Annotated in this window: 52 protein-coding genes and 3 pseudogenes; 30 read left to right on the top strand and 25 right to left on the bottom strand. The window is 58.9% G+C overall.

Translation table 11 applies throughout. The features are described 5' to 3' along the window. Nucleotides 1-67 precede the first annotated feature (67 nt). From nifA to EOA49_RS06345, 4 genes and pseudogenes are all read left to right on the top strand, one after another. Nucleotides 68-1,111, top strand: a pseudogene (gene nifA, locus EOA49_RS06360) (nif-specific transcriptional activator NifA); the annotation flags it as partial. A 398-nt stretch (nt 1,112-1,509) separates the two neighbouring features. Next, complete coding sequence (locus tag EOA49_RS06355; protein ID WP_091599561.1) at nt 1,510-4,623, top strand: autotransporter serine protease; 3,114 nt, start codon at nt 1,510-1,512, stop codon at nt 4,621-4,623. 25 nt (nt 4,624-4,648) lie between these two features. After that, nucleotides 4,649-4,849, top strand: coding sequence for a hypothetical protein (locus EOA49_RS06350; RefSeq protein ID WP_126057638.1), 201 nt, complete (start codon nt 4,649-4,651; stop codon nt 4,847-4,849). Beyond that, the gene (locus EOA49_RS06345) at nt 4,846-5,061 is read left to right on the top strand and encodes a hypothetical protein (protein ID WP_126057639.1); all 216 of its coding nucleotides are present in this window, start codon (nt 4,846-4,848) and stop codon (nt 5,059-5,061) included. The genes EOA49_RS06350 and EOA49_RS06345 overlap by 4 nt, the downstream gene beginning before the upstream one ends. Before the next feature lie 210 nt (nt 5,062-5,271). Here the strand turns inward: EOA49_RS06345 and EOA49_RS06340 are convergent, their stop codons facing one another. The 3 genes from EOA49_RS06340 to EOA49_RS06330 form a co-directional block, all read right to left on the bottom strand. Then, nucleotides 5,272-5,985 (bottom strand): hypothetical protein, encoded by a 714-nt coding sequence (locus EOA49_RS06340; RefSeq protein ID WP_091599555.1) that lies wholly within the window; start codon nt 5,983-5,985, stop codon nt 5,272-5,274. A gap of 1 nt (nt 5,986) precedes the next feature. Next, entirely contained in the window at nt 5,987-6,496 is a 510-nt protein-coding gene (locus EOA49_RS06335; protein WP_126057640.1) for a DarT ssDNA thymidine ADP-ribosyltransferase family protein, read from the bottom strand. Nucleotides 6,497-6,651: 155 nt separating this feature from the next. Further along, nucleotides 6,652-7,755: an ISNCY family transposase gene (locus tag EOA49_RS06330; protein ID WP_126057641.1), complete on the bottom strand. Its 1,104-nt coding sequence runs from the start codon at nt 7,753-7,755 to the stop codon at nt 6,652-6,654. 268 nt (nt 7,756-8,023) lie between these two features. Between EOA49_RS06330 and EOA49_RS06325 the strand changes: the two genes are divergently transcribed. Next, a complete protein-coding gene (locus tag EOA49_RS06325; protein ID WP_236473430.1) occupies nt 8,024-8,524 on the top strand; it encodes an invasion associated locus B family protein in 501 nt (166 codons plus the stop codon). A gap of 72 nt (nt 8,525-8,596) precedes the next feature. Here the strand turns inward: EOA49_RS06325 and EOA49_RS06320 are convergent, their stop codons facing one another. Next, nucleotides 8,597-8,875, bottom strand: coding sequence for a peptidase dimerization domain-containing protein (locus EOA49_RS06320; RefSeq protein ID WP_091599544.1), 279 nt, complete (start codon nt 8,873-8,875; stop codon nt 8,597-8,599). A gap of 673 nt (nt 8,876-9,548) precedes the next feature. Here EOA49_RS06320 and EOA49_RS06310 point away from each other — a divergent pair. Both EOA49_RS06310 and EOA49_RS06305 read left to right on the top strand, forming a co-directional pair. Continuing rightward, a complete protein-coding gene (locus EOA49_RS06310; protein WP_126057642.1) occupies nt 9,549-9,776 on the top strand; it encodes a hypothetical protein in 228 nt (75 codons plus the stop codon). 366 nt (nt 9,777-10,142) lie between these two features. Beyond that, nucleotides 10,143-10,709: a sugar O-acetyltransferase gene (locus EOA49_RS06305; RefSeq protein WP_091599538.1), complete on the top strand. Its 567-nt coding sequence runs from the start codon at nt 10,143-10,145 to the stop codon at nt 10,707-10,709. A 307-nt stretch (nt 10,710-11,016) separates the two neighbouring features. Here the strand turns inward: EOA49_RS06305 and EOA49_RS06300 are convergent, their stop codons facing one another. The 14 genes from EOA49_RS06300 to EOA49_RS06235 form a co-directional block, all read right to left on the bottom strand. Continuing rightward, entirely contained in the window at nt 11,017-11,910 is an 894-nt protein-coding gene (locus EOA49_RS06300; protein WP_091599535.1) for an SIR2 family protein, read from the bottom strand. A gap of 34 nt (nt 11,911-11,944) precedes the next feature. Further along, complete coding sequence (gene nifT / locus EOA49_RS06295) at nt 11,945-12,157, bottom strand: putative nitrogen fixation protein NifT (RefSeq protein ID WP_024505230.1); 213 nt, start codon at nt 12,155-12,157, stop codon at nt 11,945-11,947. Continuing rightward, entirely contained in the window at nt 12,154-12,474 is a 321-nt protein-coding gene (locus tag EOA49_RS06290) for a nitrogen fixation protein NifZ (protein WP_029356589.1), read from the bottom strand. The genes nifT and EOA49_RS06290 overlap by 4 nt, the downstream gene beginning before the upstream one ends. An 85-nt stretch (nt 12,475-12,559) precedes the next feature. Next, nucleotides 12,560-12,754 carry a 4Fe-4S dicluster domain-containing protein gene (locus EOA49_RS06285; RefSeq protein ID WP_091599532.1) on the bottom strand — a complete coding sequence of 65 codons (195 nt, stop codon included), beginning with the start codon at nt 12,752-12,754 and terminating at the stop codon, nt 12,560-12,562. Between the two features lie 29 nt (nt 12,755-12,783). Continuing rightward, a complete protein-coding gene (gene nifB / locus EOA49_RS06280; RefSeq protein ID WP_091599529.1) occupies nt 12,784-14,265 on the bottom strand; it encodes a nitrogenase cofactor biosynthesis protein NifB in 1,482 nt (493 codons plus the stop codon). A gap of 273 nt (nt 14,266-14,538) precedes the next feature. Next, nucleotides 14,539-14,652, bottom strand: a complete 114-nt coding sequence (locus tag EOA49_RS34075; protein WP_329608782.1) for a helix-turn-helix domain-containing protein — start codon at nt 14,650-14,652, stop codon at nt 14,539-14,541. An 889-nt stretch (nt 14,653-15,541) separates the two neighbouring features. Continuing rightward, the gene (locus tag EOA49_RS06270) at nt 15,542-16,066 is read right to left on the bottom strand and encodes an alpha/beta fold hydrolase (protein WP_245460551.1); all 525 of its coding nucleotides are present in this window, start codon (nt 16,064-16,066) and stop codon (nt 15,542-15,544) included. Nucleotides 16,067-16,331: 265 nt separating this feature from the next. Beyond that, a complete protein-coding gene (locus EOA49_RS06265; protein WP_091599526.1) occupies nt 16,332-16,631 on the bottom strand; it encodes a ferredoxin family protein in 300 nt (99 codons plus the stop codon). 12 nt (nt 16,632-16,643) lie between these two features. Next, a complete protein-coding gene (locus EOA49_RS06260; protein WP_091599523.1) occupies nt 16,644-17,948 on the bottom strand; it encodes an FAD-binding protein in 1,305 nt (434 codons plus the stop codon). 10 nt (nt 17,949-17,958) lie between these two features. After that, nucleotides 17,959-19,068 carry an electron transfer flavoprotein subunit alpha/FixB family protein gene (locus EOA49_RS06255; RefSeq protein ID WP_091599520.1) on the bottom strand — a complete coding sequence of 370 codons (1,110 nt, stop codon included), beginning with the start codon at nt 19,066-19,068 and terminating at the stop codon, nt 17,959-17,961. 16 nt (nt 19,069-19,084) lie between these two features. Then, the gene (locus EOA49_RS06250) at nt 19,085-19,936 is read right to left on the bottom strand and encodes an electron transfer flavoprotein subunit beta/FixA family protein (protein ID WP_091599518.1); all 852 of its coding nucleotides are present in this window, start codon (nt 19,934-19,936) and stop codon (nt 19,085-19,087) included. Nucleotides 19,937-20,124: 188 nt separating this feature from the next. After that, a complete protein-coding gene (nifW, locus tag EOA49_RS06245; protein WP_091599514.1) occupies nt 20,125-20,502 on the bottom strand; it encodes a nitrogenase stabilizing/protective protein NifW in 378 nt (125 codons plus the stop codon). A gap of 187 nt (nt 20,503-20,689) precedes the next feature. Continuing rightward, nucleotides 20,690-21,904, bottom strand: a complete 1,215-nt coding sequence (nifS, locus tag EOA49_RS06240) for a cysteine desulfurase NifS (RefSeq protein WP_091599511.1) — start codon at nt 21,902-21,904, stop codon at nt 20,690-20,692. A gap of 347 nt (nt 21,905-22,251) precedes the next feature. Continuing rightward, the gene (locus tag EOA49_RS06235; protein WP_091599508.1) at nt 22,252-22,572 is read right to left on the bottom strand and encodes an iron-sulfur cluster assembly accessory protein; all 321 of its coding nucleotides are present in this window, start codon (nt 22,570-22,572) and stop codon (nt 22,252-22,254) included. 592 nt (nt 22,573-23,164) lie between these two features. On the opposite strand from EOA49_RS06235, the gene EOA49_RS06230 reads away from it, so the two are divergent. Continuing rightward, entirely contained in the window at nt 23,165-24,223 is a 1,059-nt protein-coding gene (locus EOA49_RS06230) for a ChuX/HutX family heme-like substrate-binding protein (RefSeq protein ID WP_091599505.1), read from the top strand. Nucleotides 24,224-24,472: 249 nt separating this feature from the next. Here EOA49_RS06230 and EOA49_RS06225 read toward each other — a convergent pair whose 3' ends face one another. Beyond that, entirely contained in the window at nt 24,473-25,705 is a 1,233-nt protein-coding gene (locus tag EOA49_RS06225; protein WP_091599502.1) for an MFS transporter, read from the bottom strand. 657 nt (nt 25,706-26,362) lie between these two features. On the opposite strand from EOA49_RS06225, the gene EOA49_RS06220 reads away from it, so the two are divergent. The 7 genes and pseudogenes from EOA49_RS06220 to EOA49_RS06195 all read left to right on the top strand — a co-directional run bounded on the left by EOA49_RS06220 (nt 26,363) and on the right by EOA49_RS06195 (nt 32,806). Then, nucleotides 26,363-26,677 carry a hypothetical protein gene (locus tag EOA49_RS06220; RefSeq protein WP_091599500.1) on the top strand — a complete coding sequence of 105 codons (315 nt, stop codon included), beginning with the start codon at nt 26,363-26,365 and terminating at the stop codon, nt 26,675-26,677. A 517-nt stretch (nt 26,678-27,194) separates the two neighbouring features. After that, nucleotides 27,195-28,373: a cytochrome P450 gene (locus tag EOA49_RS06215; protein WP_164746650.1), complete on the top strand. Its 1,179-nt coding sequence runs from the start codon at nt 27,195-27,197 to the stop codon at nt 28,371-28,373. Nucleotides 28,374-28,402: 29 nt separating this feature from the next. After that, nucleotides 28,403-28,525 (top strand): annotated as a pseudogene (locus EOA49_RS33355) (ferredoxin); the annotation flags it as partial. Between the two features lie 138 nt (nt 28,526-28,663). Next, nucleotides 28,664-29,251, top strand: a complete 588-nt coding sequence (locus tag EOA49_RS06210; RefSeq protein WP_236378846.1) for a nuclear transport factor 2 family protein — start codon at nt 28,664-28,666, stop codon at nt 29,249-29,251. Nucleotides 29,252-29,399: 148 nt separating this feature from the next. After that, a complete protein-coding gene (locus tag EOA49_RS06205; RefSeq protein WP_091599495.1) occupies nt 29,400-31,001 on the top strand; it encodes an SDR family oxidoreductase in 1,602 nt (533 codons plus the stop codon). 138 nt (nt 31,002-31,139) lie between these two features. Then, nucleotides 31,140-32,192, top strand: a complete 1,053-nt coding sequence (locus EOA49_RS06200) for an LLM class flavin-dependent oxidoreductase (RefSeq protein WP_091599492.1) — start codon at nt 31,140-31,142, stop codon at nt 32,190-32,192. Nucleotides 32,193-32,206: 14 nt separating this feature from the next. After that, complete coding sequence (locus EOA49_RS06195; RefSeq protein WP_126057643.1) at nt 32,207-32,806, top strand: nitrogen fixation protein NifQ; 600 nt, start codon at nt 32,207-32,209, stop codon at nt 32,804-32,806. Here EOA49_RS06195 and rpoN read toward each other — a convergent pair. After that, entirely contained in the window at nt 32,803-34,236 is a 1,434-nt protein-coding gene (rpoN, locus tag EOA49_RS06190; protein WP_127239618.1) for an RNA polymerase factor sigma-54, read from the bottom strand. The two genes, EOA49_RS06195 and rpoN, sit on opposite strands and share 4 nt — an antisense overlap. A gap of 69 nt (nt 34,237-34,305) precedes the next feature. Beyond that, a complete protein-coding gene (locus EOA49_RS06185) occupies nt 34,306-34,839 on the bottom strand; it encodes a peroxiredoxin (protein WP_029356553.1) in 534 nt (177 codons plus the stop codon). Nucleotides 34,840-36,156: 1,317 nt separating this feature from the next. Here EOA49_RS06185 and hisC point away from each other — a divergent pair. After that, nucleotides 36,157-37,353: a histidinol-phosphate transaminase gene (hisC, locus tag EOA49_RS06180; RefSeq protein ID WP_126038032.1), complete on the top strand. Its 1,197-nt coding sequence runs from the start codon at nt 36,157-36,159 to the stop codon at nt 37,351-37,353. A 27-nt stretch (nt 37,354-37,380) separates the two neighbouring features. Beyond that, nucleotides 37,381-38,415, top strand: a complete 1,035-nt coding sequence (locus EOA49_RS06175; RefSeq protein ID WP_029356540.1) for an LLM class flavin-dependent oxidoreductase — start codon at nt 37,381-37,383, stop codon at nt 38,413-38,415. A gap of 78 nt (nt 38,416-38,493) precedes the next feature. On the opposite strand, the pseudogene EOA49_RS06170 reads toward EOA49_RS06175, so the two are convergent. After that, nucleotides 38,494-38,797 (bottom strand): annotated as a pseudogene (locus tag EOA49_RS06170) (transposase); the annotation flags it as partial. A 570-nt stretch (nt 38,798-39,367) separates the two neighbouring features. Here EOA49_RS06170 and queC point away from each other — a divergent pair. From queC to queE, 3 genes are read left to right on the top strand one after another with little or no spacing between them, the layout of a single operon-like run. Further along, nucleotides 39,368-40,066, top strand: coding sequence for a 7-cyano-7-deazaguanine synthase QueC (gene queC, locus EOA49_RS06165; RefSeq protein WP_029356538.1), 699 nt, complete (start codon nt 39,368-39,370; stop codon nt 40,064-40,066). Next, on the top strand, nt 40,066-40,422 hold the full coding sequence (gene queD / locus EOA49_RS06160) for a 6-carboxytetrahydropterin synthase QueD (protein ID WP_029356535.1): 357 nt from the start codon (nt 40,066-40,068) through the stop codon (nt 40,420-40,422). Before queC ends, queD begins: the two co-directional genes overlap by 1 nt. 5 nt (nt 40,423-40,427) lie before the next feature. Then, nucleotides 40,428-41,153, top strand: a complete 726-nt coding sequence (gene queE / locus EOA49_RS06155) for a 7-carboxy-7-deazaguanine synthase QueE (RefSeq protein ID WP_029356533.1) — start codon at nt 40,428-40,430, stop codon at nt 41,151-41,153. Nucleotides 41,154-41,730: 577 nt separating this feature from the next. Here queE and EOA49_RS06150 read toward each other — a convergent pair. Both EOA49_RS06150 and EOA49_RS06145 read right to left on the bottom strand, forming a co-directional pair. Next, nucleotides 41,731-42,159 carry a hypothetical protein gene (locus EOA49_RS06150; protein ID WP_029356531.1) on the bottom strand — a complete coding sequence of 143 codons (429 nt, stop codon included), beginning with the start codon at nt 42,157-42,159 and terminating at the stop codon, nt 41,731-41,733. Beyond that, nucleotides 42,141-42,704 (bottom strand): type II toxin-antitoxin system prevent-host-death family antitoxin, encoded by a 564-nt coding sequence (locus tag EOA49_RS06145; protein WP_240992587.1) that lies wholly within the window; start codon nt 42,702-42,704, stop codon nt 42,141-42,143. The genes EOA49_RS06150 and EOA49_RS06145 overlap by 19 nt, the downstream gene beginning before the upstream one ends. A 574-nt stretch (nt 42,705-43,278) precedes the next feature. On the opposite strand from EOA49_RS06145, the gene nifH reads away from it, so the two are divergent. The 10 genes from nifH to EOA49_RS06095 all read left to right on the top strand — a co-directional run bounded on the left by nifH (nt 43,279) and on the right by EOA49_RS06095 (nt 55,237). Further along, nucleotides 43,279-44,172 carry a nitrogenase iron protein gene (gene nifH / locus EOA49_RS06140; protein ID WP_024505261.1) on the top strand — a complete coding sequence of 298 codons (894 nt, stop codon included), beginning with the start codon at nt 43,279-43,281 and terminating at the stop codon, nt 44,170-44,172. A gap of 86 nt (nt 44,173-44,258) precedes the next feature. Then, nucleotides 44,259-45,761, top strand: a complete 1,503-nt coding sequence (nifD, locus tag EOA49_RS06135) for a nitrogenase molybdenum-iron protein alpha chain (protein ID WP_024505262.1) — start codon at nt 44,259-44,261, stop codon at nt 45,759-45,761. Between the two features lie 129 nt (nt 45,762-45,890). Further along, nucleotides 45,891-47,432, top strand: coding sequence for a nitrogenase molybdenum-iron protein subunit beta (gene nifK / locus EOA49_RS06130; protein WP_029356526.1), 1,542 nt, complete (start codon nt 45,891-45,893; stop codon nt 47,430-47,432). Between the two features lie 61 nt (nt 47,433-47,493). Further along, the gene (gene nifE, locus EOA49_RS06125) at nt 47,494-48,969 is read left to right on the top strand and encodes a nitrogenase iron-molybdenum cofactor biosynthesis protein NifE (protein WP_029356524.1); all 1,476 of its coding nucleotides are present in this window, start codon (nt 47,494-47,496) and stop codon (nt 48,967-48,969) included. 8 nt (nt 48,970-48,977) lie between these two features. After that, on the top strand, nt 48,978-50,360 hold the full coding sequence (nifN, locus tag EOA49_RS06120) for a nitrogenase iron-molybdenum cofactor biosynthesis protein NifN (protein ID WP_127239619.1): 1,383 nt from the start codon (nt 48,978-48,980) through the stop codon (nt 50,358-50,360). Continuing rightward, nucleotides 50,326-50,823 (top strand): nitrogen fixation protein NifX, encoded by a 498-nt coding sequence (nifX, locus tag EOA49_RS06115; RefSeq protein ID WP_127239620.1) that lies wholly within the window; start codon nt 50,326-50,328, stop codon nt 50,821-50,823. The genes nifN and nifX overlap by 35 nt, the downstream gene beginning before the upstream one ends. 14 nt (nt 50,824-50,837) lie before the next feature. Then, nucleotides 50,838-51,317 carry a NifX-associated nitrogen fixation protein gene (locus EOA49_RS06110; protein WP_029356518.1) on the top strand — a complete coding sequence of 160 codons (480 nt, stop codon included), beginning with the start codon at nt 50,838-50,840 and terminating at the stop codon, nt 51,315-51,317. After that, the gene (locus EOA49_RS06105) at nt 51,314-52,129 is read left to right on the top strand and encodes a response regulator transcription factor (RefSeq protein ID WP_164746648.1); all 816 of its coding nucleotides are present in this window, start codon (nt 51,314-51,316) and stop codon (nt 52,127-52,129) included. Before EOA49_RS06110 ends, EOA49_RS06105 begins: the two co-directional genes overlap by 4 nt. Nucleotides 52,130-52,222: 93 nt before the next feature. Next, on the top strand, nt 52,223-53,095 hold the full coding sequence (locus tag EOA49_RS06100; RefSeq protein WP_127221972.1) for a universal stress protein: 873 nt from the start codon (nt 52,223-52,225) through the stop codon (nt 53,093-53,095). Between the two features lie 843 nt (nt 53,096-53,938). Further along, nucleotides 53,939-55,237 (top strand): SidA/IucD/PvdA family monooxygenase, encoded by a 1,299-nt coding sequence (locus EOA49_RS06095; RefSeq protein WP_127241405.1) that lies wholly within the window; start codon nt 53,939-53,941, stop codon nt 55,235-55,237. Between the two features lie 1,105 nt (nt 55,238-56,342). Here the strand turns inward: EOA49_RS06095 and pyrE are convergent. Further along, nucleotides 56,343-56,939: an orotate phosphoribosyltransferase gene (gene pyrE / locus EOA49_RS06080; RefSeq protein WP_126038051.1), complete on the bottom strand. Its 597-nt coding sequence runs from the start codon at nt 56,937-56,939 to the stop codon at nt 56,343-56,345. Nucleotides 56,940-57,671 lie beyond the last annotated feature (732 nt).

Raw genomic sequence — 57,671 nt, 5'->3', positions numbered from 1 at the left:
AACAACACAGCTCACCGTCAAGTGCAGTTCCACCGGCGGGTGGCGGAGTGGGATGGGCTGCCAAATGGAGCGTAAAAAGATCAGCAAGGAGATGCTTGGCGATAGTCTGGCGCTGCGCAAGCTGCGTGAGCACCTTGTCAAGGTGGCCAAGGCGAAGACTACGGTCATGTTGCGAGGTGAATCCGGAACCGGCAAGGAGCTGGTTGCCAAAGCCATTCACGAACTCTCGCCTCGCGCCAAGCAGCCCTTCATCAAGGTCAATTGCGCGGCGCTCACCGAGACGCTTCTGGAATCTGACTTGTTCGGTCATGAGAAGGGTTCCTTCACCGACGCGATCAATTTGCGCAAGGGGCGCTTTGAGGCTGCCGACAAAGGCACATTGTTTCTGGACGAGATTGGCGAAATATCGGGCTCGTTCCAGGCTAAGCTGCTGCGTGTCCTGCAGGAGCAGGAGTTTGAGCGTGTCGGCAGCAACCACACCATTAAAGTCGATGTTCGCGTGATTGCCGCAACCAACAGGGACTTGGAAAAGGCAGTTCAACGCAAGGAGTTCCGGCAAGACCTCTATTACCGCATCAGCGTCGTCACTTTACGCGTGCCGGCATTGCGCGAAAGGCGAGGTGATATTCCGCTCTTGGCCGCTCAGTTTCTCAAGAATTTCAATACTGAGAATGATCACACGCTGACCTTCGCTCCCGAAGCGATTGAGGTGCTAATGAATTGCGAATTTCCAGGCAACATCCGAGAGCTCGAAAACTGCGTTCAACGGACGGCAGTTCTGGCGACGGGTCCATCAATCCTCAGAACTGACTTTGCCTGTTGCGTGGGTGAGTGCTTGGCCGCGGCGCTGTGGAAGAACGGACCGCCGACGTCAGAGAACTCGACTACGATCGAGCCTTCCGCCGCCCGTGCCGCCCCGCCCGTCGGCGACGGGCAAGCGCCGATAGGCCCTGCCACGACTCGTGGTAGGGTGCCCGATGCCGATACGGTCATTGCCGCCATGGAAAAGTGTGGCTGGGTGCAGGCAAAGGCGGCGCGCCTGCTCGGTTTGACCCCGCGCCAGATCGGCTACGTGCTGAGAAAACACGGCATCGAGATCAAGCGTCTCTGAAACAACCCGCCGAGCAAGAGCTGGAGCAGGTCAAGCATTGGTGCTCTGGCGCCGAGCCCATCGGCCACCTTACGAACGTGGGTGTGAACAGCGCTGCCAAGATTCCGGCCGTGTGCTTTCTACCACCAGTCGTACTGGGGCTCTGCGGCTGACAAAACTAAGAAGGAGGAATCCTATGGCTAGTAATTTCGCTCTACACCGCAAGGGCAAATCCAATCCGACGTGCCTGAAATCCAGAAATAATCGATGTATCATTGGTGACACGCCAGCATGCGTAGAGGCGACGCGCAGATCTCCGCTGGCGGGACCTGGTCGATACATAAGCTGATCGCTTGCCGCTCGATATCGCGCCAATCTGATCTGAAAGAAATAAGTAGTTTTGGGAATAGGGATTAAGCATGCCAACGCGCTTCAGAACGATCAAATTGTTTTTAGCAACAACGGCGCTCTTCGCACCAAATCTGTCCTTGGCCCAGGAATCAGTCGCGTCGCCTGCGCCGGTGGCAGATGCCGAATATTCCAGAAATTGGGGCCTGAGTATGATCAACGCCCTGCCCGCCTACCTTAAAGGCTATACGGGCAAGGGCGTCGTCGTTGCGATTGTGGATACAGGACTGGATATCAACCATCCCGAATTCGTGGCGCGCATTTCGAAGGCGCTGCACAACTTCGGGACGGATAAACGCTTGGCTGACGTCAGCCATTCTGTCGACAAAGACGGTGTGCCTGACGGACACGGGACCCATGTGGCGGGGATAATCGGCGCCGCGCGCGACGGCACGGGCATGCAGGGCGTGGCCTATGAATCGACAGTATTGCCCCTTCGAGCAGTGGATATCGGCGACCCAGATGATCCCGAGATGGACCCGACCAATGAAGCGATCGAATACGCGATTGGTGCGGGAGCTGGCGTGCTCAATGGGAGCTACGGGCCAGGCCTGTTGCTGGGGCGGTATCTCAAGGACGAGAACGGCCAACTGAAACTCGATGGCAAGGGATATGCCATCGATAATAAAAACTATGAGATTCTCGACTATCAGGCCATCTATGATGATCCGAGCAATCTCGTCGATACCTACAATACGTTGAAGAAGGCGGCTAAGGCGGACATCGTGCTCGTCTTCGCCGCCGGTAATGATGCCAGTACCGACGACCAACCCGGCGCTGCTTCGGCGATTCCCAGCGGCATCGGCACGTTGCCGTTAATAACGCCAGAAAATACCAAAGATGGAAATCTTTATAAGTTCATCGACACAAACGATCAAACAAACAAAGGTTTCGATTTCAATAACCCAAATACATACAAGATAGTGAGCGGGTCTGATGTCTCGAAGCTCGACTTCTCGGATCTGGCAGGCTCGCTGATAACAGTCGTTGCTGTCGGCAAGGATGGCAAGATTGCCAGCTATAGCAATAGATGCGGAGCCACAGCAGAGTGGTGCCTCGCGGCTCCGGGTGGCGATATTAATGCCGATCCCGATAATCCGATTGATGAGAACGGCATTTATTCTACCTGGCCACAAGGGGATCGGGCGAACAAGAACAACCCGTATAAGTACGAGGAAGGTACTTCCATGGCAACGCCGCATGTTGCTGGCGCGGCGGCAGTGATCCGGTCGGCATTCCCTTACATGAACGCCCGCCAGACCATTGAAACCCTCCTGACAACGACGACCACCAAAGGGTTCGAGGATGAACAAGTCTTCGGCCAGGGTCTGCTCAATCTCGGCGTTGCGATCGAGGGTCCGGGCGAGTTCCGCTACGCCGGCGTCTTCGACGTCGACACCAAAGGCTACTCCTCGATCTGGTCGAATTCAATCTCGGGCGCCGGAGACCTGACGAAGCGCGGCGAAGGAGCGCTGATCCTGTCCGGCGAAAACAGCTACAGCGGGCCGACCAAGGTGCTTGGAGGCATACTCGCCGTCGATGGCCGCATTGTTTCGAAGGTAGGCGTCTCGGCTACTGGTACCCTTACGGGTATCGGTGCAGTCGGCTCTCTTACGGTTGGCGCAGGCGGCACCGTCGCTCCTGGCAGCGTGCTCGATCCAAGCAAGGGGGTTGCAGTGCTCACCGTCAACGGTGACTTCGTGCAGCAGGCCGGGTCGACCTATTTGGCGGGTATCGCACCGAGCAAGGCTTCAGATCTCATCGACGTTGCCGGCAGTGCCGCCATCAACAAGGGAGCGAGCGTCAACCTGGTGCGTGAAGGTGCCGGGCATTTCTCAGTCGATACCCGCTACACGCTTCTGACCGCCGCTGGCGGCGTGATCGGGACCTACGGCGGGCTGACAGGAGGCCTCTTTACAGACTCGCCCTTCGTCGATTTCGAACTCGCTTATGACCCGACCAACGTCTATCTCGACGTCGATCGCAATTCTGTCACCTTTGCCGATGTCGGCAATACCTTCAATCAGCGATCCGTGGGCGCGGCTGCGGAAGCCCTTGGTTCCGGCAACACGATCCACGACAACATCCTCTTCCTGACGGGACAGGGATCCCGCAACGCATTCGATCAGCTTTCGGGCGAGATCCATGCTTCCGTTCACAGCGCCTTTGTCGAAGACAGCCATTTCGTCCGTGACGCCGCCGGCGATCGCATTCGCGCAGCGTTCGCAGGCGTGGGCGCATCAACCGTGCCGGTCATGGCATATGGACCGGAAGGCCCGGAACTGGCTCCCGCGACCAGCGAAAACTTCGCCGTCTGGGGCAGCGGTTTCGGCGCCTGGGGACATTTGGACGGAGACGGCAACGCTGCTCGCCTCGACCGCTCGACGGGAGGCTTTATTGCAGGCGGCGATGCGGCCATCGGCGAAAGCTGGCGGCTCGGGCTTCTTGCCGGTTATAGCCATACGTCCATCCATGTGGATGATCGCGCCTCCTCCGGCTCAGGCAACAATTATCACCTCGGGATCTACGCTGGCACGCAGCGTGGCCCTCACAGCTTCCGTTCCGGCCTTGCCTATACGTGGAACCGCATCGAGACCGGCAGGTCGGTGGCGTTTCCGGGCTTCTCCGACAGCCTTTCGGCCGATTACCATGCCGGCACGTTCCAGGCTTTCGGCGAACTCGGCTCTCGACTGGATACAGCTTCCGTATCTTTCGAGCCCTATGCGAACCTAGCCTATGTGAACTTCAACGCGGATGGCTTCACAGAGCATGGCGGTGCCGCTGCGCTTTCCGGAAAAGACCGGTCGAGCGACACGACATTCACCACGATAGGGCTGCGCGCCTCGACCGCTTTCCCGCTTGGTTCCGTCAATACAACCGCCCGTGGCGGTATCGGCTGGCGTCATGCGTTCGGCGATGTGGTGCCTGAAACGGCGCTTGCCTTCACAGGCGGCTCATCCTTCGCCGTGGAGGGAACGCCAATCGCAAAGAACGCTGCCGTCTTCGAAGCTGGTATCGATGTCAACCTTACCGACAAGGCAACCATCGGGCTTACCTATAAAGGTCAGCTTGCCTCGGACGCGCAGGAGCATGGCTTCAACGCCAAACTCAGTGTTCGGTTTTAATCGCCGCAAGGGAGGGCGATATGTCATGCCCGATTCCAGCAGCGAACTGACAGCCATCTCTATTGAAAGATCTTATCGCCTTGCAATGGCCGACCATCCTTCGGCCATTGCTGCTTTTGCTTTCCGGAAGGAGTGTTTCGTGAACAAAGTAATTCTAATTGCGATTTGGCAGGGTGCCTTTCTTTCGCTGCCGGGTGCAGTACGTCCGACGGCGGCAACTGGGTGAAGGACGAGACGCCGCGCAGTGCTGCCCAGCAGGACTACACTGAATGCAAGTATCAGTCGGAAATGGCGACGGCGACGATCGGAACGAATAGCCGCCCGAAAACGATGACAGATGCAATCGGGGACGGTGTCGGGGATCGTATCGTCAAGGGTATGGAACAAGGCAATCTCGTCAAGGATTGCATGAGAGCCCGCGGCTACACTCAATCCTGACAGGCAACTCATGGGCTTCCGCCGCTATCGAAGGGATTGTAAAGGACGCGTCGATCTTCGAGAAACGAGGAAGCGGCGTACGATTTCTGTCTCTGAGGGGCTGGGGTCCGACCATGACACGCCGAAGACAGGTGTACTGATACCGGTTACCCGGCGTGCGGTCTCGGCAGTGACCTTGCTGCTCTAGCGAATAAATTGCGCTACTGCCTGCTAGCCGACCCTAAGTCTGGCCTGCTTCAAATGAGGTTGATGCTCGGTCGGCCGAAGCGAATGAGCAGCCATCGCGGCAATGAAAACCTCGGGCGTTTTTAGGTAGCGCTCCAGCTTGTTCTCCCTCATGAGCACTACGAACAGAGCGCACGTTTTCGCCTGACAATTGACCGACTTGGTAGGGTTGAACTCTATGTCAGTGAAACCGGCATACCGCATTTCGCCGTCCACTCGATTTTTGAGCCATACACGGTGAGGAAAGATGGCATTGAGATAAAGCCAATCGTAGAACACGGTCGTGGGTTCTAGCGGGAACTCGAAGCCGTCGAATTTGAAGCCCACCAGTGCGCCGGATTCGCGGAGTCGTGGCTCGCGCTTCGCATCGCGCGGTTCAACCTCGTACAGATCGGTGTACGGCCCGCCACGCTCGAATACCTTACTTCCCTGAAAGGCGTTCTCCAGCGGTATCTCGCCGATGCTGGTCCTCACGCGCAGGTGAAACGCGCTAAGATGCTGGCCGGCGACTTCATCAGACTTGCTAGACACTTCTAGCAGCGGCGCATATCCGGCTTTCTTGGCGGCCTCATGCAGCGACCGTATATTCTTCTTCTTCTGAACCTCAGCGAAGCCACCGGCCCACGGAATTTCGAAATCCAATCGCCTGACGTAACCTTCGTCCTCGGTTGCAGGGATAAAGACTGGTCTCTCAGCCATTCTAAATGTTCCTTATTAAGCCCAGCAGAATGACATGGGGAACCAACACCTCGTATTTCTCCGCCTGAGTGAGACGCGCCTTAATCGCCGAATCCTTCCAGTCCGTTCGGGTGTAAAGTATCTCAAAATCGATTAGCGGTTCAGCCTCTCCGATAGGAATCGATTCGACGCCAGCTTTGTTCGCGACATCGTTGGTAAAACGAACACCCGTGAACTGCATTACCGAGGGGTGTATTTGCAGAAAGATCGTGTCCGTAATCCTCCCATCCTGCCGGGCAACGTACTCCATCGGATGGGTGCTACGAAAGCAAAGGTGGACGTAGTTGCCCATTCCCTTCAACGCGTCGGCGTCACGACTCCATTCATTGCCGCCCGGTGCCGGAACCTTGACCTTCTTCTGGTCAAGCTGCGCGAGTGGATAGAGTCCTCCCATTTCTTTAATCACCGGCAGGTTCCTCCGGTCGGTGAAGTGATAGAGCAGCGGCACCTTATCAAGAGTATCAATTGCCATGTTCCCCTCCGTCGCAGGCCGGTAGCAGCCTTGCCCCACACGGGTGGAATCTTACGGCAGTCATCGTCCGAACGCCATGATCCGAGGCGAGGTGTTCAGATTGGCGACGTTTCTCAATTGTTCTATACGATTAAAATAGAATTCTACATCGCCAACTATGGTTCGAAATCGTCGTGCACGGCAGCTCCACAACGATCATCATCCCGGATCGGACTGTGCGGGAGCTGCAATCGCAGCCGCGCGAAGGCGACCGTGTTGTCACGAGCAACGACGCGCTCCTCCTCGATGCACAGGATCTGGGCCAATTGCTGCGGGTCGGCGGCGACAAAGGCACTGTCTTCAACCGCGGCAGGCCTGGCGAAGCGGGCATTGTGAGCCGGCAGATAGGTCTGTGCGACGAAGCGGTTGGCGGCCTCGATATCAGCCATGCCGGCCAGTGCCAGTTCCCTCGGCAGTCGGTCCTGCAAGGTTGAGAACATCCGCTCGGAGCGGCCCCTGGCTCCAGGCGAATAGGCTGGAATATGTTCGATGCCGAGCCGCTCGAGCGCCCGACCGACCTGGGTCATGCGAATCTTGTCGACAGCCCCGCCCGCCTTGAGCGTCACGAAATAGTGTCTGCCACGATCGCTGTAGAGGCTTGACGGCAATCCCTTGGCGACAAAGGTCTCCAGAAGTCCCTGGAAGCTCGACGCCGTGCCTTCCTCCTCGATCAGAAAGGCCGAATAGATCGTGCTCGTCGCATCGTCCATAGTCACGATCAGATCCAGCATCGGCCCACTCGCCAGCCACTGATGACGGCTGCCGTCCTGGTGTAGCATCATCCCTTCGCACGGCTTCCTTTCCCGCTTGCGCCGGTGAGCACCGCGCCGCTTGGCCCGTTCCACCAGGCCCGCCGCGTGAAGCTGCGTCTTGATGAAGGTGTAGCCCCAGCTGAAATCGTGATCGCGCAGCAGGTGCTCGTGGAAATGCTTCACGTTCCAGCCAAGGTAGCGATGGCGATAAAGCTCCAGCATCTCCTCGATCGCCTCCACTGGCACCCGGCGCGTCGAAAGCTTGCCCAAACGCCGGTCCAGCAACCCAGCCTCCCCGGCCTCTTCGTAACGGTCGCGATAACGCCGAAATTGCCGCTCCGACATGCCCAGCAACTCGCCTGCCTCCATCATCGAGAGATCGCCGCCAGTCCAACGGCTCAATACGTCCCGAAACTTCTGTATTCTCCGTCCTGGAGCCACGCTGCCCGCTTCATCCCCAGCTTCCATTCGCTGGCGATGAAACCGGACAACTCCTGTGCTACCTAATCCGGACAAATCATGTGCTTACGACACGCCGGAGCGGAACGCTTGCCTGCGGCATCGCGGTCGGGTAATTGTTGCAGATACGTCGGCCCGAAGATCGGCATCGATTTTCGGGCCGACGCGTCGTTTCAATCGGATAGAGCGCCATTCTCGCCTCGAAGGCACGCGCGGCGCTCCACGACAAGGGGGCAACGGAGCTTTGCTGATGTCGGATTCGTCCAGGATTTGTGCGGTGGCCGCGGCCACCCTCATGGCGCTTTCCGCGTCGTTGGCAGCTCAGGAAGCCGGGCTGCCGGGCGGTGCTTCCTCGCTGAAGGAGACCTATGAGGACTGGGATCTCTCCTGCCAGGCCACGCCGACGCTGGTATGCGCGGCTACCTATCAGCAGTCGCAGCAGAACGGACGGCGCCTGCTTGCGGTCGAATTGGGCAAGGGGCAGGAGGACGGCATTGCGGGCAATCTCGTCCTGCCCTTCGGCCTGCAACTCGCCGTCGGCGCGACGCTTCAGGTCGACGATGGGCAAGCGGGCAAGCCGCTGCCCTTCTCGACCTGCCTGCCCGCCGGCTGCTTCGTGCCCCTCAGCTTCGACGCGAAAGCAGCCGCGTCGCTGCGCACGGGCACAACGCTCAAGGTCACGGTTAAGAGTCTCGACCAGAAGGATGTGCCCTTGTCGGTTTCATTGAAGGGTTTGACGGCGGCGCTGGACAGGTTGAAGGTGCTGCTCGGGGCTTAGATTGGGGGCTGGCTGGCTGATGATCTCGGTTGTCACTTTCCTTTGTTCCACTACGGCTTTTCGACATTTTGGTCAGATAATCCCCACGCGCGAGAAGCGCGCGGTCTCGGCCTGAGTGATCTCGGGCGGGCGAGTGGCGCCCGACGCTTCCGACTCCGCGGCAGCGATCCGCTCGATCGCCTTCTTCACCTTTGCACGAACATTCTCGTCGAACGTCCGTACACTGACCTTGAGGAGGGTCTCATCCGGGATTACGTCGTACTTTGTCCCCGCATTGATCGCGCCCACCTTTACAATCATCGCGGCTGTCCTGAGGGAGAGAAGAGTAATGATGCGCAGAACGTTTCTCATGGCGGGCGTGTCCCTGTCTGCCGTAGCGGTCGGCAAGTCCTTAGCCGCGTCGGTATTCCTCGACTACACACAGGAGCAACTGGATACGGCGTATGACCAGTCATTCTGGGCGCCGCGGATGGCGGAACTGGAGGAAGGCGATGGCATCGCCAGCGCCGAGGTCCGGCGCGCGATGCCGCCGCGTCCGGCAAAATACGGTCCAGATGCCAGAGATCTCATCGATGTGTTCGCGCCTGGGATGCCAAGGCCGCCCCGGTCCTGGTCTTCATCCATGGCGGTGCCTGGACCCGAAACACTCGCGAGGATGCATCCTATCCGGCCCCGACCTTCGTTTCGCGCGGGGCGGCCTATGCCGCGCCTGACTTCGGCAGTGTGAAAACGCTGACGCTGCGACAGATGGTCGAGAATTGCAGGCGGGCGGTGGAGTGGACGATGAAGAATGCCGCCAGTTTCGGCGGCGACCCGAACCGGGTGTATGTGGCGGGTCATTCTTCCGGCGCGCATCTGGCGGCCTGCGTCCTCATCACCGACTGGACGGAGCGCAGCCTACCGGCGGATGCCCTCAAGGGCGGCTTGCTGATGAGCGGCATGTATGATCTCTATCCGGTGATGCTTTCCTCGCGCAGCAGCTACCTGCATCTGACGGAGGGGGGAAGAGGCGGAATTCAGCCCGATGCGCCATCTCGACCGGATCACCTGCCCGATTGCCGTCGTGTCAGCCGACCAGGACAGTCCGGAGTTCAAGCGCCAGTCCGATGTGTTCGGTGAAGCGCTGCGCGGCATGGGGAGATTGGCCAGTCGAACGATAGCCTTCAACGCCAACCACTTCCAGGAACCCGAGCATCTGAAAGACCCCGACACTGAAGTCAGCCAGGCGGCGTTCAAGCTGATGGGGATCTGACACGGATGTGTTGCAAACTCTTCAGCTAATGGGATTGTTAGTTTCGTACAAAACGATGCACTTTCTCAATCTTAGAGGGTGTTTGGGAATTAAGTATTTCGGCGTTCGAGCGCGTTGCGCCGCGCTCATGGCACCCGTTGAGATGGGCATGAAAGTGAGTTCGACCGCTGGACAGTTGCCGACTTCGTCAGGTATTGGCCCTGCGACCGGTTGATCTGCGATATTTCCAAAATTCGCAGAAGTTGGTCGAGACGAAACTGTCGCCCCGGCTTGACCACGCGCCCGGCAGACCGAGTTACAAAGTTGCCGAGGCAGTTTGATGTGCGTTCCTGCATCACTGCACGGGACACGACCTGACGGGAGACTATGATGCGTAGCCAGAAAGAAAAGATGCTCGCAGGCGAGTTTTACAATGCGGCGGATCCGGAGATCCAAGCTGACCTGTTGGCCACCGGGGCTTGGCTCAAGCGGTACAATGATACGCTGGGGCAGACCACGGAGCATTGGCATGAGCTTTTGTCCGAGCGGCTGGGAGAGGTTGGGCGCGGAACGGTCATCCGTCCGCCCTTTTTTTGCGACTACGGATTCAATATCCGCATTGGCGCCAATGCCTACATCAACTTCAACTGCGTTATTCTTGACGTGGTAGAGGTCAAAATCGGGCAAGGAACGGCAATTGGGCCTGCCGTGCAGATTTATACCGCCGATCATCCACATGATGCCGAGCAGCGACAGGCCGGCCTGCAGGTCGGGCGTCCTGTTCGCATTGGCAGCCGTGTCTGGATCGGCGGTGGAGCAATCATTCTGCCTGGCGTCACGATTGGCGATAATGCGGTCGTAGGCGCTGGCAGCGTGGTCACACGCGATGTTCCCGCCGGGGCAAAGGTAGTGGGAATTCCTGCTCGCGTCGCCAACCCACATAAACAGGCATAATCAACCTCCTTGACCCTGGAGGTGCATGCGAACTGTCGAAACTGTGCCAAATTTCTGCCGAAGCCATTGAGCGCTGCATATCTTGTCGCGGTTCGGCTCGGGCGCTTCAGTTCTTTTGCCACGGGTGTCACAAAATCATGTGCGTAATGCCGCCGCAACGTGCTCACGTCCCGCAGCAGCGGGCCCTTTCACATGGCCCAACGAATTCAGAGCCTCCGTTGTGCTGCCAGTAGCATTACTGCTCAGATGTATTCCCAACTGAGTTTTCGCCCTTGGAGGCAAGCGACTCACCAGCAATCGCCGGCCATTAATCCTGGCTAGCATCGACCCCGACGAGGCGAGCCGCGGCGTTGCCGATCGGCATGTCGATGACCGTGATTGCGCCTTCGGCAAGGAAACGACGTTCGTTTCTGGTCAGCGTAGCCGAATCGATCACCGCAAAATGTGGGCCAGTGGAGCGCTTCATCATCTGTCTGGCATATGTGCGCAGCATCTGATCGTTGAAGCGACAGCCAACGAAGAAAAAGCCCCGGTTGACGCGCCGTTGCTTCACCACGTCCGGGATCGGCGTCTGGATATCAATTTCGGTTAGGACTTCGACGTAATCGGAATCAGCCACGAGGAAGTTTGCGGCCGGCCTGACGCTGCCGTGCGGCGCATAGAGCACCGTCCTTGCCACTTGTTCGGCGTCGAGTTCTGTTCCTGACAAATCGTAAGTTCTCGTCCAGATGTTACCAATTCCGGTCGCTCGCGTGGTTCCTTGTATCTCGACAACGTCTGTTTGGCCGGCCTCTGCAAGGGCTGCCCGCATGGCGCCATCGTACCAGCTGTCGATGATGACAGACAGTTGAAGGGTTGCGAGCCAGGCGTGAAGAACGGTCGGCTCGGCGGGGGCTGCGAATATCTCCGCCATCCACGCTTGAAGAGTCCGACGATGTCGGCGCTGCTCGATAAACTGCGCGACCGACCACATATTGGTGCGAATCCTGGAAGGGGCAGGCGCCCGCTTGTTGAGCGCCGCGGCGACATCTTCAGGGGTGCAAGGTGCAGGTGATTCCGGCGTGTTAAGCTGCAGAAGACCAGGACCGAGATAGGGGATCACTCGATCGGCCTTGAGAGCGCCCTTCAGCAGGTCAATCAGCTTTTTGGCAAAACTGCCCCGGACGACGACGAGATGGTCCCAGCTCAGCATCGTGTTCATACGCGTTTCCTCTCCGCCACTGAACCCACCGGCATCAGGCCCCGTCGGAAATCTTCATCGCCTCGACGGTGATCGGCAAACGCGTATCGCGCGGAAGGTCGGGCAGCATGAGCCGCCAACCGTTCCTGAGCGTCACGGTCCCGCCCCATAAGTCTGCGTTCTCAATCTCGGTGATCGGCTCTTCGAGATCCTTCTTGGGGACATAAGCCGACAAGCCAGTAGCGGTCCTGCGAATCATTACTTTCATCCGGCTGTTCCTCCGTTGGAAATGCCTTCAGCTCCGCAGGGAACCTCGACTTTGTCGAGGCTAATGAGTTCGCGCGCTCGCATGCCGACGACCGTGCCACGATCGATCCATTCGACCGCATAGATGAAGAATTGCTGGAGAAAGGTTCCAATGTCGCGCACGTAGCCTTCGTCGCCCTTCCGCACGAGGTTTTCGCCGATCTCCTTGCCGGGATAGGTGCCGTCGTTTTTTATGTGGCGTGTTGCACGGACCCGCTCACCCTGCATGAACCGTGGCGGTCTGCCGATTTCGACCTCCTGTTCGCGTCTGGACCACATGCTGTCCATTCCTTTCTCGAGGCTTTTGGTGTGGTCGCGGGTTGCAGGCGTCCTCGCGCGGCGAACCCGACCGTTTCGGTAGGAATCAAGCGGGAACGCAGGTTTTCGGTACCGGACAGACCGACACGCATTGCTGCTTATCGAAGGCCTCCTTGCATTCGGTGCACTTGATTGGATCGATCACATAGGCGTCGCCCTTGAACTTGATCGCTTCCGAGGGACATTCGAACTCGCAGGCCCCGCATTGGGTACATTGGGATGCGATGATCTTGAAAGCCATTCTAACTCCTGGTTATCGGACGAGACCGCTCAGGCCGTCGCCGCTAGTGGTCTGATCCCAAACTCTGCCGCGTAAAGTGCGCTGACTGCGGTCTCGATGTAGTCATGGCCATAGGCGTCGGTTACGCGCAGTCCAGCTCGCGAGAGTTGTTCCTTCGGGCGATTTCCGATCTTGGCGCATAGCACTATGTGTATGCCTTCCAGCGCAGCGAAGACGCCCTCGAGGGTGGCGTCTTCGCCCCCGCCTCCGAGGCAATACCGCTCGACCTTCCGATGCCCGACCAAGCTGATCCCTCTAGGCGAGACTTCATAAACCTGGAATTCCTTCGCGTGGCCGAAGTGTTCGTTGACGCGTCCACCTCCCTTTGTGGCCACCGCAACCAGAAGCGACTTTTCGGAGTCTGTTGCCTTGACCATACCGATGGCCTCGCTCCTCGCCGCCTCATGATCACGGCGCTCGTGTGCGACCACCTGCCGATAGGCCTGACGCTTGCCAGCATCGTAGGTGACATCGTCGGGAATCCCATCCAGCGTGAATTCCTGGCCACGATCTTCACCGAGCAGGCCGACAGCATCTGCCCGGCACTGCCGGCAGTGGCGCATCAACTTGGCGCCACCTTCAAGTCGATCCTGAAGAGCCATCATCTCCATTGCCGTTGGGCCGCGCTGCCCGATGAGTCCGTAGTGGGTGCCGTGCGCCGGGTCCGAAATCAGAGGCATCACGTTGTGCAGGAACGCGCCCCGCTCCTTGACCATTTTGTTCACCTCAAACAGGTGCTGGTCGTTCACTCCAGGAATCATCACCGAGTTGATTTTGGTGAGGATGCCGCGCGCGCTCAGCATCTCCAGGCCCAGCATCTGCCGCGCGTGCAAGATTCGAGCGGCTTCGATGCCGAAGTAGCGGCGATTTTCATAAAAAATCCAAGGATAGATCTTTGCGCCGACTTCCGGGTCGACCATGTTGATGGTGATCGTCACGTGATCAACATTCATTTCGGCAAGCTCAGCTACATGGTCCGGCAGCACGAGCCCGTTGGTGGAGACGCACAGCTTTATGTCGGGGATTTCCCTGATGACGCGGTCGAACGTTGCCTTCGTTTTCTCCCAGTCGTAACAGGCATCCCCCGGCCCAGCGATGCCAAGAACCGAAAGCTGCGGAACTTCGTTGGCAACCGCGATGACCTTGCGTAGCGCTTGGTCGGGCGTCAGCTTCTCAGACACAACACCAGGCCGGCTCTCGTTGGCGCAATCGTATTTGCGATTGCAGTAGTTGCACTGGACATTGCAAGCCGGCGCGACCGCCACATGCATACGCGCGAAATAGTGATGCGCTTCCTCCGAAAAGCAGGGGTGATCCTTTATCTTGTCCCAAATAGCCGGATCCACATCGCCCGGGCTGGTCGGCGACGAACCGTAGGAGGACGGTGCGCAGCCACCGGATTTCGCGGCTGCCAGAAAACCCTCGGATGTCGTGCTGGTCGGCCCCTCAATCGAAACTGTCGGTGAGGACATCAAACGGCTCCGTTGCTGGTAACGTCGCGGTTCAAGGTGCAAGAGCCATACCAACTTAAAAAAGCGGCTTCAGTTCACTATTTGGGTCGATGTCGGATTGTGTGAGGCCGGCGCGACACAATTTTGTCCTGCTTGCGACAGTGCAAGTCCAAATCCGTTCAGAAGCACAAAGCACTCCTTGTCGCGCAGAGGGCGCGCAAGACCACTGGCCTGACGATTGGCTCATCAGGCTCTTAGAATTTCCTTCACCTCGAGACTATGCCGGCGTATCGCCTAGCCGACTTGTCGCGGCGTGAGGCGGAGAATTCGAGCCGCATTAGCCTGAACCCAGCCGGCCTTCTCCATTGTGTCGATCAGCCGGTCACGCTCCGTCCGTCGCGGTCCCAGCGCCGGTCCGGCCGTATCGTTAGAATCGCAACCGGCTATCTCGTGTTCAGGGGCGCCGATGCGCCTAACCGGCTTCGTGCTGGGCCGTGAGAGCTCGTCGATGCCATTGCCACGTTCCGAAAGATTGGTTCCTTCCAGAGGAGAACGCGCAAGTGTGGCTGTTCTTTACACGCAGTTCTCCAGCTCGCGGACGTTGCCGGGGAAATAGCATTGCGAGATCAGCTCAACTGCCGACGGCGTAAAGCCATGGTTCTCCATATTTCAAGGGTAAGCGCTGTGTCCTTCCAGGAGTGCCCGCGATCTGTGGGCCTGCCGATTCTGAGGTGGATCGGAGATCGGCTTGTGTCTGAACTTGAACTTTACGATTGACCCTGAGCGGCAGCCTCGGCGTTTCAAGGTGATCAACGGCGCTGTTAGTCGGCAGGCATTGGTCGATGGACGACAAGGGACGGAGTCATCGCCGAGACCCTGGGGCCGAACGTGGTGATCTCGGAGGTTGCCCGGCGCTACGGGCTGCGGCCGCGGCGGAACGCTCGCAAGCTTGCGACGTCGGCAGGACAGGCCACTCCCGCCTTTGTTCCGGTGGTGGTTTCGGTGGCGCCACCGGAACGACCCGTTGGGCCTACATCCGTGCACCAGAACTCAAGGCCGCGGCCTGAGAATCGGCCGCCCGCTCACCCTTTACTTGGTTCCTCAGCCGACAGCGCTAAGAAGGAGAGCAACTTCCGTCGGTGCGAGGATCATTGCGTCGTGGCCAGTGGCGAGTTCCTGCCACGCCCAGCCATCCTGCTTCGCGACCCATTCTCGCGCTCCCGCCGTCGGCGGGTGGAGCGGATTAGTGCAGACGACATAGGTTCGGGGCCTGCCGTTGCCGAGCGGGGGCTCGAGCTTAAGTCTGCTTTCGTAGGTGCTTGCCGCATGCGGTGTTATCCGGCGCCGCACCCAGTCCGTGAGCGAGTGTCCCTTGGGAATGCCGAATGCTGTTGGCGGCGGAGTCGGCATGAAGATACCCCGTCCTTCCTCCGCAACCAATTTTCGACGGGCGGCGACGATGTCGGGGGGCATGGTGCTGAATACACTTTGACCGCTCTCGACGATGGCGCCGTCGAGCGAGATAAACGAGATGGCTGATATGGTCGGGTATCCGGTCGGCGGCGCCGGTGATGCTGATGCCGCCTAGACTGTGACCGACAAGGATCACATCGCTCAGCTCTTCCGTTACAATGTGGTTGACGATGTCGGTCACGAATGTGTCGGGCGTGATGTCCTTGCACAGCAAATGTGCGCGTTCGCCGACACCTGTCTGGGTCGGCGTGGCCACGTGGCATCCCATCTTGCGAAGATTGGCGGCGACGTCCCGCCAACACCATCCGCCATGCCAGGCACCATGCACTAGCACATACGTCTTTGTCATGGATTGTGCCGTTCCATTTGCTCACCGGCCGTTGTGGCTGCCATCCGGCACGATGGCCGAACGTTGTCCCAAAGGGGCTCGACCACGTTACCGGTGGTAAGTCCGGCGCACAGGCCGCCGCCGTGGCCTGAGGACACCCCTACCAGTCGAGGAAATTTGAATTGCGAACGCCCAATATTCACTAGCTCTTTGCAAGTGGATGGAGAGGCTCATGGTGTGCCGCAGTTGCTCGCTGCCGGCATGCTCTTGGCACGGTCCCGGCTGATCATCCGAACTTGAACAGGACACCAAAGCCGCCGCGCGGATAGTTCCACTCGATGTCGCCGCCTTTCTCGCACAATATCCGGCAGGTGCCGCATTCCATGCAGCCGTCGGCGGTGATCTCGACTTGGCCCCTGTCATTCAACTCATAGCATTTCGCTGGACAGACGTAGGTCAACGCAAGCAAGTTCGCGCTTGGCTTCTCGTGCGGTCGCACTATGATATGGGGGCGGCCGGAATCGACCAGGTAGCGGTTCTGGTAAAGCTTGTCCTCGACACGAACCTTCGTCACTGCGATCGTCATCTTGTACCCTCTTCAGCGCCATGCCAATGCCAGCCGGACCGCGTCGCTGACCAACCCCCAGCGCGAGCGCGCGTTGATGAAGGCGGCCGTGGTGGCCCTTTCCTTCTCGATCTTCGGCGTGCCGTCGACACGCATGAAGTTCTGAGCGGCATACGACATCAACCGCGGATAGCTGGTAAAAAAGTTGCTGGAATTGGTGTGGAGTAAGGCTGGCATGTCCTTGTATTTCTTAAGATCCTTGATCACAAAGGATTCATCCAGCATCGTCTTGTAGAGCGCAAGGTTCCCTTTGGTCATAGGACCGTTGCGGCTTTTGACTTTGATGATCGCCTCAGCCGCGACACGACCCGAGGTCATGGCAAGGTTCGAACCCTCACGGTGAATGGCATTGTTCAGTTGCGCTGCGTCGCCGACGATGACCCAACCGTCGCCGAAGAGCTGCGGAATGGCCCTGTAACCACCTTCGGGGATAAGATGGGCGGCATATTCTTTCACCTCCGAGCCAGCGATCAGCGGCCGGATCGAAGGATGGTTTTTCATCGCGTCTAGGAGGGCGGACGGGCTCTCCAACATCGCGGCGAAATCCGAGACCAGGCAGCCGATGCCGAGTGAAATCGACTCCTTGTTGGTGTAAAGGAAGCCGAGCCCGGCCATGTCGCGAGAGATCGTGCCCACGGCCTCGATTACGCAGCCTTCATCGCCCTTGACACCGAACCGCTGGTCAATGACCTCTTCGGGCAAGAAATGCATTTCCTTGACGGCAAGCGCCACGGTCTCCGGCTTCGGCATCTCGCGCAGGCCTGCGCGAGTGCCAAGCAATCCCGACACCCCTTCTGCGAGAACGACCACATTCGCGAAGACCACTCCGCCAGCCCGGTCTGTGCGGACGCCGATCACCTTGCCATTGCCATCACGGACGAGTTCCGTCGCGGTCGTCTCACACAGGACCGTCGCGCCAGCCTCGCGCACCTTGCGGGAAAACCATTTGTCGAACTGGGCGCGGATGATCGTGTAGCGGTTGGGTTTCGCCTCATTGAAGTCGTCCGACCGGTAATGAATTCCGGTGTGAGATGTGTTGTCCATCACCCAAAGTCGCTGTTCGACCAGGTGCCGCTCGAGGGGCGCATCATCCCGGAAGTCCGGGATGATCTTCTCCAGCATGTTCGCGTACATTATGGCGCCCTGGACGTTCTTAGAGCCCGGATATTCCCCGCGCTCCAACTGCAGTACCTTCAGCCCCTGGCTTGCCAAAGTGTAAGCAGCTGCGTTTCCGGACATGCCGGCTCCGACCACAATGGCATCGAATTGTTCAATCATGTCCTCTCCCTCAACTCGCAAGCTTGTCTCGACTGTGCGGCGACAGCCGCCGGGTGAAGGCTTCCGTGAGTGCGGGCAGGAAGCGGATTGCATCCGTGACGATCCCGAGGTGGGCGAACTCGAAAATCGGCGCGTTCGGATCGGTGTTGATCGCGACGATGAGATCGGCCCCCTCGACCCCAACTCGGTGCTGGATGGCGCCGGAAATTCCGGCCGCGATGTAAAGCTTCGGTCGAATGGTCTTGCCAGTTTGGCCAATCTGGCGATCAGCCGGCATCCAGCCCTTCTGGACCAAGGGGCGCGAACAGCCATGCTCGGCGCCGATCGCTCGGGCAAGATTCTTCACAAGCTGAAGGTTCTCCGCCGCACCGAGACCGAGGCCTCCCGCAACCACGACATCCGCATAGGCAAGATTTGCCATTGCCGACTGGTTATCCGGTAAGAAGCCGAGGACTTTGGTGACGATATCGTCCTCAACGAGCGACAGCTTGTGCCGCATGACACGCCCGACCGGCTTATCCACCCGTTGCGGCATAGGCATGACCCTTGGTCGCACCGTCGCCATTTGCGGCCGGTAATTTAGTGTATAGATCGTACACAACAACGAGCCACCAAAAGTCGGACGGGTCGCGGCGAGTGAACCGTCGGAATCTACATCAAGTTCGGTGCAGTCGGCCGTGAGCCCCGTCTGCAGGGTCGTCGCTACCGAGCCCGCAAGATCCCTGCCCAGTGTGGTCGCGCCGAGAAGGAGGATTTCGGGTTTATGGGTATTGACCAGATCCGTGAGCGCCTTGGCGAACGGCTCGTTGCGGTAGTCGGCGAGCGGCGGCGCATCGACGATGTAGACAAGATCCGCCCCGTAAGCGAAGGCCTCGGCAACAGCGTCCTCGACCATCTCGCCCGGCGGTCCCAGCACGACGCCCGCGAGCTGGACTTCAAGCTTGTCGGCTAATTTGCGGCCTTCACCCAGCAGTTCGAATGATACAGGATGCACATTGCCGCGTTCGAGCTCGAGGAAGACCCACACGTGCCGGTAGTCTTTGAAACGGTCGGGAAGTTCTTTCTTTACACCGGCACGGCCGGGGGCAAGGCGAGGGGTAGCTTGGCTTGCGGTCGACATTTTCTGCTCCTGGCCGTCACGTGCCGCTGTTGAAGGCCAACTCATGTTCCAGCGCCGGCCGGCGGGTTAAGATATCGGCGATGAGTTCATCGGCGATGTCCTGCAAGCCCTTTTCCGCGGTGTCGATCTGCGCCGCGCTTTCTGCCCGTGCGGTGGGGGCGAAAACACGCTTGACGACTGTCGGCGAGCCACGCAGACCGCACCGGGTGAGATCGTCAATGCCGGCGTCGGCTGCAGTCCACTTCACGACTTGGCTGCGCGCCGCGCAAAGAGCCTGCTGGAGCGAGCCCCGGCGGATTTCGTTGGTGTCTTCCAGCATGGTAATGAGGCAGGGGAGTCTGCTCTTCAGCAACTGGGTGCCGCCTTCGGCGCGACGCGCGACTTCGATCTCGCGCGTTTTGAGATCGATGGAGGCAATCTTCGCGACGTAGGTAAGTTGCGATAGATTCAGGCGCTTGGCTATGCCTGGTCCGACCTGGGCGGTATCGCCGTCAATCGTCTGCTTGCCGGTGAAGACGATGTCTGGCCTGCCGAAAGTCTCCCCAATTTTTGCGATTGCTTGCGAAAGAGCAAAGGAGGTCGCCAGCGTATCGGATCCGGCAAAATAGCGGTCCGTCAAGAGAACTGCTCGGTCAGCACCGTAACCGAGCGCCTTTCGCAGCGAGTCCTCCGCCATGGGCGGACCCATTGTGAGCACAGTAACCTCGCCACCATGAACGTCGCGCAGTTTGAGCGCTTCTTCGAGGGCGAACAGGTCGTAAGGATTGATGATGGTCGGCACACCCTGACGCATGATCGTGTTCGTCACCGGGTGGACGCGGATCTGGGCCGAATCCGGCACCTGCTTGATGCAGATTACGATGTGCATTGGCGATTTCTCTAAGCTCCCAGTCCGGATGCGTGCTTGGCGGTTCACCTCATTGCCTGCATCGTTCATGCCAAGTCTTCTTCCTGCCTCTATTCCAGAAGGTGGCTTCGTTTGCGTCCGAGGAGGCGTCATGAGGACTGGATTTGTCGACTTCCCGACATTGTCGCGCCGCAGCCGTGTCGGGCTCATTACTTTCCGAACCGCTTCAGTGCAGAGTCGAGCGGGACGAAGGCGCGGCCAGGTGCGGGACATATGTTTGGATCGTGGTCCCTTAGCACCTTGAACACACGTTGCGTGAGCGGCGAGGAAGTCGCGAAATCTTCGTAGGCGCGTTCCAGCTTGGCGCGCACCCGCGCGGCGATTACCTGGTCAGGCAGACCGGAGAAATCTTCTTCGGCAAGGTATTGGCCCACGCGCTTCATGATATGGAGCCGCGAGACATTCATCACTTTCGGGTCGTAGGAGACGCCAAGGCAGGCGAAGAAGTCCTCCGCAGCCGACAGGCCCTTCAGTCGCGCCAGGATATCGGTGGGATCAATCGGGCGGCTGTCAGCGGAGCAGTTCATTGTATTCTCCCGGCGCGAAATTGTGGTGTCGATGCGTTGGTGACATTGCTGACGGCGTGCCGACCTCTGGCACGGCGGCTGGGGCAAGAGACTTGGCGATCTCAAGCTTTTCTGAAGTGGTGAAGGCGACCCCGGGTTGCCTGCTCTCCATTGCGTAGGGTCGTCACGTTGAGGAAGTCCTCACGGCTCATGAGTGGGCGTCGGCTATTGTGCCGCTCGGGCCCGGGCCGGAATGAAGGTGTTCTGCACCTCGCCCGCACAGTCCAGCACTGGGAACGGCACGTAGTTTCTCGATGATCGCAGGCAGGACCTCAAGCACGCGGTCTACGTCATCTTCGCCGTTGTCACGCGACAAGGAGAAGCGGACTGCCCCACATGCCGCGTTCATAGCGATCAGAACATGGCTCGGTTCCATTGAGCCAGAGGCACAGGCGGACCCGGCGGAACAGGCGATTCCCAGCCGGCTGAGGACAATTGGGATTGCATCGCCTTCGATACCTTCGAATCCAATGTTTGCAGTGTTTGGCAATCGCTCCTGCGGATCGCCGTTGATGGATGCGTTTGGGATGCGCTGGATGATCCCGTTCTCAAGGCGGTCGCGCAACCATTTTATTCGTGTTGTCTCGTCCATGAATTTCAAGGCGAGTTCGGCCGCCATGCCCAGTCCGACTATGCCGGGTGTGTTTTCAGTGCCTGCACGCCGGTCGCGCTCTTGGTGGCCACCCTTGATCAGGGAGGAGAAGCGCACGCCACGTCTTACATAAAGCGCGCCTATCCCCTTTGGACCATGCAGCTTGTGGGCGGAGAGCGACAGCATGTCGATCGCGGTCGATTTCAGCTCAATCGGAAACCTTCCGACCGCCTGCACTGCATCAGTGTGGAAAAGCGCGCCGACTTCCCTGGCTAGGTCGGCAAGCTCAACCACGGGAAAGATCGTACCGGTCTCACTGTTCGCCCACATTATCGAGACGATTGCCACTTGTGGGGTGAGGGCGGTTCTGTAGGCGTCCAGGTCGAGCCGGCCGTGGTGATCGACTGGGATAATGTGCACCTTGACGCCGCGCGTCTTTTCAAGGTGCGCGCACAACTTCAGAACGGCCGGATGTTCAACCGCGGAAGTCACTATTTCCGTTCGACCGGGCATTACCTCGAGCGCCGAAAGGATGGCTGTACTGTCGCTTTCAGTCCCGCCCGAGGTGAAGATGATCTCGTCCTCGAATCCCGCGCCGATGAGGGCTTGCAACTGCCGCCTCGCCTTTCTCACGGCTTCAGCAACCGATGCGCCATAGGCGTGCATGGACGAAGGATTGCCAAATTGCTCCGTAAAGAAAGGCAACATCGCTCCAAGGACTGCAGGATCAACCCGCGTCGTTGCGTTGTTGTCGAGATAGACAGGTCTCATGGGAGTGATCCTTCAACTGCTGAAATGATTCAAGGGTAGGCGGGCCATTGAACCTCTGGCGCATATCGTATCTGGTGAGGTGGGCGGCCGGGCGAGCGATGGCTTGGCTGACCGGTCGCTGCCGACATTGCCATTTGGTGGCGGCATCCGCCGGGAATTCAGCTGTTTCGGGCAATGTTGTTTGCTTGCCCACGGCAACGATCGATGATCGCGATTTGGCACATCACCGAACGCAATTGTTCCGGGCCGACAGTGCGTGTCGGCTGGTTCCAGAGCGCCGGGGGTTACCGGTTTGACGCAGTATTCCTTGGCGTCGCTATAGTCGAACATAGCCTGTTCCCCTGCAATCATTTGCAGGACTTGCCGCAGCTGCACTTCTCCTGCGCATTGGGGTTATCGAAAACAAAGCCGGATGTTTCGAGCCCTGTGACGAAGTCGACGGTCATGCCGGCGGCATGGGGTTGGGAGCCTCTATCCATGAACACCTTGAGCCCATCTCGCTCGATGATCGTATCGCCCTCATGTGAGACGCTCTCCAGGCCCATTGAGTATTGGAAGCCGGCGCAGCCGCCGGCATGGACCATGATGCGAAATCCTTCCGCCGGCTCGCTGGCGCGGTAAAGAGCGGCCTTGATGGCGGCAACAGCGTTGTCGGTGAGCGTAATCATGGCTCGATTTCTCCTCGGTCCGTGACGTTTTCGCGGATCATCTCGCATGAACCGTGCCAAAGGGAAGACGTGTGTAAAAACGGTAGGACATCCCGACGTCTCTATGCTCGATTGCTGGGGAGACGTCCGACAACCGACACTTACTGTCGGGTTTGTCGCGTCCGCGTCACAGGAGGGGCGCCTGAGTTCGCGATGCACTCACGCGTAAAGCAATGAACAGAGCCAAAGATGTTCAGAGCTTGCCGCGGAGCAACTGGCACGACTTTTGAGAGCCTTCGTTGCGGCGGCAAAATTGCCGGCCGATTCACCTTTGGGTTGCCCTCGCAATCGAAGAACGAAGGAAGCAATATGTCGCTCCTCCCTCAGACCCGCCTTGTGTGGGAAAGCAGCACCGCCGGTGGAACCCGAATGCTCGATCGGCCGATTGGCGCCGACCACCCAACAATCGCTCTCTACCGGCGATTGGCCGCTGACCGCCCGGAGACAGGATTCGACTGGCGTGTGCCTGACGATCAATCGCGTCCGCCGTGCACACCCCTGAGGCCCTTTTTTCGACCGATCGTCAAAAGAAGAACGGGGCGGGGTTAAAAACATGGATCAGCGCAAGAAGCGGTCGCCCAACGAAATCCGGCGTGCGTGGGAAGTCTGTCCGAGCATTCCCGCGCGTGATTTCGCCGCCCAATTGGGCATTTCGGAAGCGGAACTGGTCGCGGCCCATTGCGGTTTCGGCGCGGCACGCATCGACCCGCGCGTCAATCACCTGCTGACGGGCCTCGAATTCGTGGGCGAAGTGACGGCGCTGACCCGCAATCAAGGTGCCGTGCACGAAAAGATTGGCGTCTTCAACAAAGTGATAACCGGCAACAATCACGCCATGGTCCTTGGTGACGAATTCGACCTTCGCGTCTTCCCGCAGGCTTGGAGGTATGGTTTCGCTGTTGAAAGGCGCCATCGCGGCGGAATCCAGCGCAGTTTGCAATTCTTCGACGCCGCCGGCGCAGCAGTGCATAAGGTGCATCTCAGGCCGGTCTCCAACCTTCATGCCTATCGAAAGCTGGTGGCCGAGCTCGTATCCGCCAACCAGGAGCCGACCATGTCGCTTAAGGCGAGAGTAGCCGACCTGGGCGCGAGGACTGCGGACCGGGCCGGCACGGTGGACGACCTACGCGAGCACTGGAGCCGGCTGACTGACGTCAACCTTCTGAAGACGCTCAAGCTCAGCCGCTGCCAGGCTTTGCGCATGGTAGGCCAGGATTACGCTTGGCTGCTCGACAATGCTGCAGTTGGCGCCGTGCTCCAGCGTGCGGCCGAAGACGAATTGCCGATCATGTGCTTCGTCGGCAACCGAGGCTCTATCCAGACCCATTCCGGCTTAATCAAGTCGGTCAAGCAGATCGGGCCGTGCATCTATGTGCTGGACGAAACCTTCCGGCTGCATCTCAGGAGCCACCAAATCCGTGAGGTTTGGGCCGTGCGCAAGCCGACCAATGACAGTCACGTCACCTCGCTCGAAGCATATGGGTCCGACGGCAAGATGATCATCCAGTTGTTCGGTGCGCGCAAGGAAGGCGAACGCGAGCGCGACGACTGGCGGGTTCTGGCGGAAAACCTGCCGCGTTTCCCCGACAGCTACATGAGAACAGCTACATGAGAAAGACCGATCGTTGTCGGTGGGACGCCGGCGCCCATCTGCCTCCGCAGCGAGTAGCCGGGCATTGAAGCCGAGATCGGGAACACGATGACGCAATAAGCGCGCTGTATTGTCATAACGCGATGAGCAGGTAGCAATTTGGCGCTGCCCCATCGAAGGCATGGTTACGACGAAGCCGCGGCCTTTGGCCGAGCTCAGAGGTGACAATAGCGTTAACGCCACCGACCGTCGTCACTCCCCACCAGGCGGTCAGCTGTTGCGGTTCGGGCCGAGCAGAAATACTGTCAAGACAGCGAGGAACGTGGCAACCGCGCTGTAGAGAAAGACACTGGCAATGCCCGTGTGATCCACCAATAGGCCACCGAAAGTTGTGCCGGCTGCGATCGCCACTTGGAAGGCTATGACCATCAGTACACCAGCGCTCTCGGCCTGTTTCGGAGCGGCGCGCAGCACCATCCAGGTCTGCAATCCGACCGGGACCGCGCCAAAAGCAAAGCCCCATACGGCAACTGCAATTGCCGAGGTCAAGGCCGATGCTCCCATAGTCAGGAGCGAGACAGCGGCTACGGCAATGAGCAGGGGCGGCAGGGCCGCGACTGCCTTGAGACTGTGTTTGGTGAGGAATGCGCCCGCTAAATTGCCGAAGACGCCGGCCGTGCCAGAAGCAAGGAACACGAGCGGGATCGACTTCTTGTCGAGCGGAGGAACGCTCTCGAGAAAGTCGCGGATGTAGGCGAAGCTGGCAAAATGGCCGGAAGCGACCAATAGCACGACTAGGACCGCAACCTTCATCGTCGGATTCTTCGCGACATCCAGCGGACTGCGGAATCTGCGCACTTCGATCGGAGGCAGTGGCGGAATGGTTACGAGTTGCACGAGCAGCGCAACGGCACTCACGATTGCGGCGACCTTGAACGAGGCTCGCCATCCCCAAATGTCACCGACATAAGCGCCGATTGGAGCCGCGCAGACGGAGGCGACAGAAACGCCGGTGAGGATGATCGACATGGCGCGCGGCATGAGGTGACTTGGAACCAGCCGCATTGCCAACGCTGCCGAAATTGACCAAAAACCACCGAGCGATATGCCGAGGACGACGCGTGCCGCCAGCAACACCGGCAGCGACCCCGCAACCTCCGCCAGAACGTTCGACAGGATCAGCAGCAGCGTCATCGCCCAGATGACGACCCTGCGGTCCAGACGCTTTGTCACGATGGCCATTGTCGGTGCCGAGATCGCCGCGACGATTGCGGTCGCTGTTAGCGCCTGTCCAGCCGTGCCCGTGCTGATACCGAGATCATGCGCGAGCGGTGTCAGAACGCTGGCGGGCAGAAACTCTGCCGTCACAAGCCCGAAGGTGCCGAAGGAAAGCGAAATGATCGCACCCCATGCGGGGCCAGACCGTTGATAGGGACTTTCTGGGTCAAGCCGATCTCGGTCGAACAGAGCCGCGTCCACTAAATCTGTCGCCGATTCGGTCATGAATGAGTTCTCCAGCTAGGAGCTGTTGCAGCAGGGGTGGCTATATCGCCGGGGATCAAAGCCGCTAGACCTTCCGGCGGCGGCCAGTCGGCCTCAGTCGAGGCCTCGGCGCCCACGCATCCGAGGCCTCATCGGAGGGCCGACGGACACAACCGTCGACAATGCGGGAGAGTTCTCGGCGCGGTCGCATCGATCGCATCCGTCGAAGTGCGGCCTGTTCACTGCGAACCAAGCAAGCCGAACGCGGTGTCCTCGATCGAGGCCTTGATGGGGGGATGATCGACGATCTCTATATTGCTTTGAAGCAGGAAGTTCCGTCGCCATATGCGGTTATCCTGGCAGCCAGAATTGAGCGGTCGTCGCAAGCACCAAGGCGGTCGCAATGAGTGCAACGAGGCGGAAGTCTGATCGATGGCTGCGGTTCGATGGCCGCGCGATCGACAGAATTGAGGTGATGAGTTATCCCTTTTGAAGCCGTTGCTCCCAATTCTGGGATAAGGTAATTGCAGGCGGTCCCAGCAACGTCGGGCGGCCTTTTTGGTGATTGAATTCATGGGACGACACTCTCGGTCCGTGACGCGTCTGCGAATGACTGCGCAAGTACCGTGCCATCAACGACAAATCTGGCTCTGCTGAGCGGGTGGTGGAGGCACGAGCGTGGGCTATCCCAAGAGCTTGCCGCAAGGTTGTTCGAAGTTGAGGTGCCGGATAGGCCGCAAATATGTCGGGCGGCCTGGGGTTCGCCAACACGAAGATGCGCAAGTTCAAAAGGACGAGCTGAACCCTTGCCGATATCCGTCCGAGGCTGATCTGGAGAAGGTCAAGAACTGCGTCTTGAAGGCTTTCCGCCGCACCGGCAAATGCGAAGCCAAGGTGCTGGGCAAGATGGACAGGGCCACACAACCCCTCGACTGGACGCTCATTAACGGCATCGGTGTGGCTCTGGTAGCTGGCGAGAAAACGCCGTGCTGAAAGACGAAAGCTCGTGTGGCCGGCTCTGAAGGAGGGCCAATGAGGCAGGCGAGGAGAGGCTATAGCCCATTCTTGTAGACTGACCTTGTCCCACGGAGGCGGCTAACCACCCCGCCAGACATCATCGAGGGGAGCGCCACTAGGCTCACGAACAAGTGTTGGTCATTTCCACCTGGGTGACCTCGGCCAAGTCACCAAACCGCTTAGCGCAACCTTTCGAACTGGATGCTCCCCGGGCACATGATCGGCTAGCGATCCCACCAATTGAGTTGCTCCAAGTCGGTGTCTAGCTTTCTACATTCTGTGTCCGACGCTGGACAAGAATGTTGCAATCCCGACCAGTAAGTCAGCACAGGCGCCACCTGTTGCCCAGCAAACGGCAAGGATTATCGAAAGACGAATTCGGCACGGAGCTTGCACCAACGATTGCATGCAAATGCCGACAGCATCTCATGAACGGTCTCTCGATTCTGGCGCGGTTAAATCGCGGCCGGTTCCAGATCATGTCCCGCCCGAAATGGTGAGGGACTTCAGCCTGTTTACGTCGCCCGGCATGTTGCCGACGGCCAACGGGGATCCGCATGCAGCGGTTGCTTGCGTTCATGCCGGGCCTCCGATCTTTTATTCAACCAGCAACACGCGCGACGGTCGGGGTACCTGGGTCATCACTCGCGCGAGCGACCAGCGCCGGGTGCTGCAGGACACCGAAACGTTTTCCAGCCATCGCAGCATCTTCGCCTCTGTGCTCGGCGAGAGCTGGCCGATGATCCCGCTTGAGCTCGATCCGCCATTCCACGGTGTTTTTCGCTCACTGCTCAATCCGCTGCTTTCGCCAAAGCGGGTAATGGCATTGGAGCCGGCTGTCCGGGAACGAGCGATCAAGCTGATCGACAGGATCGCCGCATCAGGCACGAGCTGCGACATCATGAAGGATTTTGCAGTTCCGTTCGCGGTCAATATCTTCCTTCGCTTTATTGGGCTTTCGGACGACGGACTAGAAACATTTGTCGGCTGGGCTAGAGATCTGCTCCACGGCGATAAGGAGCAACGACCACCCGCAGCCCGGACGATCGTGGCCTTCATCGACGAACTTGCCACCGAGCGCCGCAAGGAGCCGGTCGATGATTTCATGACCTTCATCGTGAAGGCAAAGGTCGAGGGCCGTCTGCTCAGTGACGAAGAAGTCCGTGGCATCGGCGTGCTTGTGTTCGTCGCGGGGCTCGACACGGTCTCAGCAGCCATATGCTTCGACTTGGCCCATCTCGCGCGCAACCCCAAAGATCAGGAATTGCTACGAAGCGAACCGGACCGGATTGCCGTCGCCGCGGAAGAATTGCTGCGCGCCTATTCGACCATTCAGATGATCCGAGTGGCAACGAAGGATGTCGACTTCAAAGGCGCGCCGATCCGCAAGGGAGACTATGTTTCCTGTGCCACGATGATTGCCAATCGTGACCCGGCGGAATTCGAATACCCGAATGAGATCGATCTGGCGCGCGAGGACAACCGGCACGCTGCCTTTGGCTATGGTCCCCATCGTTGTCTTGGCTCACACCTTGCCCGGCGGGAGATTGTCATTGGCCTGGAGGAGTGGCTGGCGCGCATCCCAGCCTTTCGGATCAAGACAGGGACTGAACCCATCACCTTCGGCGGCCATGTGTTCGGGATCGAGAATCTGATCCTGGACTGGTCCTGAAGTTTCCGCCAACGACATTGGAGTTCGCTATGCGTGTCATCGTACACAAAGCCAGATGCCAGGGTCATGCGCGCTGCTTGGCGCGGGCGCCGAGAGTCTTCAAGCTTGATGACGACGGCTACATCTTGCCCGGTGATATTGATGTTGCCGATGGGGAGCAACTGCTTGCCTCACAAGGGGTAAGAGCCTGCCCCGAACAAGCTCTGGAAGTTGACGAGCCCCCCGCTAACTCAATTGTAGAGAGAGACACACGCAAAGTGCAGACTGGCGTCGGGAAGGACAAAACAATCATACAATTCGCGACAGAACCTGTCGACCACGCGAAAATTACCGAACTGCGTGACCGAGAGGCGATCCGCAACTGCCTGTATCGGTACTGCCGCGGGATAGACCGCGCCGATGAGGCGGCGCTGCGTAGCGCATACTGGCCCGAAGCGTATGACAGGCACGGTCCCTATTGCGGACCGGCAGAGGACTTCATCCAATTTGCTCTCGGTCTGCCGGGGCAGCGTAACATCCATCAAATCACGAACAGCCTGATCGACTTCATCAGTTCAGCAGAGGCCGCGGTCGAGAGCTATTTCACCGCGCTGCAACGCGGACCGGATACAGACCAAGAAATACGTCAGACGCTGCTTTGCGGCCGTTACTGCGATCTGTTTCAGAAGAGGCAGGACGAGTGGCGAATTGCGGAACGGACAGTCGTCTACGATTGGGTTGAGGAGCAAATCCCGCCAGCGATTCTTGAGGCAGATAGGTTCGGCCGGCGACAGCCGATTGGAGCACCACATCCAGACGATCCCATCTACCAGCTGCTCAAGCGTCACATCCCCACCGACCAAGATGGCGTCGAGGGTCCCCAACTGGGAGCTGCATAAGTGGGTAGAAATGGAGGATGAGCGCCTTGCGGGATTGAGATCTGTGTGGGGCCGCAACTGGCGGTCACTGCAACGATTTGGCTCGACCCTTCATTCCGCCCAAGGTCGATGGGCTGAGATCACAAGCGGTCATCGTGGAGAAGCTCTCGTGAAACTGGCAGCACGCACCGTAATCATCACAGGCGCCGCGGGCGGGATCGGCCGTGCCCTGGTCGATATCCTTGCCGCGGACGGAGACACTGTAGTTGCGGTGGACCTTCCGGGCAGTGGTGTGGTTGAACTGGCTCGGGATCTCGGGTCGCCGCACGTCGGTCTGGAGTGCGATGTGTCGCGAGAGAAGGACATGCTCTCACTTTTCGGCCAGGTCGAAGCACGGTTCGCGCAAATCGATGTCCTCATCAACAATGCGGCGGTTGGACCCACGATGGATAGGATCATCGACACCGCTGTCGATACCTTCCGACGCGGCGTGACAGTGAACCTTATTGGGCCATTCGTTATGGCCCGGGAAGCGGCGCGGCGCATGAGGCCGGGCGGTGCGATCGTCAATGTGGCTTCGATGGCGGGCGTGGTCGGCAATCCCAGGCGCAACGCCTACGCAGCCTCGAAAGCTGGCGTGATCTCGTTGACAAAGTCCCTTGCGTGCGAGTGGGCTATGCGAGGAATCCGCGTCACGGCGGTGGCGCCGGGCTCCGTCCGCACCCCAATGGTCACAGAACTGGCACGCGCTGGCAAAATGGACCTCGCGGCGATACGCCGCCGCGTGCCGATGGGGCGCTTGGCTCGCCCCGACGAGATCGCCAGGGTCGTGCGTTTTCTGAGCAGCACGCAGGCGCGCTACATCACCGGCTCGGTGCTGGCAGTCGACGGAGGCTGGATGTCATTCAACCAGCCGGGGGATGCTCACCCGCCGGTGGATAGTGCGCTCCAAGCCGAGCTCTCCTGTCCGGCCGAATGCACAGATGCGCGAATCGTGCTCGTCACCGGTGGCGCAAAAAGCATTGGCGCGGCCGTCGCTCGCCGCTTTGCCGCGAACGGCGACACCGTCGTGATTGCTGATAAAGATGGCACTGCAGCGGCAGAGCTGGCTACATCGCTCCCCGGCAAGCATCTGGCGAAATCGCTGGACGTGGCCGTCGAGAGCGATGTGGTGTCGATGTTCGAAGAGCTGAGGCGACGCTTCGGGTATATCGATGTTCTGGTCAATAGTGCTGATACCGCCGACAGGATTGTGCCTGCGATCGAGCAACTGTCGAAACAGCTCGAACACGTCCTGGATGTCAACCTTACCGGCGCCTTCACCTGCGCGCGCGAAGCGATCAAGGCTATGCGCCCGGGCGGCGTGATCCTCAATCTCGGGTCGATCGACAGCTTTCTGCCGTTCGCGCCGCGCCATGCCTACGGCGCCTCCAAGGCGGGGATGGATATGCTGACCCGTTGCATGGCGGCCGAACTCGGCCCGGTCGGAATTCGGACAGCCACCGTCGCTCCTGGCCACATCCGCACGCCCGCACTTGCTCAGTTGGCCAAAGCCGGCCGCATCGACCTGGCAGCAATCGGACGACGCATCCCCATGGGCAGGATGGGACGGCCAGAAGACGTCGCAGATGCATCGTTCTTCCTTGCTTCGTCTGACGCCTCATACATCAACGGCTCGATCCTCTACGTGGACGGCGGCTGGACCTCGTTCGGTGATGCGGGAAACGCCAGCGAACTCTATGACGAATGTTTTGCGGAGGCCGCAGGTTAATTGCCAGGCATTCGCAGGGCGACCGGCCGAGCATTATGAAGCCTCGGCTCCACGACGCACCCGAGGTGCTTGAGATCCAAGCATGCGCATGCCGAGCACATTCCCGGTCGGCTGACGTGTCTATAACGAGGAGAAATCATGGAATTTGCCACTTTCATTCTGGCCGCCCAGCGTGGCTATCACCAATCCTCAGAAAGCGTCATCCGCAACTCCATCGAACAGGCCGTCGCTTCGGAGCAGGCTGGGTTCAACACCGCGTGGTTTGCTGAGCACCACTTCAACAATTACAGCCTCATACCATCCCCGCTGATGATGGTGGCGCACTGCGCCGGCTTGACAAGCACGATTCGCCTGGGCACTGCCGTCTGCGTGCTGCCGCTTTACCAACCGCAGCGCCTGCTGTCCGAGATCGGCTTCGCCGACATCGTTGCGAACGGCCGTCTCGAGCTCGGCGTAGGCTTGGGATACCAGCAGTTCGAGTTCGAACGGTTCGGCGTGGACATCGATGAGGCGCCGGCCGTCTTTTCGGAATACCTGGACATCATTCTCAAGGGCCTCAACCAAAACGTCTTCGAACACGACGGCCAGTATGAGAAGATCCCCCCAACAGCGATTTCGGTCCGCACAGTCCAGCAGCCGACGCCGCCTATCTGGATCGCTGGCGGAGCCGCACGGATGGCTCGGGCCTACCGCGAGGGGCACAATTTTTTTGTCACAGCCTTCCACGACGGCTTAGAGACTTTGACCACACTGCGTGAATCAGTCGAGAGGGCGGCGGCATCCGAGGAAAAGAACGTCACCGACGTCAAGATATCGCTGCTGCGCTGCTGCTATGCCAGCCACGACGAGTTGGAGATCAACAGCTATCTCGACAATGCCCGCTTCCAGCGCCGGCTTTCTGAAGCCCTGCATCAGCGCCGCCAACAGAGCCACGATGGCTACCTGCTGCAGGAGACACCGACCCAGCAGGATCTGTCCTTCGAGACCATGCGCAAAAATTTGCCGATTGGCAGCGTAAATCGCGTGATTGATCGCCTGCTGGAAGAGATCGATGTCTTGAAACCGGACCAGATCGCAGTTCAGACTCAATTGGGCGACTTCGACCAAAAGACGATGCTGCGCCAGATCGAGCTCTGGGGCGACAAGATCATCCCTGCGGTCAACAAGGCGCTTTGTCATGCCGGAAGCTGAAGCCGGCCGTTACGATGATGGCTGCCTATCCACGCGCGCAATGGCGTGGGTCCGAGCTAGGGAGGAGCTTCGATCAGCATGTGCTGCCCTGCGTGCTTTCGCGTTCGCTTGAGGAGGTCCAGGCGGGCGAGGTGTTGGCGACGGAGGGGACAGGCCTTTCGTCTGTCGAATTGCGTGATGTCTTGGCCGCAACTTTCCCGTCTACCTCCAGCAGCGTATTCGCTTTGGAGGAGTTGAGCGAGCCCGAGCCGGAACTGGAAGAGGAGCTGCTGCGCCGGCTGCTGCTAGCGCATGCTGCGCCGGGCGACCCGGCGAGCGCCCGCTTGGCCAAGATCATCGCCCGGCGTGCGATGCGCACGGACCATCTTTGGCGGGATCTTGGCCTCTCAAATCGCGCTGAGCTCAGCCGCCTGCTTGCCAGACATTTTCCCGCGCTGGCGGCAGGCAACACAGAAAACATGAAATGGAAAAAGTACTTTTACCGCAAGCTGTGTGAGGCCGAAGGCTTTTCGTCATGCACTGCACCCAGTTGTCGGGAATGCCATGACTTCGAAAGCTGCTTCGGCCCGGAGGAAGTTGAGAGTCGCCTCTCGCCGACCAGGAATGCCGGTTAGTCACTTCGCTTGATCGCAGCTGCGGACAACCGCTTATCACGGCGCCGTAGTATGGAGGAAGGGATGTTCATCGCCTCGCGATATTTGGTGACGGTACGGCGAGCGACATTGATGCCGGTCTGCTTGAGCTGAGCAACGATGTCTTCGTCGGAAAGTACCTTGTCGAGCGATTCTTCGGCGATGATTGCCTTGATCCGATGGCGGACAGATTTGGCGGAGTGCGCGTCGCCGCCCTCGCAGGATGCGATTGTCGCTGTGAAAAAATACTTCAGCTCGAACACCCCGCGCGGAGTTAACATGTACCTGTTCGAAGCCACCCGGCTTACCGTCGACTGGTGCATTTTGATCCCGTCAGCGACATTTTTGAGACAGAGAGGCCGCAGATGGGCGACGCCGTGTGTAAAAAAGGCATCCTGCTGGCGCACGATTTCGGTCGCAACCTTAAGGATCGTCTTAGCGCGCTGCTCGAGACAGCTGATCAGCCAGTTCCCTTTTTCCTGGCAATGGTCGAGAAACGCTTTGCCTTCCGGATTTTGATTGGTCAGCTGCGAGATTTCGGCGACATAGGTGTGGTTGATCAACACTTTGGGCAGCGTGGCCGGATCAAGCTCCACCCGCCATCCACCTTCGGACTTGGGCATTACCCAGACGTCCGGTACGATGGTTTCCGGCGTCCCGGACTGGAACCGGTCTCCAGGCTTGGGATCGAGCGCGCGGATTTCGTTCCTCATGTCGAGGAGATCCTCCTCGTCGACTCCGCAACGCTGCTTCAATCCCTGAAAATCCCCCCGTGCAAGCATCTCGAGATTGGCGACCAAAGCTGCCATAGCCGGGTCGAACCGGTCTTGCTGGCGCAGCTGAATCTCCAGGCATTCGCTGAGAGTTCGCGCAAAAATCCCCGGCGGATCAAATTGCTGCAAGATTCCGATGACCCGTTCCACATCAGCTTGCCGAACGTTTAACCTCCCGGCCAGATCGAAAAGGTTTACCTGAAGATAGCCAGTGTCCTCCAGATGGGCGGCGAGCTGTCCGGCAATCAGCCGCTCCTGCGGGGTGAACGGGGTGAGGGCGACCTGGCGGGCGACATGGTCGTGCAATGTTTCGGTGTGGGCGGTAAACTCCTCGACGGCAGGTCGATCGTTGCCGCTACTGCGTTGCGACTTCCATTGCCCGCGCCCGCCAGACGGCCCGCCAATGGGCGATTCGCCGATTTCGCTTCTGCTTTGACTGCTCCGCTGATCCTCCCCTGGCAGCGGCGAAACGTCGTCAAACGGGTCAGGCTTCAAAACGGGGTTCTTCTCGAGTGCCTGCTCCACGAGCTGATGGAGTTCAGTATGCGTCAATCGCAGCAAGCGAATAGCTTCAATGGCTTGAGGCGATAAGACCATACGTTGCTTCTGGCGTTGAAGCAGGCTTGCTGAGAGATGCATGTTGAACCGGTAATCTGCCGAGGAGGCTCTAGTGTGTGCTGGGGTTGTGTGAGACTTGCCACTTCTGGGTCATGCCGCCGCCTTCAGTTTGTCGAGAACGTTTTGCGGGGATGAAACGCCATAGGGGTCCGTCTCGCAGTTGTCACAGAAGCCTTCCTCCTCGAACCACTGCTCCACCACGCCATCGTCGATCAGAGCGGCGTATCGCCAGGAGCGCATGCCAAAGCCCAGATTGTCCTTCGCGACCAGCATGCCCATCTTGCGCGTGAACTCGCCCGACCCGTCTGGGATCAGCTCGATCTTCTGCAGCCCCAAGGACTTTCCCCACGCATTCATGACGAAAGCATCGTTGACTGAGACGCAGTAGATCGCGTCAATTCGCAGTTCCAGAAATTGATCATAGAGTTTTTCGAAATCGGGCAGTTGGAAGGTCGAGCAGGTCGGGGTGAAGGCGCCAGGCAGCGAGAACAGGATAACGCGCTTGCCCCCGAAATAATCGTCGGAGGTCTTGTTCTCCCACCGATAAGGATTTGGCCCCCCGATCGACTCATCGCGAACACGCGTGCGAAAGGTCACGAGAGGAACGTTCTTTCTATCGGTCATTGATTTGCTCCCAGGCCAAAGTGGTACGGTGCATTTTTCGGTTAAACTGAAGCGGCATCGACTTCGGTGGACAGTTCCGGCAGCCTTTCGCCCTGGCGTGGTTGCCTCGGACCAGTCTTGTGCAAGACCGCCCCCGAGCAGGGACGTTTAACGGCGACGAGCTTCCAGTTTTCCGCGGGGACGGGGAATGTTTGCTCGCGTGCTTTATCGAGCTTTGAGAGGTAGGCATGGTCTCCAACCGTGGTTTTGACTGCGTTCTAGCGACCGGGTCGCAAGCGCCATGCCAATTGACCCCATGCCTTGGGTTCACTTCGGTTTTTGCAGCAACTTTCGTGTTGTGCAGTAATGCCGGTCGATATTATTGCTCAAGCAGCACTGGAAATTGGGTGGGACTCCGTTCGGCAAACCCGGCCTTTGTCCGAAGCCGGACACGAATGTCGGAAATTAGCCAAACGCCAGGACCTGGGGCGGGTTTAAGAAACGTTGCCGTGGGCACCGTTCTTCAGCACAATTGCGCCACGCGAGCATGGCTCCCAGCGTCAATGCCGTGCAGCAGCGAGACGAAAGTCACTGCAGAATATCAACCTCTGCGAAGTCGTTGAGACCCAGCATGTGCGAGCCGTTCGAGCCGCAGATCAAGGCATGCTCGAGGAAGAGCTCGTGCTCTCGGCAGCAAGTGTTGCGACGTCTGACAAGGATCGTCGCGCTTCTCCTCGCCGACTATAAGGTGCGCCTCACGATCTGAGACGATGGGACAGGATGGCCAAGGAGGTGCGCCGTCTTGCATGCCCCGCCAGCGAGGCGAACCCTCTTGGCTACGCGCGCCACCAGAGACGCTCCATATCGTCAGGCCCGCGTCTCATGCTCAGATGAGCCGGTATTTGGCTCTCTCATCAGCGAACCGAGAGAGCCCATGCCAAGACGGAAGCAAGCAAGACGAACGAGCGTCAGATACCCTGCGCCTGACCCATAAACAGGGCAGTCCGGTGGGCGAGGTGGCAGAGCAACTGAGGTTCGGCAAGACCTCGGTTTCCACCTATTTCTGCGGGCGCTGGAGGCGGGCTGTCGTGCTGGCCCTGCATGCGGCTTTGACGACGATGCGATGTTGAAACACCGTCTGTTGCGCCGAATCGGCCGTCGGCCACACGTTGGGTCGTCATCAGGTTCTCGACAGCTTCCCGGTGTCAAATCCAAACCGTGGTCGGCGATCCCCACCAAGGTGGGAAGGCAGCGCTGACACAGCCGAACGTCGATCAAGTCACGATCAACGATTGCCTCATGTCACATGCCCTGCGGGACTGAAAAACGGAGAAGAACATGTGCGATGCAAAACTGAAGACCGTGCTTTCGCTTTTTTCGCCGGTGGCCAGCAAATTAGATGCTCTCTCGTCCAACGGACCAGCGACGGATGCAAATTGCGTTAAGCTAAATACGAACGAGAACCCGTTTCCGTTGCCGAAGAGCGTAATGCAAAGTGCAATTGCTGCGATCGAACACCAGTATCTTTATCCGGAAGACGACAATCTCAGCTTAAGGGCAGCTGCCTCCGACACTTACGGATTTTCCAAAGATCAGGTGATTGCCGGCAACGGTTCGTCGGAACTGCTCGGACTCATCTACAGAGCTTTCCTCGCCCCAGGAGATAGAGTGGCGATGCTGTCGCCCGGATTTTCGTTCAACCGTAAACTTGCCATGTTGCAGGGTGCTGAGTTTCTCGAAATCGCATCGAGCGAAGCTCATCCCCTGCCGATAGAAAAACTGCTGTCCGGCCCCGCAAAAGACGCGAAGTTCATTCTGTTGGCTAATCCGAACAATCCGACCGGAACATTCGTGCCGGTGGCCGAAATCGAACGCCTTGTGGAGCAAGCAGATCGCTTGATCGTCTTGGATGAGGCCTACGTTGACTTCGCACCCGACCATGCCCTGCGCCTCGTCAATAGGCATCCGAATCTTTTGATCTTGAGGACTTTTTCAAAGAGCTATGCTGCCGCTGGCGTGCGAGTCGGCTTCGGTTTCGGTCACCCAGAAATCATTGGCAGGCTGCGCAACATCCAGAATGTCTTCAACATGAACGTGATCGGGCAGGCGGTCGGGAAAAGCATTCTTGCGCATCGCCACGCCTACGAAGAGAACCACAGGCACATCAAGCATGAACGACAGCGAGTGACCCTGGCGCTGTTGCAACTTGGCTTTTCAGTAACACCCTCCCACGCAAACTTTTTGCTGGCCCGTGTGCCGGCGGGACAGGAGGGCTCATGCTGGCAAGCCGCGTTGAAAGAGCAGAAGATCCTCATCGCCAGCTTTCCTGACATAGATTTGAAGAACTGCATTCGCGTCAGCATTGGCACCACAGAGCAGATGGACAAATTCCTTGCTGCCGCCAAAAACGTTTGTATGAACGTTAAGAGGAATCGCGGTATGCACAAGCATGAAGTCAATTCACATTGCTTTGGAAATGTATCAAGTAATAAGTGTCGATGTGTTGTGAGTTATGATGTTTCCAATAGTGGATAAATCATAGGTAATTTGGAGAATAATTAATTGAAGAAAATTTTCGCTTCGGGCCTGACCTTCGGCATCTTCGATCATCTGGACGAAAACGGCGATGACATCGCCCAACAATATGCAGATCGGCTGAGCCTAGCAGAAGCGTGCGATGGCTATGGCTTTTATGCGTATCATCTCGCAGAGCACCACTGTACGCCGCATGGCAGAGGTCCATCACCGAATTTGTTCTTAGCGAGCGTCGCCCAGCGAACCCGCAGTCTTCGTGTTGGTCCCATGGTAATGCTACTTGCGCTCTATCATCCGCTGCGTGCCTTCGAGGAGATCTGCATGCTTGATCAGTTGAGCGGCGGCAGGCTTGAACTCGGCATAGGGCGCGGCTCTGCTCCGACTGAATTGGGATACTTCGGGGTTGCTGTAGAAGCAGCACCAGAACAGTATGCGGAGGCCAGCGAGATTCTCATCAATGCGATGAAAGGCGGGACGCTTTCTTATCAGGGCCGCCACTTTGAGTTGAAAGACGTTCCGCTGACGTTGAGACCTCACCAATATCCCCATCCGCCGACATGGATCGCCACCAATCGACCCGAGCCGGCTAGCTGGGCCGCCGCGAATGGGGCAAACATCGCCTGCGTCGGACCTTCCACTTCTGTTCGCAGCGTTACCGACGCGTTCCGCGCCGCCCGAATTCACGATGCTGACATTGGCCACCAAGCGCCATTTCTTGGATTGCTCCGAATGGTGGTGATAGAGCGTTCTGAAACAGATGCGTATTTGCTCGCAGCACCTGCCTATGAACGATGGCTCAAGAGCTTCAAATTTCTATACGAACTAAATGCCATTCCCACTCCACCAAACTTGCCTCTGAACTTCGATGCAGCAATTGAAAGTGAATTGTGCGTCGTGGGAACGGCAGCTTCTGTCCGAAAAGCTCTCCTTGATCAGTTGGAAGAGGCAGGTGCTAATTATCTTCTGTGTCAACTGGCATTTGGGGATTTGCCGCTGGATGCGTCCCTATACACCGCATCGACCATTCGATCCGAAATCATGGCTCGAGTTGGCGCATCGTGAAATCCGTTGCGTGATTGGAGGAGCAGCGGCAGCGCTGCTCCTCATTCCGAAACGGTTGTGGGGGCCGAACCTCTTGTGTCAGGCGTAAACCACTAGAGCACGTCCTGTTTGATCCAGTTCATATCCTGCGGCTTTGAAGTAGTTGGCACATTCGGCTGGGGTGAAGAGGTCGACGACCGCGCCGACGCGTCTCATAGAGCCTTGATGGTTCTCTCGGCTTTGCTCGCAGCAGCGCCTTAAGTTTGGCGAAGGCGTTCTCAATCGGATTGAAGTCGGGACTGTAGGGCGGCAGGTAGAGCAGGCTCGCGCCCGCGGCCTCAATCGCGTCGCGCACGCCGGCGGCCTTGTGGGCGGGCAGGTCGCCCATGACGACTACGTCGCCCCGCGACAATGTCGGTGAAGGCCTTGGTCTTCCAGTGGCATGTGGCACGCCGGCCTGGCAGCGCTCGCCGCGCAGGGTTCTCCAGGCGGATGTCGCCAATGTCAAATTTGCTGGCATCCATGCCGCCATCGCTTTCTGGTTCCAGATCGAAAAATCGCCGAATGGAACCAGCGCATCAACCTGCGCCTCAAGGAGCTCACTGCCACTTTCGGTCGGCGGGGTGTGCCGCCCCACAAATAGAACATCAATTGTCGTGCCAACCGCGCAAGCGAAGGCCAGAAAGCCAACCTGTGTTTCTACGGCTTAATTGAGAGGCAGCCGATGTCGGCCGAACATCACCTTGTCTCGAAGTCGACGAATCCGACAGCAGGTTGCGAAAGTGCGCGCGACGCGAACAAACTGCTGAAGCGCTCAACTCTTATTGATCACGCGTGTTGGACGCGAACCATTCTCGTTCCAATCGGGCTGAGCGCAAATTCTCCCGGTTCACAAAATTGCGTTGCTGGAGTAGTGGGGGCGCAGAGAAATCTCCGGTCGCAGCCTTACCCGGTCAAAACAAGGATACCAATGATGAAGACTCTCGCCGTCTGCTCTGGCGGATTGGACTCCGTTTCCCTTGCTCACATGGTGGCAGCGGAGCATGAACTCACCGGCCTTCTATCTTTCGACTATGGCCAACGGCACAGGAAGGAATTGGGCTTCGCCGCTCTTTGCGCGGAGCGACTGAAGGTCCCGCACCAGATCATCGACCTCCGCGAAATTGGCCGTGGCCTTTCCGGCTCAGCGCTCACCGACAGTGTCGACGTGCCGGACGGCCATTACGCCGAAGATACTATGAAGATTACGGTGGTGCCGAACCGCAATGCCATCATGTTTGCAATCGCCTTCGGGCTGGCCGCCACGCATAAGGCAGAAGCGGTGGCGGCGGCCGTGCATGGTGGGGATCATTTCATCTATCCAGATTGCCGTCCGGCCTTCATCGAAGCTTTCCAGACAATGCAAGACCGCGCGCTCGACGGCTATGCGCAGATACGCCTCTATGCACCGTACGTGAACCTCGGAAAAGCTGACATTGTGGCGGATGGCGCAAGATACGGCACCCCGTTTGCCGAGACCTGGTCCTGTTACAAGGGCGGCGTGCGTCACTGCGGGCGATGCGGGACCTGCGTCGAGCGGCGCGAAGCGTTCCATCTCGCCGGGCACGCTGATCCCACCGACTACGAGGACGCCGATTTCTGGCTCGAGGCACTCCGCAGGAGGCGCGCGTAATGTTCCACATCAGCAAGGAATTCCACTTCTCGGCCTCGCATCAGCTCACCTCCTTGCCCCCCAACCATCAATGTGCGCGCCTGCACGGGCATAACTATATCGTCGTAGTGGAGCTATCGGCCAAGGAACTGGACGCCCGCGGCTTCGTGCGCGACTATCACGATCTGGCGCCGCTCAAACGCTATATTGACGAGAGCTTCGACCATCGGCACCTCAACGACGTGCTGGGACATGAGAAAGTCACGGCGGAATGCCTGGCCAGACATTTCTATGAATGGTGCAAGGCACGTCTGCCGCAGACCACGGCCGTGCGCGTTAGCGAAACACCGAAAACTTGGGCGGAATACCGTCCGTGACCGACATGCATCCCGCAATCCGTGTGAGCGAGATATTTGGGCCGACGATCCAGGGCGAGGGCGTGCTCATCGGCTTGCCGACGGTGTTCATCAGAACCGGCGGATGTGATTATCGCTGTTCATGGTGCGACAGCCTTCACGCGGTGGACAATCAGTATCGCAATGAATGGCTACCGATGCCGATCGATGCCGTGTGGCAAACCGTCCATGCGCTTTCCGGCGGCAGGCCGGTTATGGTCTCCTTGTCAGGCGGCAACCCGGCCATTCAGCCGTTCGGTCCCCTCATAGAACGAGGCCATCGCGAGGGCTATCGTTTTGCACTGGAAACGCAGGGTTCCGTGGTGAGGGAGTGGTTTGCGGATCTTGACGTGCTGATCCTTAGCCCAAAGCCGCCGTCCAGCGAAATGACGACCAGTTGGGCTGCGTTTGAGGCGTGCCTCGAAGCGGCGCAAGAGAAGCCGCAAATCGTGCTCAAGCTCGTCGTTTTCGACGAGAGTGACTATGCCTATGCCAAAGAAGTCGCGGCGCGATATCCGCACCTTCCGATCTATCTGCAACCCGGCAATCACACGCCGCCGCGCCCTGGCAGTGAAGACACCTCTGTCGACTTGGACGGAATAATGATGCGAATGGAATGGCTTGTCGAAAGGGTGACCAGCGACAGGTGGTTCGAAGCCCGCGTGTTGCCGCAGCTGCACGTTCTGCTTTGGGGTAACAAGAGGGCGGTCTAGTCTGCGGCTTGCGTCGCACCGGAAGGCCGGGCTCCGACGGCTTGGCAGGCTCTCTTAGCGTGCCGAGTACAGCCGAGCTTTGTTCGCGCCAGCGGTCTCGCATTGTGCGGCTGGAAACCGCCCGGACACCCGCTGCCGGCGTGTGTTACCTTGACTCCGATGAGCGGTCGTCACGCAAAGTTGAAATCCGCAAGAACTGGCCTTCTCGCCCCAGCTGCTTGACTGTTTCCTCCGTCGCAAGCACGTCATCCCTCCCATCCTTGTCCAGCCCTTATCGATGTATCTCATGGTCCGGCCTGACGCTCGACTGTCAGACACCAGAACGCCAAAGGGGCTGGCCCGCCGGTCAACGGCAGCTGCTAAACAGAACGGCGATGTGCATGGGAATGCATCCGTTGCTTAAATGCCTTCCATAAAGAAGATCGATTTCCTCACTGGCCCAACGATCTCATGGATTTGTTCACGCAACAGGTGAAGCCGTCCGAGATTACGGCGCAACTCGGCTCGGCTTCGTTCCGGTCGGGGCATACGCTACCCGCACCGTCGGACCCTTTGCCCGCGCGTGTTCGATTGCCGCTCACTCGTCATCTTCTGGCGGTTCTAGTTTGCCAACCGAAACCTCTAGCCTCGTGGTGCACTCAATAAGGTTAGCTAGCAATTTGGCATCAATGTCTGTGTGCCCCTCGTACTCGGAGAGGTTTCGCTCGTTGTGCGCCTTTAGAAAAATCTGAATGTCAGCCTTGTCGGTTCCGACGGTATGAACGAGCGCTTGAAACACCGAAGTGCGATTGTCCGAGCGATAGCCTTCGCGGCGTAGGGCTGCCAGGGCAAGCCGATGCGCAGCTCCATATAAGAGAGTGAATTGGCTGTCGGGGTCGAGACCTTTCTGTGCGTCAGTTAAATTCTTGCGCGCGCCACCCAGCATGCCGTCATATTCGGACAGCGATGGGGGCTCACTTTTCATCAGCCCAATCTTTACGAGGTTGTCTAGTTCTTGCTTGCCCACGCTTGTAAATCTTTCTCCGAGCCGATGAGGAAAATCTTTGGAAGGGTACTTACCTTGCGGACAAACGACCCTTTCTGAGACGCCTTTCGTTGCCATTCCTCCGGCGACAGAAATGTCGGACTGACCTTTCGGCCTAGTCTCAGTTCCGCGTTTTGTGCGGCTGAATAAAGTTCAGAGAGGTTCAGGTTATCGCCGACCACCATCAAATCGATATCGCTGCGTTCTGTGTCCGTGCCTTTGGCGACTGAACCGTACACGAAGGCAGATTTGATCGAATGAAAGTGCGACAGCAATTCCCTTAGTGGCTCGGTTGGTATTTGGTTCTTAAGTGAAAAGTGCGCCGTGCTCTGCAAAGCAGGGGGGGCTGCGTTCTCAGGCCCCGCGCTAGTGCCGTCACGATGCGCCTTTAGGCGCTGGTATTCATCGACCGAAAGCAGCACAAGCCGTTCGCGGCCATTCTTGCTGATGATCACGGGTTCCGCTAGCGCCTTGTCCTGATACACCCCAAAGTTGCGCTGAAATTCAACCGAGCTAATGACCGACATAGAATTGTCCCGATAATCCGTCATATCCGTATAATACGTATCTTTTTGAAAATATCAATGATCTCGTGCTAAGGTACTGAATTATTTGCCTTCGGCGGAACCAACTCGTAGACGGGCTATGAAAGGTTAAGCGCGGATGTCTGTCGGCCGCCGGCGTTCCCGCTCCGCAAGCCTGCCTGAACTATTCCGCGCGGCGGTCAAGCCCCAGGCTCCTGCTCATCCAGCGACCGCCCGATCAATAGCAGGCTGGAAAGACAATAGCGGACGTCTTCCGATGGTCTCGCCATCAGGGCCAGCTCCCCATTATCCCGCTTCGAGCTCGACACAGGGCGGTTTCGATGGCGCACGACAATCTGTGTCGGCTTTGTCGTGTCCGTGACAGACGCCTGAAAGGCCCGCTCGCGCGTTTTGCCGCCGTCTAAGTGGCTGGAATTTAATAACAAAGTTTCTTCTCGGATCGGCCGATCACGCTGGTACGCTTTTTGCGATGCTTGGTGTGAGGCGGCACGAGCTGCCTATCGGCACTTGTGTCGCGGGCAGTCGCGATGATTAGAACGAAGGAAGGAAAGCTATTATGTCAGGTCTGCGTCAGATCGCCTTTTACGGCAAAGGCGGCATCGGCAAGTCCACCACCTCCCAAAACACGCTCGCCGCCCTTGTCGACCTCGGGCAGAGAATCCTCATCGTCGGATGCGACCCCAAAGCCGATTCCACACGCTTGATCCTGAATTCGAAAGCTCAGGATACCGTCCTGGATCTCGCCGCACAGGAAGGTTCGGTGGAAGACCTCGAACTCCAGGACGTGCTCAAGGTCGGCTACAGAGGCATCAAGTGCGTGGAGTCCGGCGGCCCCGAGCCGGGTGTCGGTTGCGCCGGCCGCGGCGTCATCACCTCGATCAATTTCCTCGAGGAGAATGGCGCTTATGACGATGTCGATTATGTGTCCTATGACGTCCTCGGCGACGTGGTATGCGGCGGCTTCGCCATGCCGATCCGCGAAGGCAAGGCCCAGGAGATCTACATCGTCATGTCCGGCGAGATGATGGCGCTCTATGCCGCCAACAACATCGCCAAGGGCATCCTCAAATATGCCCATTCGGGCGGTGTGCGGCTGGGCGGGCTGATCTGCAATGAACGTCAAACCGACCGTGAACTCGATCTGGCCGAAGCACTGGCTGGCCGATTGAATTCCAAGCTCATCCACTTCGTGCCCCGCGACAACATCGTCCAGCATGCCGAACTCAGGAAGATGTCGGTGATCCAGTACGCGCCGGACTCCAAGCAGGCGGGGGAATACCGCGCTCTGGCCGAGAAGATCCACGCCAATTCGGGCCAGGGTACGATCCCGACGCCGATCACCATGGAGGAGCTGGAGGAGATGCTGCTCGACTTCGGCATCATGAAGACCGACGAGCAGATGCTTGCCGAGCTTCACTCCAAGGAAGCGGCGAAGGCGGCGGCCCAGTAGTGACATTAGCGCTGCCATGAATCGGCGCGCCTTGCAGAGAACGGCGCCTATTCGTTGAGGCGTCACCCAACCTTGAAAGGGGACTCATGAGCCGGGAATACGAGAATGACGGTGCTCTTCATGCGAAGCTTATCGAAGAGGTGCTGTCGCATTATCCCGACAAGGCGGCGAAGCGCCGCAAGAAGCACCTCAACGTCGCAAAGAGCGGCAACGAGGCTGGCGGGGAAAGCGAGGTCCTTTCCGAATGCGACGTCAAATCGAACATCAAGTCCATTCCCGGGGTGATGACGATTCGCGGCTGTGCATATGCGGGTTCGAAAGGCGTGGTGTGGGGGCCAGTCAAGGATATGGTCCATATCTCGCACGGCCCGGTCGGCTGCGGCCAATACTCTTGGTCGCAGCGCCGCAACTACTACGTCGGTACGACGGGCGTCGACACGTTCGGGACAATGCAGTTCACCTCCGATTTCCAGGAGAAGGACATCGTCTTCGGCGGCGACAAGAAGCTGGAACAGATCATTGACGAGATTGAAGTCTTGTTTCCGCTCAACAACGGCATCACCGTGCAATCCGAATGCCCTATCGGCCTGATTGGCGATGACACCGAGGCGGTTTCTCGCAAAAAGACCAAGGAGTATGACAAGACGATCGTGCCGGTACGCTGCGAGGGTTTCCGCGGCGTCTCGCAGTCGCTTGGCCACCACATCGCCAATGATGCGATCCGGGATTGGGTCTTCGACAAAAAGGATGTCAAGTTCGAGGCCGGCCCCTACGACGTCAACGTCATCGGCGACTACAATATCGGCGGCGATGCCTGGGCCTCGCGCATACTGCTTGAGGAGATAGGGCTGCGCGTGGTCGGCAACTGGTCGGGTGACGCCACACTCGCAGAGATCGAGCGCGCCCCGAAGGCTAAGCTCAATCTTATCCACTGCTACCGGTCGATGAACTACATCTGTCGGCATATGGAGGAAAAGTATGGCGTCGCTTGGATGGAGTACAATTTCTTCGGTCCCTCCCAGATCGAAGCCTCTCTGCGCAACATAGCCAAGCATTTTGGGCCGGAAATCGAGGAGAAGACCGAAAAGGTCATTGCCAAGTACAGGCCGCTTGTTGATGCGGTCATCGCCAAGTACCTGTCGCGCCTGGAAGGAAATACCGTGATGCTCTATGTCGGCGGCCTGCGCCCCCGCCACGTCGTCACGGCCTACGAGGACCTCGGCATGGTCATCGTGGGCACCGGCTATGAATTCGCCCACAGCGACGACTATCAGCGCACCGGCCACTACGTGAAGAACGGCACGCTGATCTATGATGACGTGACCGGCTATGAGTTGGAGAAATTCATCGAAGGGATTCGCCCAAATCTGGTCGGCTCGGGAATCAAAGAAAAATACCCGGTGCAGAAGATGGGCATACCGTTCCGCCAGATGCATTCCTGGGATTATTCAGGCCCGTATCACGGCTACGATGGCTTTGCCATTTTCGCACGTGATGTGGATCTCGCCATCAACAACCCGGTCTGGGACCTATTCCACGCGCCTTGGAAAAGAAGCCGGGGCGATGAGCGGGCGATGGCTGCCGAATAAACATCTGCTTTAGCCCCAGTCTCCCACTGAGACGGTGAACTCCCGCGGCCTCTGATCCGCCGGAGCCTGGAACGTCTTGACGTCCTGAGCTGCCGTACCGCGCAGCCAGATGCAAAAGAGGTAATCATCATGCCGCAGTCGGCTGAAAAAATTCTCGATCACGCTCCCCTGTTCCGCGAGCCGGAATACAGAAAGATGCTCGCTGAGAAGAAGCTAAACTTCGAATGTCCGCACCCCGATGAGATCGTTTCCGATCAGCGCGATTTCACCCAGACGTGGGAATACCGCGAAAAGAACCTCGCTCGCAAAGCGCTTGTCGTGAACCCGGCCAAGGCCTGCCAGCCGCTGGGTGCGGTATTCGCTGCCGCCGGCTTCGAACGAACCATGTCCTTCGTCCACGGCAGCCAAGGTTGCGTCGCCTATTACCGCTCGCACCTGTCGCGCCATTTCAAGGAGCCTGCCGCGGCGGTCTCCTCCTCAATGACCGAGGATGCGGCGGTGTTTGGCGGCCTGAAGAACATGGTCGACGGGCTCGCCAACACCTACCAGCTCTACGACCCGAAGATGATTGCCGTGTCGACGACCTGTATGGCAGAGGTCATTGGCGACGACCTGCACAGCTTCATCCAGAACGCCAAGGACGAAGATTCAGTCCCGCGCGACTTCGACGTGCCCTTTGCCCACACGCCGGCCTTCGTTGGCAGTCATGTCGACGGCTATGACAACATGGTCAAAGGCATTTTGGAGCACTTCTGGAAAGGCCAGGAGCGTACGCAAGTCGAAGGAGCCATCAACATCATTCCGGGCTTCGACGGCTTCTGCGTCGGCAACAACCGGGAGCTCAAGCGCCTGCTCGATGTAATGGGCGTGTCCTACACATTCATCCAGGATGCCTCTGACCAGTTCGATACGCCTTCGGACGGTGAATACCGCATGTATGACGGGGGCACGAAGATCAACGAGGTGAAGAAGGCCCTCAACGCCGAGGCAACGCTTTCGCTGCAGCATCACAACACCCGAAAGACGCTGGGCTATTGCGAGGAGGTCGGGCAGGCGACGGCCTCGTTCCACTATCCGCTCGGCGTTCAGGCGACCGACGAATTCCTGATGGAGGTCGCGGCGATTTCCGGCAAGGAGATCCCCGAGGCAATTCGCCTCGAGCGCGGCCGACTGGTAGACGCCATGGCGGACAGCCAATCCTGGTTGCATGGTAAGAAATACGCCATCTACGGCGATCCCGACTTCGTTCACGCGATGGCCCGCTTTGTCATGGAGACCGGCGGCGAGCCAACCCATTGCCTCGCCACCAATGGCACCTCGGCATGGGAAGCCGATTTGAAGAAGCTGCTAGCATCCTCGCCTTTCGGCAAGGCTGCCCAGGTTTGGGCGGGCAAGGACCTGTGGGCGCTGCGCTCACTGCTCTTTACCGAGCCGGTGGACCTTTTGATCGGCAATTCCTACGGCAAGTACCTGGAGCGCGACACCGGAACGCCGCTGATCCGGCTGATGTTTCCGATCTTCGATCGGCACCATCATCACCGCTTTGCGCTCTTTGGCTACCAGGGCGCGTTGCGCGTGCTTACGACGATCCTTGACAAGATCTTCGACAAACTCGATCGCGAGACGAGCGAGACGGGTGTGACGGATTATTCCTATGACCTCACGCGCTAAGAGCCGTGGCCGGCTTTTCGCCGAGGCCATTCCTTGCCCAATGGACTGGGGAGGCTGAGCAATGTCCTCCCTCAGCGCCAAAATCAAGGACGCCTTCGATGAGCCCGCCTGCGATAAGAACCGTGGCAAAGATGCCAAGGCGCGCAAGGAGGGCTGCTCGAAGTCGCTGACACCAGGGGCGGCAGCCGGCGGCTGCGCCTTTGACGGAGCCAAGATCGTCCTGCAGCCGATCACCGACGTTGCGCATCTGGTCCATGCGCCGCTTGCCTGCGAGGGCAATTCTTGGGACAACCGTGGTGCGGTTTCGTCAGGGCCGACCTTGTGGCGGACAAGCTTCACGACCGACCTCACCGAACTCGACCTGGTGATGGGGCAGGGCGAGCGGAAACTCTTCAAGGCGATCCGCGAGATCAAGCACACATACGCGCCGCCGGCGATCTTCGTCTACTCGACTTGCGTAACGGCGCTGATCGGTGACGACATCGAGGCCGTGTGCAAACGCGCCACGGAAAAGTTCGGTTTGGCCGTGGTGCCGATCAATGCGCCTGGCCTGGCAGGCTCCAAGAACCTCGGCAACAAGCTCGCCGCCGAGGCGTTGCTCGATCATGTCATCGGCACGGTCGAACCCGACGACCCCGGGCCCTACGACATCAACATCCTTGGCGAATTCAACCTCTCGGGCGAATTCTGGCTTGTAAAGCCGCTCCTCGATCGGCTCGGGATCCGGGTGCGCGCCTGCATTCCCGGCGATGCGCGTTACCGCGACATTGCTTCCGCGCACCGCGCCCGGGCGGCAATGATGGTGTGCTCGACCGCGCTGATCAGTCTTGCCCGCAAGATGGAGGAGCGCTGGGACATCCCGTTCTTCGAGGGCTCCTTCTATGGCATCTCCGACACATCGCAAGCTCTTCGCAACCTTGTCAGGCTGCTGGTGAGGAAGGGCGCCGATCCGGAGATCCTCGAGCGCACAGAGACGCTGATCGCGCAGCAGGAGGCGATCGCGTGGAAGAAACTCGAATCCTACCGGCAAAGGCTCCAAGGCAAGCGCGTGCTGCTCAACACAGGCGGTGTGAAGTCCTGGTCGGTTGTCCATGCGCTGATGGAGATCGGAATCGAGATCGTCGGCACCTCGGTCAAGAAATCTACGGTGCAGGACAAGGAGCGCATCAAACAAGTTCTCAAGCACGACAAGCACATGTTCGAATCCATGGCTGCGCGCGAGCTGTACGCCATGCTCTCTGAACACAGGGCCGATATCATGCTGTCGGGCGGTCGCACGCAATTCATTGCGCTCAAGGCCAAGACGCCCTGGCTCGATATCAACCAGGAGCGCCAGCATCCTTATGCCGGCTATGACGGCATGGTGGAACTCGTACGCCAGATCGACCTCGCCATTCACAATCCGATCTGGTCTCAGGTGCGCCAGCCGGCCCCGTGGGATTGCCAGCCTGATCTGATAGGCGAATTGCCGTGCACGAGGAACGAGACCGCGTACCTGTTTGATGAATTCGCCTGCGCGACGGCACACGAGTGTTGAGGCGACCGATGGCCCGCATCCTTCTCCAGAGCAAATCGGCTGCGGTCAACCCGCTGAAGTCGTCGCAGCCGCTGGGTGCCGCCTTTGCCTTTCTTGGCGTCGACGGTGCGATGCCGCTGTTCCACGGCAGCCAGGGATGCACAAGCTTTGCGCTCGTTCTCTTCGTGCGGCACTTCAAAGAAGCGATTCCCTTGCAGACTACGGCGATGGATGAGGTGGCGACCATCCTCGGCGCAGCCGACCATCTGGAAGAGGCGATCCTCAACCTCAAGAACCGCACGAAGCCAAAGCTGATCGGGGTGTGCACGACCGCGCTCGTGGAGACGCGTGGCGAAGATTGCGCGGGTGATATTGCCAACATCAAGCTGAAGCACACGCAAGAGCTTGCGGGTACGGAGGTCGTGCTGGCCAACACGCCGGATTTTGACGGCGCGATCGAAGAGGGCTGGGCCAGGGCAGTCACCGCAATGATCGAAGGGATTACACGCTCGGGCGAACGGGCGCGGCACCCGAAGAAGATCGCAATCCTGCCCGGATGCAACCTCACTGTCGCCGACGTCGAGCATATGCGGGACATGGTTGAAAGCTTTGGGCTCAAGCCGGTTATTCTGCCCGACATCTCAGGCTCGCTCGACGGTACGGTTCCTGACCGCTGGGTAGCGACCACATACGGCGGCACCAGCGTCGAGGACATTCGCGAGTTGGGCACGGCCATGCAATGCATCGCCATCGGTGAGCACATGCGCCGCCCGGCGAAAGCGCTGCTCGGGTTGACCGGCGTGCCTTACGTGTTGTTCCAGTCACTGACTGGGCTGCAGGACACGGACCGCTTCGTGTCGCTGCTGTCTTCGATTTCGGGCGCGGCGGTACCGGCCCGCGTGCGCCGGCGCCGGGCGCAATTGCAGGACGCGATGCTCGACGGACATTTCCATTTCGGCGGCAAGAAAATTGCCATCGCTGCCGAACCAGACCAGCTGTTCCAACTTGCAACCTTCTTTGCTGGCCTCGGCTCCGAGATAGCCGCGGCCGTCACAACGACCGACAGGTCTAAAATTCTCGAGAAAGTCCCGGCGGTTTCGGTTCAGATCGGCGATCTCGGCGATCTGGAAAGTCTTGCCGTCGGTGCTGACCTGCTTGTCACGCATTCGCACGGGCGCCAAGCATCGGAGCGGCTCCGAATTCCGCTCATGCGCATCGGGTTCCCGGTCTTCGATCGACTAGGCAGCCAGCACAAGCTCGCAATTCTCTATCAGGGCACCCGCGACCTGATCTTCGAGGTCGCCAACATCTTCCAGGCCAACCAACACGCGCCCACTCCTGAGGCGCTTGATCCACTCCGTAATCGAGAAATATCACATGAACGCTGTTCGCCGCCTCTCGCTGGTCAGTAATGAGGTTTTCGCCCCGATGCCTGAACGACGTGCGGGCGCATTGCGCGTTGCGATCGCCACTCAGGACATGCAGAACCTCAATGCCCATTTCGGGTCGGCCAGGCGCTTTGCTGTCTACGACGTGACGCGCGAGGAATGGAATCTCGTCGAAGCCGTGGCCTTCGATGACGTTTCGGATGAAAGCGGGGAGCATCGGGCCGAGGGCGATGACCGCATCACGCCCAAGGTGGATGCGCTGAAAGGCTGTCATCTGCTGTTTTGTCTGGCGATTGGCGGACCTTCGGCAGCCAAGGTTGTCGCGGCAAAAATCCACCCGATCAAAGTGGCGGAGCCCCAATCCATCCAAGAGGTGCTGTTGCGCACGCAGATGATGCTCAGGACGTGTCCTCCGCCCTGGCTGCGCAAGGTGCTGGCGCAAGCGGGCGTTGCCGAAACGAAACCGTCCTTCGAGGACGAGGACTGATAGGAGGACGCCAAATGTCTGACCCCGCAATCCCCCCAGCTGTCACCGAAGACGAGGCGGCTCTTTGCACCCCGTTCGTCAAATGCCTCGTGCGGCTGATCCGTGCTCAGGATTCCTATGGCTCGTGGGAACGCAAAGCGGACGCCGAGCTGCTGGGCGACTTCATCATTACCAAGGAACAGCGCCGAGCGATCCCGATCATCGGAGATCCCGATCCGGACGTGCTGTGGAGGCTCGACAAGTATTACGCCGCCATCGGGCTTGCGATCGAGGAGCGCTGCGGCCTTATGGCATCGCCGATGATCCAGGTGAGCCATGAGGGTTTTGGTCGGGTGCTTTTCACGACCGGACGGCTGGTCGTTTTGTCCAAAACGCTGCGCGATGTCCACCGGTTTGGCTTCGAGACGCTCCTGAAGCTCGCCACGGCTGGTACGAAGCTGGTCGACGATGCGATTTCAGTCATCGAAACCTTTCCCCACGTGGCGCTGGCATGATGGGCGCGATTTTCGAGAAAGGCCACCATGACGGACCCGAGAATCTTTGTTGGCCAGTCCCCTCGATCCAGGGGCTCGAGGCCGACCAGGTTGTTGGGGTATCGCTGATGAAGAAGCCGCTGGTCCTGATCTGCTCGCAAGATGCCGAGTTCTATCTGCTCTACAGTCACATACTGGAGGTGGACGGTTTCAGCAGTGAGACGGCAGACGGCGCGAAGGCTGCGCTGGCCTTGGCCGAACAACGGGAGCTTCAGGCCGTAGTGCTGGATTGCGACCCAGCCAGCATAAACGGGTCCGCAATTTGCGCCCACCTCAAGCGGGAACCGCGCACCACCGACCTGCCCATCATCGCCCTGATCGCGCCTGGCGCCGAGCACCAGCACCTCGATCTCTTGAAGGCAGGCGTTGAGAGCTTTGTGCGGCCGGTGGCTCCGGCCAAGCTGCTCGACTGCCTGCGGGCGAGGCTCGGGCTGACCAAGCGTGGTTCGAACGGGGTTGAAAACGACAGTTGGATTTGTTGTGGAGGCCTGGAGATGAAGCTCGATGCCCGTCGGGTTCGCGGTAATGGCCACGACATCCATCTCGGACGGATCGAGTTCAACGTGCTGCGGCTTATGATTGAGGCCCCCGGCAAGGTCTTCAGCCGGGACGAGCTTATCGGGGCGGCCTGGCCGCCCAACATTCATGTCGGTGCACGCACCGTCGATGTCCATATCAGCCGAATCAGGAGGGCGCTGAAAACGGCCTTGCTCGGCAGCGTCATTCGCACCGTCAGGTCGGCCGGCTACTCGCTCGAGAAGCCGGACGACTGAAATCGGTGGTCGAATGTGGTGCCGCTCTCTCTTCCTCCGCTGAGAGCGGTGTTGCCGCAGACGCTCCTAACGAAGACCAAGAGAAGCAGGCAAATGGAATTTAAAAGCATATTCTGTGTGACGGGTGCTGATCATTCTGATGAGGACCTCACAACAGCTGCCGGACTGTGTGGCGAGGTCGGCGCGCACCTATCCGTACTGATTATACCGCCTCCATTGCTCTTGATGTCGTCTCCGCCCCTCGAGTGGGGTACGGGACGTGCACAGGCAATTGCAGTACCGAATTATCGATTTCAGCAAATCGAGAAATTTTCACAGGACGTGACCAGAATGGAAAGACGGTCCGCGGATATCCTCAAACGGCTAAAAGCTATGTCGCTTTCCTGTGACGTTGACACCGATTATTGCGATCCGGCTAGCCTTGGTGAAGTGGCACGACAGCGGGCGCTCTGCGCTGACCTGACGATCGTTGGAGGAGACCTCCTCAACGATGAGACTCTCGGACCTCCTGTTGTCAACGGCTGCTTGTTCGATAGCGGAAAGCCGGTGCTCATCGTGCCGAAGGGCGCTAAGGCGACCCTGTCGCCTCGACGCGTGCTGGTCGGCTGGGATTCGCGCGTAGAGGCCTCGCGTGCGGTTCGGGAAGCTCTTAGTCTCCTATCCGCTGCTGAGGAAGTTTGTGTCGCTATGGTCGATCCGAAGGCGCAAAACAACGGGAAAGGTGCGCAGTCTGGAGCAGACATCGCTGCCTATCTTACTCGGCACGGTGCTCGGGTCTCGGTTGACCTGCTTAAGAGCGCCGGTAAATCGGCGGCCACAGTGCTGACGCAGCACGCGGCCGACACCTGCGCCGACATGATAGTCATGGGTGCTTATGGCAGCCGTCGGCTGCGTGAGCGGATTTTCGGCGGTCCGCCGAGCTGGAGTTTTGAGAAGACCACATTGCCGCTGTTTTTGGCTCGCTGATCAGTTCCGTAGGAACACCGATCAGGTCGAAGGAGCGCCAACCAGTCCGAAGTCGTTGTCGGTTACCGGTCGGATTGCGGAGAGATGGCTGGATCCGCCAACATCTTGCGACGCTTGTCAGAGCCAAACCGGACGCCTCGACTGCTTCAGGACGCTCTCGTGCATCCAACTCGTGCGAGATCGTCTGTAACCGGCAGTAAAGACGAACGGCTGCAGCAGACCGCAGCCAAGCCACAGGGCGGGTGTACCAGGGGCCCCCGCCTCGGGCGCGAACCCTGTTGGAATGCCCCTGATCAGTACCCGGACGCGGGTCAAATCGGCGGCTGCCCCTGTCAGGCCTGCGGTGTGCAAGGGCCGCTGCCGCGGGGCTTCCTCTGCCCGACATCGTCGGGCGCGACAATGTCGGGTTCCAGACGAGCTGGAATTAGGAGAACTCGTTGGTTTGACGTTTTCTTTATCCGGCACGCTGCATGCATGGGAGTCTACGAACGCATTACGAGCCGTTATCCATGGTTACGCCCCTCGAAGAAAGAGCCGCTTCCGTCGTAACCGGGAAACAGTCAATCCTGGGGTGGAGGCAGCCGCTAGGAGCCGCCGTAAAATCCGGAGAGCTGCGCGACAGCATCACACGCGGTCCTTCTCGCTCTTGGGTTCGGATGATGCGGTGCCCGCTGTCGATGTCGCCCATTGAGCTCAAGACCTGGAAGGCCGCGCAGGCTTTTGCCTTCCTCTCAGTCGGGACCGCGGCTCAAGGATGCCTGTGAGGTTCGCAATGCTCAATGCCTGGCGGTCGCCGCGCACATGCCGCTGAGTTGGGAAACACTCCTAGAGGAGCAAGGATAAGTGGAGCTCTTTTGCATTGGTATCGGTGCTGGGCCGTCTAATTTGAGCCTTGCGTGTCAGATACAGGAAGAGATTGCGCAAGGGGCACTGTTCCTGGATCGGCAGGTTGATTTCCGCGGACATCCAGGCAGCGCTTTCGATTGCGCGGAGCTCCAGGTCGGCCACTTCCAGGATCTGGTTACTCTGGTCAATCCGCGATCAGCCTACACATTCGTAAACTACCTCCACGAGAACGGGCGTCTTTACCATTTCCTCAATGCGCAATTTCACGGGGTGCTCAGAGCCGAGTTCGCTCAATATCTCAACTGGGCGTTCCAGAAGAATCCGCTTGTCCGTGGCGGCGAGGCCGTTCGCGAAATCCGCTTTGACGGCGAGTTTCGCGTGCGGACGGACAACGCGGTCCTTGATGCGAGAAACCTCGTCATCGACATAGGCAAGCAGGCGCAAATTCCGCCTCAGTTTCATGGCTGGACTGGACCCAACCTGTTCCACTCATCAGACCTAGCGCATATCCATCCTGAGGTGCACAAAAAGCATGTCTGCGTGGTTGGCGGCGGACAGTCGGGAGCCGAGCTGCTGCTGCACCTTGTCGGCCGGCCGAAAGAACGGCGGCCCGCGGCGGTCACTTGGGTCTTGACGCGCGAGATGCCTTTCGACGACCACCCGTTCACAAACGAGCTGTTCACGCCTTGCTTTTCGGATCGTTTTGCGGCCATGAGCGAGGTGCATCGCCAGCTGTTCCTGCGGCGTTTCGCGCTTGCCTCCGACGGGATTTCAGAAAGCACGTTGCGCGCGGTCTATCAGGCGCTCTACCACCACGCCTTTCTCGAGCCACACCAATGCGACATCACACTGCGGCCAAGTTGCAACGTGTCGCGCTGCATCAACGCAGGGGCGGGGCACAGGCTCACGCTGCAGCGCGGCATGGATAACATCGGAGAAGTAACCGCGGACATCGTCATCCTGGCCACGGGGTACGAGAACGCGCTGCCGGACTTCCTGGAACCGATCGCAGATCGCCTCGAGCAGATCGGCAATGAGCTCGCCACCGGCGAGGATTTTTCGGTGTACTGGGACGGACCGCGAGACAGACGCCTTTTCGTTCAGAACGCCTGCCTTGGACAGCGCGGGCTGGCTGATCCGAACTTTGGCCTGCTGGCCTGGCGAGCGCGCCGCATCCTGGACAGCCTTCTGGGGCGCGCGCCATGCACCAATCCCGAGCATCTGGGCTTCATCAGCCGTACGTTGATCGAGCGCCGGCCCGACCTCGTAGCCGAAGAAATGGGCAGCGGGATATAATGGTCTACTATTGTTCATTGGCGGTGGCATCCAGGGAATGATGTACGCCTTCGTTGCGGCGAACGCGGGAGCCTTAGCCCAGATCATCTTGACCGAATAAGCACTCGGGCCCTGAGGCACATCGTATATTCTGCGGACCTTTCCCCTACGCTCGTTAAGTCCTTACGTTCACTCGAAAGGGTGCGGTAGCCTCAGCGGCCATGGCTGAGCCCGCGCTCAGCGGGGAGGGTCCTTGCCTTTGGCGATGCATGTCGTGGCTGGACCCGGTGAGTTAGGTGAGTCCGGCCCGGTCTACCCAGCCCCTGCGCCCGCCCCGAAGCCGCTCGCCCGCTCAGCGCTATCGAGGGGGCGCTCGCGCGGCTTCGCTGACCGCCGCGTTACAGCGTAAGGACGCGACCCCAGTGAAGGCATACTCCAGTGTCGCCAATCCCGTTTGGTTGGCCCGCCGCAAGCCGGTCCAACCAAAGGCCGAACTCGCCTATTCGCCAGCCAACTCTACCAACGATTGTCTAAATCCGCTACCCAGGGCGGTTCGCTCGGGCTCGCTTGCTTGAGCACGGCACAGACGGGATCGCGAGCATGATGCCGCGGAATGGGAACGCATCATGCTTGGGCACGAGGGCCCGTGCCAACGCGCATCGCGCCAATCGGCGTCGTCACGTCCGAGATTCAGCACCGGCTGCTCGGCGCTTTTACGCTCGCATCATGGGCCGGCATGCCGCTGGCGATCCATGACGCGATGCCGCCGAGGCTGCTAGTTCATGGAAAGCGATAAGCACTAGATTAATGGGCAACCTCGTCGGGACCGAAAAGGGCGCTAAACCGGCTGGCTAGATCGATCCAGGGTGCCGCGTCTCCGCGCTCTGAAGCTATTCGAACGACCGTCGCCAGATAATCGGTAAAAGCCTTCAGTCTGATGGCGCCTTGCTCAGAAAGGTGGTCAATGGCGTCAAGCGGCTGGTGAACGGCAGCCAGCATATGTTGCACCAAAAGCAGTGAGGATGGGCAAGGGCAGTCGCTCTTACTCGCGAGGCGCCTGCACTCGCTGCAAAGCGGCGGAATGTCCTCTAAGGCTAGGTCGCCGGAAAGCCGTTGTATGAGATTGTCAGTGGCGTTCCACAAATTCGCTCGCATGCAGAACGGAATGCAGCGTGACCCCATGTTGGGCTAGCAGCGCCGTAGCTCCCTCGTCGCGGTCCACGAGGCAAGCAGCGTCACCTACAATGCCCCCGACGCGGCGAACCTCTTCAATCGCCTTCAATATCGACTTGCCGCTTGTGGCAACGTCGTCAACGATCAGGACGACTTTTCCCTCGAGATCTTCTTTGGGCCCAAGACCTTCAATCACGTCCCTTGTGCCATGAGGCTTTGGAGTCTTGCGAACGAAGATCGTGTTTATGGGTTTGTTCATCGCCGAGCTGACAGCTGCCATCGATCCGATTACGGGGACCGCTCCCATTTCAAGGCCGCCGACGTACTCTGCTTTCACTTGCTCAGCGATTTTTAGGAACTCAAGAGCGGCAAGTTGCGCGCCTCGCGCCATCATCATGGTAGGCTTCATATTGAAATAGATGTCGCTCTCTATGCCCGACGAGAGCGTGTAGCGTCCGGATCGAAAAGAGCGCTCACGGACGATTTCGCGGAGTTCGTCCTTGTCGTGTTGGCTGGAATCAACTGGTCTGAATTTTGCCAGTGCCGCCATAGATCTGACCTCGCCCTAGGGAAAAAATTGGGTGCGGCATGCACCTAGTCACTACCGCTATGTGGCTTATGCAAGTGTTCGCGGGGTGTGTCAATTAATGTCAATACCGGTGCGACCGTTTCGCGCAGATTTTTCCATTATCGTTATTGGGTGCCTAAAGCGTGATCACGGGTTTCCCTACGGCTGGGTAGCGTTGGCTACCCGCCCTTGCCCGATCTCGGCAGGCACGGCTTTTCTCGATGCGGGCCGTCTCTTTGAGGATTTGGGCGTTTCATCCTCGTCCGCTCGAGTTCCGCCTCGCTCGGCCCCGTTTGCGCCAGCTTCTTAACCAGGTTGCGCATGAGGTGAGCGTTTCGGCCGCCATGTCGGCCCGTGTCGCTCTTGTGATGACGAGTGGGCAAGGCCGCGCTTTTCGTGCAACCTCCTCGTAGAGGCGCGAGAGGTAAAGTTCGAGCCGCCGAGAATTTTTGTCATCAGCACCGCGGCGCAACATTTCGGCTCGCTTCATCTGACGACGGTAAAAAGCAAAGTTCAAGGTAGGTCGTAGTCCACCTCCCCTGCCGGCCGAGTCTTTACGGCGATATCGGCGACAGGGGCGAGCGTCTGCCTCTGAGGCAGACGCCGAACAGCAGGCCGAGCCTTACACTGATTTTGGTGACATTGAGTTCGCCGACACCCGTGAGATGGAGCCTATCACGGGTGTCGGCGAACTCAATGTCACCAAAATCAGTG

This window comes from Mesorhizobium sp. M1A.F.Ca.IN.020.04.1.1, assembly GCF_003997315.1.
Lineage (GTDB): Bacteria > Pseudomonadota > Alphaproteobacteria > Rhizobiales > Rhizobiaceae > Mesorhizobium.
This window is presented reverse-complemented; position numbering and strand designations above follow the sequence as displayed.

Coding starts and splice junctions, on each gene's coding strand:
- EOA49_RS06355 (WP_091599561.1), top strand. CDS start 1,510: ATGCCAACGCGCTTCAGAACGATCAAATTGTTTTTAGCAACAACGGCG.
- EOA49_RS06350 (WP_126057638.1), top strand. CDS start 4,649: ATGCCCGATTCCAGCAGCGAACTGACAGCCATCTCTATTGAAAGATCT.
- EOA49_RS06340 (WP_091599555.1), bottom strand. CDS start 5,985: ATGGCTGAGAGACCAGTCTTTATCCCTGCAACCGAGGACGAAGGTTAC.
- EOA49_RS06335 (WP_126057640.1), bottom strand. CDS start 6,496: ATGGCAATTGATACTCTTGATAAGGTGCCGCTGCTCTATCACTTCACC.
- EOA49_RS06330 (WP_126057641.1), bottom strand. CDS start 7,755: ATGGAAGCTGGGGATGAAGCGGGCAGCGTGGCTCCAGGACGGAGAATA.
- EOA49_RS06320 (WP_091599544.1), bottom strand. CDS start 8,875: ATGAGAAACGTTCTGCGCATCATTACTCTTCTCTCCCTCAGGACAGCC.
- EOA49_RS06310 (WP_126057642.1), top strand. CDS start 9,549: ATGCGCCATCTCGACCGGATCACCTGCCCGATTGCCGTCGTGTCAGCC.
- EOA49_RS06305 (WP_091599538.1), top strand. CDS start 10,143: ATGATGCGTAGCCAGAAAGAAAAGATGCTCGCAGGCGAGTTTTACAAT.
- EOA49_RS06300 (WP_091599535.1), bottom strand. CDS start 11,910: ATGAACACGATGCTGAGCTGGGACCATCTCGTCGTCGTCCGGGGCAGT.
- nifT (WP_024505230.1), bottom strand. CDS start 12,157: ATGAAAGTAATGATTCGCAGGACCGCTACTGGCTTGTCGGCTTATGTC.
- EOA49_RS06290 (WP_029356589.1), bottom strand. CDS start 12,474: ATGTGGTCCAGACGCGAACAGGAGGTCGAAATCGGCAGACCGCCACGG.
- EOA49_RS06285 (WP_091599532.1), bottom strand. CDS start 12,754: ATGGCTTTCAAGATCATCGCATCCCAATGTACCCAATGCGGGGCCTGC.
- nifB (WP_091599529.1), bottom strand. CDS start 14,265: ATGTCCTCACCGACAGTTTCGATTGAGGGGCCGACCAGCACGACATCC.
- EOA49_RS06270 (WP_245460551.1), bottom strand. CDS start 16,066: ATGACAAAGACGTATGTGCTAGTGCATGGTGCCTGGCATGGCGGATGG.
- EOA49_RS06265 (WP_091599526.1), bottom strand. CDS start 16,631: ATGACGATCGCAGTGACGAAGGTTCGTGTCGAGGACAAGCTTTACCAG.
- EOA49_RS06260 (WP_091599523.1), bottom strand. CDS start 17,948: ATGATTGAACAATTCGATGCCATTGTGGTCGGAGCCGGCATGTCCGGA.
- EOA49_RS06255 (WP_091599520.1), bottom strand. CDS start 19,068: ATGTCGACCGCAAGCCAAGCTACCCCTCGCCTTGCCCCCGGCCGTGCC.
- EOA49_RS06250 (WP_091599518.1), bottom strand. CDS start 19,936: ATGCACATCGTAATCTGCATCAAGCAGGTGCCGGATTCGGCCCAGATC.
- nifW (WP_091599514.1), bottom strand. CDS start 20,502: ATGAACTGCTCCGCTGACAGCCGCCCGATTGATCCCACCGATATCCTG.
- nifS (WP_091599511.1), bottom strand. CDS start 21,904: ATGAGACCTGTCTATCTCGACAACAACGCAACGACGCGGGTTGATCCT.
- EOA49_RS06235 (WP_091599508.1), bottom strand. CDS start 22,572: ATGATTACGCTCACCGACAACGCTGTTGCCGCCATCAAGGCCGCTCTT.
- EOA49_RS06230 (WP_091599505.1), top strand. CDS start 23,165: ATGGATCAGCGCAAGAAGCGGTCGCCCAACGAAATCCGGCGTGCGTGG.
- EOA49_RS06225 (WP_091599502.1), bottom strand. CDS start 25,705: ATGACCGAATCGGCGACAGATTTAGTGGACGCGGCTCTGTTCGACCGA.
- EOA49_RS06215 (WP_164746650.1), top strand. CDS start 27,195: ATGGTGAGGGACTTCAGCCTGTTTACGTCGCCCGGCATGTTGCCGACG.
- EOA49_RS06200 (WP_091599492.1), top strand. CDS start 31,140: ATGGAATTTGCCACTTTCATTCTGGCCGCCCAGCGTGGCTATCACCAA.
- EOA49_RS06195 (WP_126057643.1), top strand. CDS start 32,207: ATGATGGCTGCCTATCCACGCGCGCAATGGCGTGGGTCCGAGCTAGGG.
- rpoN (WP_127239618.1), bottom strand. CDS start 34,236: ATGCATCTCTCAGCAAGCCTGCTTCAACGCCAGAAGCAACGTATGGTC.
- EOA49_RS06185 (WP_029356553.1), bottom strand. CDS start 34,839: ATGACCGATAGAAAGAACGTTCCTCTCGTGACCTTTCGCACGCGTGTT.
- hisC (WP_126038032.1), top strand. CDS start 36,157: ATGTGCGATGCAAAACTGAAGACCGTGCTTTCGCTTTTTTCGCCGGTG.
- queC (WP_029356538.1), top strand. CDS start 39,368: ATGAAGACTCTCGCCGTCTGCTCTGGCGGATTGGACTCCGTTTCCCTT.
- queD (WP_029356535.1), top strand. CDS start 40,066: ATGTTCCACATCAGCAAGGAATTCCACTTCTCGGCCTCGCATCAGCTC.
- queE (WP_029356533.1), top strand. CDS start 40,428: ATGCATCCCGCAATCCGTGTGAGCGAGATATTTGGGCCGACGATCCAG.
- EOA49_RS06145 (WP_240992587.1), bottom strand. CDS start 42,704: ATGTCGGTCATTAGCTCGGTTGAATTTCAGCGCAACTTTGGGGTGTAT.
- nifH (WP_024505261.1), top strand. CDS start 43,279: ATGTCAGGTCTGCGTCAGATCGCCTTTTACGGCAAAGGCGGCATCGGC.
- nifD (WP_024505262.1), top strand. CDS start 44,259: ATGAGCCGGGAATACGAGAATGACGGTGCTCTTCATGCGAAGCTTATC.
- nifK (WP_029356526.1), top strand. CDS start 45,891: ATGCCGCAGTCGGCTGAAAAAATTCTCGATCACGCTCCCCTGTTCCGC.
- nifE (WP_029356524.1), top strand. CDS start 47,494: ATGTCCTCCCTCAGCGCCAAAATCAAGGACGCCTTCGATGAGCCCGCC.
- nifN (WP_127239619.1), top strand. CDS start 48,978: ATGGCCCGCATCCTTCTCCAGAGCAAATCGGCTGCGGTCAACCCGCTG.
- nifX (WP_127239620.1), top strand. CDS start 50,326: ATGAACGCTGTTCGCCGCCTCTCGCTGGTCAGTAATGAGGTTTTCGCC.
- EOA49_RS06110 (WP_029356518.1), top strand. CDS start 50,838: ATGTCTGACCCCGCAATCCCCCCAGCTGTCACCGAAGACGAGGCGGCT.
- EOA49_RS06105 (WP_164746648.1), top strand. CDS start 51,314: ATGATGGGCGCGATTTTCGAGAAAGGCCACCATGACGGACCCGAGAAT.
- EOA49_RS06100 (WP_127221972.1), top strand. CDS start 52,223: ATGGAATTTAAAAGCATATTCTGTGTGACGGGTGCTGATCATTCTGAT.
- pyrE (WP_126038051.1), bottom strand. CDS start 56,939: ATGGCGGCACTGGCAAAATTCAGACCAGTTGATTCCAGCCAACACGAC.